Source organism: Mycobacterium sp. ACS4054 (genome assembly GCF_001667275.1).
Taxonomy (GTDB): Bacteria; Actinomycetota; Actinomycetes; order Mycobacteriales; family Mycobacteriaceae; genus Mycobacterium.
Window position 1 is genome coordinate 56,768 of sequence record NZ_LZHV01000012.1, and the last position, 50,492, is coordinate 107,259.

The 50,492-nt window shown below is 67.3% G+C and carries 53 protein-coding genes, 1 tRNA gene and 1 pseudogene (1 of these 55 cut by a window edge); 26 read left to right on the forward strand and 29 right to left on the reverse strand.

Annotated elements, in window-relative coordinates; genetic code table 11:
- Positions 1-2,079: the 3' portion of a bifunctional acetaldehyde-CoA/alcohol dehydrogenase gene (gene adhE / locus A5730_RS01515; RefSeq protein WP_067894643.1), read on the forward strand. Its footprint begins 537 nt before the window's first position; 2,079 of the gene's 2,616 nt are visible here — the last part of the coding sequence; its start codon lies off the left edge, out of view; the stop codon is at positions 2,077-2,079.
- A 3-nt stretch (positions 2,080-2,082) separates the two neighbouring features.
- Here the strand turns inward: adhE and A5730_RS01520 are convergent, their stop codons facing one another.
- Positions 2,083-3,039, reverse strand: a complete 957-nt coding sequence (locus A5730_RS01520) for an LLM class F420-dependent oxidoreductase (protein WP_067894646.1) — start codon at positions 3,037-3,039, stop codon at positions 2,083-2,085.
- Between the two features lie 314 nt (positions 3,040-3,353).
- On the opposite strand from A5730_RS01520, the gene A5730_RS01525 reads away from it, so the two are divergent.
- The 4 genes and pseudogenes from A5730_RS01525 to A5730_RS01540 all read left to right on the forward strand — a co-directional run bounded on the left by A5730_RS01525 (position 3,354) and on the right by A5730_RS01540 (position 7,769).
- Positions 3,354-4,550 carry an acetyl-CoA C-acetyltransferase gene (locus A5730_RS01525; protein WP_231994590.1) on the forward strand — a complete coding sequence of 399 codons (1,197 nt, stop codon included), beginning with the start codon at positions 3,354-3,356 and terminating at the stop codon, positions 4,548-4,550.
- Positions 4,547-5,329: an enoyl-CoA hydratase/isomerase family protein gene (locus A5730_RS01530; protein WP_067894649.1), complete on the forward strand. Its 783-nt coding sequence runs from the start codon at positions 4,547-4,549 to the stop codon at positions 5,327-5,329. Before A5730_RS01525 ends, A5730_RS01530 begins: the two co-directional genes overlap by 4 nt.
- Positions 5,326-6,473, forward strand: a pseudogene (locus tag A5730_RS01535) (CaiB/BaiF CoA transferase family protein). Before A5730_RS01530 ends, A5730_RS01535 begins: the two are co-directional and overlap by 4 nt.
- Positions 6,474-7,769: an acyl-CoA dehydrogenase family protein gene (locus A5730_RS01540; protein WP_067894653.1), complete on the forward strand. Its 1,296-nt coding sequence runs from the start codon at positions 6,474-6,476 to the stop codon at positions 7,767-7,769.
- Here the strand turns inward: A5730_RS01540 and A5730_RS01545 are convergent.
- Positions 7,766-8,422 (reverse strand): MspA family porin, encoded by a 657-nt coding sequence (locus A5730_RS01545; protein WP_067894656.1) that lies wholly within the window; start codon positions 8,420-8,422, stop codon positions 7,766-7,768. The two genes, A5730_RS01540 and A5730_RS01545, sit on opposite strands and share 4 nt — an antisense overlap.
- 201 nt (positions 8,423-8,623) lie before the next feature.
- On the opposite strand from A5730_RS01545, the gene A5730_RS01550 reads away from it, so the two are divergent.
- The gene (locus A5730_RS01550; RefSeq protein WP_067894659.1) at positions 8,624-8,872 is read left to right on the forward strand and encodes a hypothetical protein; all 249 of its coding nucleotides are present in this window, start codon (positions 8,624-8,626) and stop codon (positions 8,870-8,872) included.
- Between the two features lie 11 nt (positions 8,873-8,883).
- Here the strand turns inward: A5730_RS01550 and A5730_RS01555 are convergent, their stop codons facing one another.
- The 3 genes from A5730_RS01555 to A5730_RS01565 are packed head-to-tail and all read right to left on the reverse strand — an operon-like array spanning position 8,884 to position 11,127.
- Positions 8,884-9,840: a phosphotransferase family protein gene (locus A5730_RS01555; RefSeq protein WP_067894663.1), complete on the reverse strand. Its 957-nt coding sequence runs from the start codon at positions 9,838-9,840 to the stop codon at positions 8,884-8,886.
- On the reverse strand, positions 9,841-10,641 hold the full coding sequence (locus tag A5730_RS01560; RefSeq protein ID WP_067894666.1) for an SDR family NAD(P)-dependent oxidoreductase: 801 nt from the start codon (positions 10,639-10,641) through the stop codon (positions 9,841-9,843).
- A gap of 45 nt (positions 10,642-10,686) precedes the next feature.
- Positions 10,687-11,127: a DoxX family protein gene (locus A5730_RS01565; protein WP_067894669.1), complete on the reverse strand. Its 441-nt coding sequence runs from the start codon at positions 11,125-11,127 to the stop codon at positions 10,687-10,689.
- 178 nt (positions 11,128-11,305) lie between these two features.
- On the opposite strand from A5730_RS01565, the gene A5730_RS01570 reads away from it, so the two are divergent.
- Positions 11,306-11,629 (forward strand): multidrug efflux SMR transporter, encoded by a 324-nt coding sequence (locus A5730_RS01570; protein WP_067894671.1) that lies wholly within the window; start codon positions 11,306-11,308, stop codon positions 11,627-11,629.
- A gap of 2 nt (positions 11,630-11,631) precedes the next feature.
- On the opposite strand, the gene A5730_RS01575 is transcribed toward A5730_RS01570, so the two are convergent.
- On the reverse strand, positions 11,632-12,465 hold the full coding sequence (locus A5730_RS01575) for an alpha/beta fold hydrolase (RefSeq protein ID WP_067894673.1): 834 nt from the start codon (positions 12,463-12,465) through the stop codon (positions 11,632-11,634).
- A 345-nt stretch (positions 12,466-12,810) separates the two neighbouring features.
- On the opposite strand from A5730_RS01575, the gene A5730_RS01580 reads away from it, so the two are divergent.
- Together A5730_RS01580 and A5730_RS01585 are read left to right on the forward strand one after the other, a co-directional pair.
- Positions 12,811-15,246, forward strand: coding sequence for a glycogen/starch/alpha-glucan phosphorylase (locus tag A5730_RS01580; RefSeq protein WP_067894805.1), 2,436 nt, complete (start codon positions 12,811-12,813; stop codon positions 15,244-15,246).
- Between the two features lie 43 nt (positions 15,247-15,289).
- On the forward strand, positions 15,290-15,907 hold the full coding sequence (locus A5730_RS01585; RefSeq protein ID WP_067894676.1) for a hypothetical protein: 618 nt from the start codon (positions 15,290-15,292) through the stop codon (positions 15,905-15,907).
- On the opposite strand, the gene A5730_RS01590 is transcribed toward A5730_RS01585, so the two are convergent.
- Positions 15,904-16,710, reverse strand: coding sequence for an SDR family oxidoreductase (locus A5730_RS01590; RefSeq protein WP_067894680.1), 807 nt, complete (start codon positions 16,708-16,710; stop codon positions 15,904-15,906). The genes A5730_RS01585 and A5730_RS01590 overlap by 4 nt on opposite strands.
- 83 nt (positions 16,711-16,793) lie before the next feature.
- Here A5730_RS01590 and A5730_RS01595 point away from each other — a divergent pair, with 83 nt between their 5' ends.
- The 5 genes from A5730_RS01595 (at position 16,794) to A5730_RS01610 (ending at position 22,399) form a co-directional block, all read left to right on the forward strand.
- Positions 16,794-18,239, forward strand: coding sequence for a hypothetical protein (locus tag A5730_RS01595; protein ID WP_067894683.1), 1,446 nt, complete (start codon positions 16,794-16,796; stop codon positions 18,237-18,239).
- A gap of 48 nt (positions 18,240-18,287) precedes the next feature.
- Entirely contained in the window at positions 18,288-18,464 is a 177-nt protein-coding gene (locus A5730_RS24875; protein WP_197506094.1) for a hypothetical protein, read from the forward strand.
- Positions 18,465-18,479: 15 nt separating this feature from the next.
- Entirely contained in the window at positions 18,480-18,905 is a 426-nt protein-coding gene (locus A5730_RS01600) for a hypothetical protein (protein WP_067894686.1), read from the forward strand.
- Between the two features lie 270 nt (positions 18,906-19,175).
- Positions 19,176-19,574, forward strand: coding sequence for an MmpS family transport accessory protein (locus A5730_RS01605; RefSeq protein ID WP_067823687.1), 399 nt, complete (start codon positions 19,176-19,178; stop codon positions 19,572-19,574).
- A complete protein-coding gene (locus A5730_RS01610; protein WP_067894688.1) occupies positions 19,571-22,399 on the forward strand; it encodes an RND family transporter in 2,829 nt (942 codons plus the stop codon). Before A5730_RS01605 ends, A5730_RS01610 begins: the two co-directional genes overlap by 4 nt.
- Here A5730_RS01610 and A5730_RS01615 read toward each other — a convergent pair.
- The 3 genes from A5730_RS01615 to A5730_RS01625 form a co-directional block, all read right to left on the reverse strand.
- A complete protein-coding gene (locus tag A5730_RS01615; RefSeq protein ID WP_067894690.1) occupies positions 22,396-23,136 on the reverse strand; it encodes an SDR family NAD(P)-dependent oxidoreductase in 741 nt (246 codons plus the stop codon). The two genes, A5730_RS01610 and A5730_RS01615, sit on opposite strands and share 4 nt — an antisense overlap.
- A 14-nt stretch (positions 23,137-23,150) precedes the next feature.
- Positions 23,151-23,396 carry a hypothetical protein gene (locus A5730_RS01620; RefSeq protein WP_067894693.1) on the reverse strand — a complete coding sequence of 82 codons (246 nt, stop codon included), beginning with the start codon at positions 23,394-23,396 and terminating at the stop codon, positions 23,151-23,153.
- Positions 23,397-23,481: 85 nt separating this feature from the next.
- Complete coding sequence (locus A5730_RS01625) at positions 23,482-23,676, reverse strand: long chain fatty acid-CoA synthetase Faa4p (protein ID WP_067894808.1); 195 nt, start codon at positions 23,674-23,676, stop codon at positions 23,482-23,484.
- Between the two features lie 246 nt (positions 23,677-23,922).
- Here A5730_RS01625 and A5730_RS01630 point away from each other — a divergent pair, with 246 nt between their 5' ends.
- A complete protein-coding gene (locus A5730_RS01630) occupies positions 23,923-24,243 on the forward strand; it encodes a hypothetical protein (protein ID WP_067894695.1) in 321 nt (106 codons plus the stop codon).
- 4 nt (positions 24,244-24,247) lie between these two features.
- Here the strand turns inward: A5730_RS01630 and A5730_RS01635 are convergent, their stop codons facing one another.
- The gene (locus tag A5730_RS01635) at positions 24,248-24,739 is read right to left on the reverse strand and encodes a MarR family winged helix-turn-helix transcriptional regulator (protein ID WP_067894698.1); all 492 of its coding nucleotides are present in this window, start codon (positions 24,737-24,739) and stop codon (positions 24,248-24,250) included.
- Between the two features lie 136 nt (positions 24,740-24,875).
- Here A5730_RS01635 and A5730_RS01640 point away from each other — a divergent pair, with 136 nt between their 5' ends.
- Positions 24,876-25,811, forward strand: coding sequence for an NADP-dependent oxidoreductase (locus tag A5730_RS01640; protein WP_067894700.1), 936 nt, complete (start codon positions 24,876-24,878; stop codon positions 25,809-25,811).
- A gap of 74 nt (positions 25,812-25,885) precedes the next feature.
- Here A5730_RS01640 and A5730_RS01645 read toward each other — a convergent pair whose 3' ends face one another.
- From A5730_RS01645 to A5730_RS01655, 3 genes are read right to left on the reverse strand one after another with little or no spacing between them, the layout of a single operon-like run.
- Complete coding sequence (locus A5730_RS01645) at positions 25,886-27,100, reverse strand: NAD(P)/FAD-dependent oxidoreductase (RefSeq protein WP_067894703.1); 1,215 nt, start codon at positions 27,098-27,100, stop codon at positions 25,886-25,888.
- A gap of 3 nt (positions 27,101-27,103) precedes the next feature.
- Positions 27,104-27,292: a ferredoxin gene (locus tag A5730_RS01650; RefSeq protein ID WP_067894706.1), complete on the reverse strand. Its 189-nt coding sequence runs from the start codon at positions 27,290-27,292 to the stop codon at positions 27,104-27,106.
- Positions 27,289-28,254, reverse strand: a complete 966-nt coding sequence (locus A5730_RS01655; protein ID WP_067894709.1) for a metal-dependent hydrolase — start codon at positions 28,252-28,254, stop codon at positions 27,289-27,291. The genes A5730_RS01650 and A5730_RS01655 overlap by 4 nt, the downstream gene beginning before the upstream one ends.
- Before the next feature lie 225 nt (positions 28,255-28,479).
- Between A5730_RS01655 and A5730_RS01660 the strand changes: the two genes are divergently transcribed.
- Positions 28,480-29,289 carry a DUF1906 domain-containing protein gene (locus A5730_RS01660; RefSeq protein ID WP_067894712.1) on the forward strand — a complete coding sequence of 270 codons (810 nt, stop codon included), beginning with the start codon at positions 28,480-28,482 and terminating at the stop codon, positions 29,287-29,289.
- Between the two features lie 88 nt (positions 29,290-29,377).
- On the forward strand, positions 29,378-29,869 hold the full coding sequence (locus A5730_RS01665; protein WP_067894715.1) for a hypothetical protein: 492 nt from the start codon (positions 29,378-29,380) through the stop codon (positions 29,867-29,869).
- A 53-nt stretch (positions 29,870-29,922) separates the two neighbouring features.
- On the opposite strand, the gene A5730_RS01670 is transcribed toward A5730_RS01665, so the two are convergent.
- The 3 genes from A5730_RS01670 to pgm all read right to left on the reverse strand — a co-directional run bounded on the left by A5730_RS01670 (position 29,923) and on the right by pgm (position 32,942).
- Positions 29,923-29,998, reverse strand: a tRNA-Ala gene (locus A5730_RS01670).
- Between the two features lie 53 nt (positions 29,999-30,051).
- A complete protein-coding gene (locus A5730_RS01675; RefSeq protein WP_156745645.1) occupies positions 30,052-31,218 on the reverse strand; it encodes an MFS transporter in 1,167 nt (388 codons plus the stop codon).
- A 92-nt stretch (positions 31,219-31,310) separates the two neighbouring features.
- A complete protein-coding gene (gene pgm / locus A5730_RS01680) occupies positions 31,311-32,942 on the reverse strand; it encodes a phosphoglucomutase (alpha-D-glucose-1,6-bisphosphate-dependent) (RefSeq protein ID WP_067894718.1) in 1,632 nt (543 codons plus the stop codon).
- A gap of 106 nt (positions 32,943-33,048) precedes the next feature.
- On the opposite strand from pgm, the gene crcB (A5730_RS01685) reads away from it, so the two are divergent.
- Together crcB (A5730_RS01685) and crcB (A5730_RS01690) are read left to right on the forward strand one after the other, a co-directional pair.
- On the forward strand, positions 33,049-33,444 hold the full coding sequence (gene crcB / locus A5730_RS01685) for a fluoride efflux transporter CrcB (RefSeq protein ID WP_067894721.1): 396 nt from the start codon (positions 33,049-33,051) through the stop codon (positions 33,442-33,444).
- On the forward strand, positions 33,441-33,821 hold the full coding sequence (gene crcB / locus A5730_RS01690; RefSeq protein WP_067894724.1) for a fluoride efflux transporter CrcB: 381 nt from the start codon (positions 33,441-33,443) through the stop codon (positions 33,819-33,821). The genes crcB (A5730_RS01685) and crcB (A5730_RS01690) overlap by 4 nt, the downstream gene beginning before the upstream one ends.
- Before the next feature lies 1 nt (position 33,822).
- Here the strand turns inward: crcB (A5730_RS01690) and A5730_RS01695 are convergent, their stop codons facing one another.
- The 5 genes from A5730_RS01695 to A5730_RS01715 form a co-directional block, all read right to left on the reverse strand.
- Positions 33,823-34,440 (reverse strand): GNAT family N-acetyltransferase, encoded by a 618-nt coding sequence (locus A5730_RS01695; RefSeq protein WP_067894727.1) that lies wholly within the window; start codon positions 34,438-34,440, stop codon positions 33,823-33,825.
- Positions 34,437-35,312: an LLM class F420-dependent oxidoreductase gene (locus tag A5730_RS01700; RefSeq protein WP_067894729.1), complete on the reverse strand. Its 876-nt coding sequence runs from the start codon at positions 35,310-35,312 to the stop codon at positions 34,437-34,439. The genes A5730_RS01695 and A5730_RS01700 overlap by 4 nt, the downstream gene beginning before the upstream one ends.
- 96 nt (positions 35,313-35,408) lie before the next feature.
- Complete coding sequence (locus tag A5730_RS01705) at positions 35,409-36,104, reverse strand: DsbA family protein (RefSeq protein WP_067894732.1); 696 nt, start codon at positions 36,102-36,104, stop codon at positions 35,409-35,411.
- Positions 36,105-36,125: 21 nt separating this feature from the next.
- Entirely contained in the window at positions 36,126-37,049 is a 924-nt protein-coding gene (locus A5730_RS01710) for a CoA ester lyase (protein ID WP_055403767.1), read from the reverse strand.
- Between the two features lie 151 nt (positions 37,050-37,200).
- Positions 37,201-38,163 (reverse strand): hypothetical protein, encoded by a 963-nt coding sequence (locus tag A5730_RS01715; protein WP_067894734.1) that lies wholly within the window; start codon positions 38,161-38,163, stop codon positions 37,201-37,203.
- Between the two features lie 310 nt (positions 38,164-38,473).
- Between A5730_RS01715 and A5730_RS01720 the strand changes: the two genes are divergently transcribed.
- The 3 genes from A5730_RS01720 to A5730_RS01730 all read left to right on the forward strand — a co-directional run bounded on the left by A5730_RS01720 (position 38,474) and on the right by A5730_RS01730 (position 40,986).
- Positions 38,474-38,752 carry a WGxxGxxG family protein gene (locus A5730_RS01720; RefSeq protein WP_067894738.1) on the forward strand — a complete coding sequence of 93 codons (279 nt, stop codon included), beginning with the start codon at positions 38,474-38,476 and terminating at the stop codon, positions 38,750-38,752.
- 181 nt (positions 38,753-38,933) lie between these two features.
- The gene (locus tag A5730_RS01725) at positions 38,934-39,503 is read left to right on the forward strand and encodes a hemerythrin domain-containing protein (RefSeq protein ID WP_067894740.1); all 570 of its coding nucleotides are present in this window, start codon (positions 38,934-38,936) and stop codon (positions 39,501-39,503) included.
- A gap of 40 nt (positions 39,504-39,543) precedes the next feature.
- Positions 39,544-40,986, forward strand: coding sequence for a YdiU family protein (locus tag A5730_RS01730; protein ID WP_197506102.1), 1,443 nt, complete (start codon positions 39,544-39,546; stop codon positions 40,984-40,986).
- 2 nt (positions 40,987-40,988) lie between these two features.
- On the opposite strand, the gene A5730_RS01735 is transcribed toward A5730_RS01730, so the two are convergent.
- From A5730_RS01735 to A5730_RS01755, 5 genes are all read right to left on the reverse strand, one after another.
- A complete protein-coding gene (locus tag A5730_RS01735; protein ID WP_067894747.1) occupies positions 40,989-41,816 on the reverse strand; it encodes an LLM class F420-dependent oxidoreductase in 828 nt (275 codons plus the stop codon).
- A gap of 39 nt (positions 41,817-41,855) precedes the next feature.
- Entirely contained in the window at positions 41,856-42,251 is a 396-nt protein-coding gene (locus tag A5730_RS01740; RefSeq protein WP_067894750.1) for a DUF4267 domain-containing protein, read from the reverse strand.
- A gap of 33 nt (positions 42,252-42,284) precedes the next feature.
- Positions 42,285-42,536, reverse strand: coding sequence for a hypothetical protein (locus tag A5730_RS01745; RefSeq protein WP_067894753.1), 252 nt, complete (start codon positions 42,534-42,536; stop codon positions 42,285-42,287).
- A 1-nt stretch (position 42,537) separates the two neighbouring features.
- On the reverse strand, positions 42,538-42,960 hold the full coding sequence (locus A5730_RS01750) for a YkvA family protein (RefSeq protein ID WP_369829843.1): 423 nt from the start codon (positions 42,958-42,960) through the stop codon (positions 42,538-42,540).
- Positions 42,961-43,022: 62 nt separating this feature from the next.
- Positions 43,023-43,412 (reverse strand): DUF732 domain-containing protein, encoded by a 390-nt coding sequence (locus tag A5730_RS01755; protein WP_067894812.1) that lies wholly within the window; start codon positions 43,410-43,412, stop codon positions 43,023-43,025.
- Between the two features lie 127 nt (positions 43,413-43,539).
- Between A5730_RS01755 and A5730_RS01760 the strand changes: the two genes are divergently transcribed.
- Both A5730_RS01760 and A5730_RS01765 read left to right on the forward strand, forming a co-directional pair.
- Positions 43,540-44,997: a phospholipase D-like domain-containing protein gene (locus tag A5730_RS01760; RefSeq protein ID WP_067894759.1), complete on the forward strand. Its 1,458-nt coding sequence runs from the start codon at positions 43,540-43,542 to the stop codon at positions 44,995-44,997.
- 50 nt (positions 44,998-45,047) lie between these two features.
- The gene (locus A5730_RS01765) at positions 45,048-45,911 is read left to right on the forward strand and encodes a phytanoyl-CoA dioxygenase family protein (RefSeq protein ID WP_067894762.1); all 864 of its coding nucleotides are present in this window, start codon (positions 45,048-45,050) and stop codon (positions 45,909-45,911) included.
- Positions 45,912-45,914: 3 nt separating this feature from the next.
- Here A5730_RS01765 and A5730_RS01770 read toward each other — a convergent pair whose 3' ends face one another.
- Positions 45,915-46,850 (reverse strand): DMT family transporter, encoded by a 936-nt coding sequence (locus tag A5730_RS01770; protein WP_067894765.1) that lies wholly within the window; start codon positions 46,848-46,850, stop codon positions 45,915-45,917.
- A 56-nt stretch (positions 46,851-46,906) separates the two neighbouring features.
- Positions 46,907-48,343, reverse strand: a complete 1,437-nt coding sequence (gene glnA, locus A5730_RS01775) for a type I glutamate--ammonia ligase (protein WP_067894768.1) — start codon at positions 48,341-48,343, stop codon at positions 46,907-46,909.
- Between the two features lie 278 nt (positions 48,344-48,621).
- Between glnA and A5730_RS01780 the strand changes: the two genes are divergently transcribed.
- Entirely contained in the window at positions 48,622-50,403 is a 1,782-nt protein-coding gene (locus A5730_RS01780) for an NAD-binding protein (RefSeq protein WP_082946668.1), read from the forward strand.
- Positions 50,404-50,492 lie beyond the last annotated feature (89 nt).

Sequence of the window (50,492 nt, forward strand, 5' to 3'; positions counted from 1 at the left end):
CGCGGGGCGCTGCAGGTCATTCCGGATGCCGCGCACGAGGTGACGCACTACCTGTTCAAGCATCCGAAGATCGATTTCATCTGGGTGACGGGCGGGCCGAAGATCGTCGCGCTGGCGAATTCGGCCGGCAAGCCGGGCCTGTCCGTGGGTCCGGGCAACGCGCCGATCTACGTTCACAAGACGGCGGACCTGAAGGGTGCGGTCGTCGACATCTTGATTTCGAAAACCTTTGACTCATCGGTCATTTGCCCCGCAGAGCAAACTTGCATCATCGACGACGAGGTGTACGACGAAGCGATGGCCGAGTTCGAGCGGATGGGCGCCCGCGTGCTCACCCCCGCCGAGGCCACCGCGGTGGCGCAGTTCGCGTTTGGCTGTGGCGACAAGATCTCGCATGAGGCGGTCGGCCAGAAGGCGTCGGAGCTGGCCGCCCGAGCCGGTTTCAGCGTGTCGCCGGCCGTGAAGGTGCTGCTGGCCGAGCTCCCCGGCGACCTGGGTGAGCTCGCATCGCATCCCCTGTTGCAGGAGAAGCTGATGCCGGTGCTGGGGGTGGTGCGCGCGAGCAGTGTCCAGCACGCCATCGACGTGGCCGTTCTGGTCACCGAGCACGGAGGCCTGGGTCACACGTCGGCGGTGTACGCCAACGATGACGACGTCATCGAGGCATACGGGCTGGCGGTCCGCACGGGGCGCATCCTGGTCAACGCGCCAACCGCGGTCGGAGCCCTCGGCGGTGTCTACAACAATCTGACGCCCACGTTCTCGTTGGGTTGCGGCACGTGGGGCGGGTCGAGCACGACGGAAAACGTCAACTATCGCCAACTGCTGAACATCAAGACAGTCTCGCGGCGCCGCACCCCGCCCCAATGGTTCCGGGTGCCGTCCAATACCTACTTCAACGAAGGCGCGCTGGACAACTTGCGCGAACTCGACTGCGACACCGTCGTGGTGATCACCGACGCAGTGACCGAAGAGCGCGGCGTGGTGGACCAGTTACGCGGCAAGTTGCGCGCCCAGCACGTGCAGGTGTTCAGCGAGGTGACACCCGAGCCCGACGAGGCGACCATCCGGCGCGGTGTCGCGCTGCTGCAACGCGTCCAACCCGATCTGCTGCTCGCCGTCGGCGGCGGCTCGGTTCTGGACGCCGGCAAGGCGATCCGGTTGTTCTACGAACACCCGGAGAAAAGCGTCGACGAGTTGACGATGCCGTTCCTCGACCCGCGCAAGCGGGTGGCCGACTACCCGGTCGACCGGCACGGTGTCCAATTGGTCGCGGTCCCAACGACATCCGGCACCGGGTCGGAAGTCTCGCCGGCGGCGGTGCTGACGGTGCGCGGCAAGAAGCAGACGCTCGTCGACTACAGCCTGGTGCCTGACCTCGCGATCGTCGACCCGATTCTCACTTCGTCCATGCCGCAGACGCTGACCGCCGACACGGGCATCGACGCGCTGACTCATGCCCTGGAGGCTGCCGTCTCGATCTTCGCGTCGCCATATACGGACGCGTTGTGCGCCCAGGCGGCACGACTGATCTTCGACGCGTTGCCCAGGGCATACGATGACCCCGACGACCTGTCCGCGCGAACCGACATGTCCAACGCGGCAACCCTTGCCGGGCTTGCCTTTTCGAATGCATTCGTCGGGACGAATCATGCGCTCGCCCACGCCGTCGGCGCGAGGTTTCAGATCTCGCATGGCAGGGCCAACGGTGTCTTTCTACCGCACGTGCTGCGTTACAACGCCGGTCTGCCAAGCAAATTCATGCCGGCGCCGGGATACTCCGCCTACGTGGCGCCCGACAAATACGCGCAGCTCGGTCAGTTGATCTTCGGCGGTCATGAGCCCGCCGAGTGCCGCGCTCGATTGCTTCAGGGGGTAGACGATCTGCTGAGCCGACTGGACATGCCGCGGTCGCTGCGGGAGTGCGGCATCGAGGAGGAGCAATTCCTGACGGCGCTGCCCGCGCTGGCGATGACGGCTTTCGAGGACCTCAGTAACCGCACAAATCCGCGGATGCCGCTGGTCAGCGAGATCACCGCGTTGCTTCGGACGGGGTTCTACGGCGACGCCGACGCGTGAGCGTCAGCCGCGCAGCTGCGGCAGCACGTCGCGCTCGTACGCCGCGAAGAAGCCGTCCATGTCGGGACCGATCTGCTGCACGTACACCTCGTCGATGCCGGCGTCGATGTATTCGCGCACCTTCGCGACATGCGTGTCGGGGTCCGGACCGCAGGTGACGGCTTCGGCGACCTGGTCCGGCGTCACGAGTGACATCAACGCGGCGAAATCCTTGGGCCGCGGCAGGGTCTGCGCGGACTGCCCGGGCAGGGCATCGTTGCCCCACAACCGATGCGCCACCTCGAGGGCCTTGTCCGCGTCCTGATCCCAACTGACCTTGGTGCCACCCTGCACGGGCTTGTCGCCGCCGCCGGACTCCCTGAAGGTCTTGACGAGGTCGGCTTCGGGCGTCACCAGGACGAAGCCGTCCCCGATGCGCCCGGCCAGCTCGGCGCCCTGCGGCCCGAAGCTAGACACGTAGATGGGGACCGGCTGCTCGGGCCGCGTGTAGATGCGGGCCTCCTGCACCTCGTAATGCTTGCCGTGGTGGCTCACCTCGCCGCCGCGGTGCAGCAGGCGGATGACGTCGACCGCCTCCTCCAACATCTCCTGGCGCACGCCCACCGACGGCCATGGGTCGCCGAGGATGTGCTCGTTCAGCGCCTCACCGCTGCCCACCCCGAGCACGAAGCGGCCGCCCAATTGCACGGCGGCGGTGGCGGAGGCCTGGGCGATGATCGCCGGATGGGTCCGGATGGTCGGGCAGGTCACGGCGGTGCTGACGGGCAACGACGTCACCTCCGACAGGGCGCCGATGACGCCCCACACGAACGGGCTCTGGCCCTGCTCGTCGTTCCAGGGGTGAAAGTGGTCGGAGATCCACAGCCCGTCGAATCCCGCCGCCTCCGCACGCTTGGCCTGGTCGATGAGTTCCTTCGGGGCGTACTGCTCGCAGGACAGAAAGTATCCGATCTTGGTCATGGCGGCGGGTTACCCGCTGCGGGCCCCGTTATGCGCGTCTTTCGCCGTTGCGCGAGGTGGATTGCGGGCCAACGCTTTTCCGGTCCAGCCGGGAGCGGAAGCCCCGTTCGCCGGGTGTTGGCCCGGGGCGGTGCGCCCCAGAGGCTGGTGCGGCGAGTGTGACCAGCAGCCCCTGCGCCCGCGCCCGCGGAGAATAGCTTCAGCCAACTTGGAGAAGGTGGTTCTCCGCAGCCGAGAGACGCATTACGATACGGTGACCTGTGAGTTGCCGGAAAGGATGGGAGTCCGTCATCGACGCCTGGATTCTCGACGCGGTGCGCACGCCGCGCGGCCGAGGCCGCCCGGACGGCGGCCTGCACGCCGTACACCCGCAGGCGTTATTCGCTCGGTGCCTCACCGCGCTCGCCGACCGGATCGGCTTCGAGCCGGCCGATGTGGACGACGTGATCGCGGGCAACGGCATCCTGTCCGGTGACCACGGCGACGACATCGCGCGCCTGTCGGTTCTGCTCGCCGGGTGGCCCGAGACCGTGCCCGGCATGACGCTGAACCGGTTCTGCGGATCGGGCCAGCAAGCCGTCACCGTCGCCGCGTCGTCGATCGCCGCCGGCAACGAGGACCTGGTGATCGCCGGCGGCGTCGAATCGATGTCGCGGTGGGACGTCACCGCGGGGATACCGACGATCGACGGCCAAAACCCGGACTTCCGGGCGCGGTATCCGACCGTGCCCCAGGGTATTTCGGCTGACCTGATCGCCACGCTGGAGGGATTCACGCGCGAAACCGTCGACGCCTACGCCGCGCAGAGCCAGAGCCGCGCGGCCGCGGCGGTCGACGAGGGGCGGTTCGTGCGTTCGCTCGTCGACGTCCCCACCCCCGACGGTCCGGTTGTGCGCGACGAACATCCGCGCCCCGGCACCACGGCCGAAACGTTGGCGCGCCTCAAGCCCGCCTTCGCCGCGATGGGCGACACCCGCGCCGACGGCGAGCCACGCACGTTCGACGAGATCTGCCTCGAGCGCTACCCCGGCATCGACCGCATCGATCACGTGCACCACGCGGGAAATTCGTCCGGCGTGGTCGACGGGGCCGCCGCCGTGCTGGTCGCGTCGTCCAACTGGATGCACGCCCACGGCACCACCCCCCGGGCACAGGTTCGCGCCGCGGCGACGATGGGCAGCGAACCGGTCATCATGCTCACCGCGCCGGGGCCGGCCGCGCAGCGCTGCCTCGAGCGGGCCGGAATGGCCGTCAAAGACATCGACCTCTGGGAGATCAACGAAGCCTTCGCCGCGGTTCCGCTCAAGGCGATGCGCGATCTGGCCATCGACCCCGACGTGGTCAACGTCAACGGCGGTGCCATCGCCCTCGGCCACCCCATCGGCGCCACCGGGGCGATGCTCATCGGCACGCTGCTGGATGAGCTCGAACGCCGTGATCTGTCAACGGGTCTGGTGACCATGTGCACCGGCGGCGGGATGGGCACGGCGACCATCATCGAGCGGGTGTGACCGTGCCGAGCACGCTGGAGCTGCAACGGCCGTGCGACGGGGTGGCCGTGTTGCGCCTGAACCGCCCGAAGCAACTCAACGCCATCAACGAGACGCTGCAAGCCGAATTAGGCCACGCCCTGGCCGATTTGGCCACCGACCGCTCCGTGCGCGCGGTCGTGCTGACCGGCGCCGGGCGTGGCTTCTGCGCGGGGATCGACGTCCGCGACTTCGGCCCCTCCATGCTGGAGGCCAGCGCGCCCGCGCTGGACCGGATGCGGTTCCAGGAGCGGATGGCCGCCCTGGCGGAAGCCGTTCGGGCGCTGCCGCAGCCGGTGATCGCCGCGGTCAACGGGCCCTGCGTCGGGGCGGGCCTTGCGCTGTGCCTGGCGGCCGACATCCGAATCTGTTCGGAGGCCGCGTCTTTCGGTAACGCTGCTATCCTGCTGGGCCTCTCCGGCGCCGAGATGGGCATGAGCTACCACCTTCCGCGCATCGTCGGCACCAGCGTGGCCGCCGACTGGATGCTGACCGGCCGCACCGTGTCGGCCGGCGAAGCCGACCGACACGGCCTGGTCAGCGAGGTGATCGAACCGGATCGGTTGGCGGACCGGGCGGTCGAGCTGGCGGCGCTGATCGCGAGCCATTCCCCGCTGGGTGCACAACTGACCAAGCGCGCCCTGCAGGTCAACACCGACGCCACCAGCCTGTCGGCGGCCCTGGAGCTGGAGAATCGCAACCAGGTGATCACGCACGCCACCGACGAGGCGGCCGAGCGCCGCAAGAAGTGGTCGTCGTGACCGGGCCGCTGCGCGGCGTGCGGATCGTCATGATGGGCGGTCTGGGTCCCGCCCCGTTCTGCGGAATGTTGTTGGGCGACTTGGGCGCCGACGTCATCCGCATCGACGGTCTGCCGGGTGTGGACGGTCCGTTGCCCATCGATTACACGGTGCGGCGCAGCCAGCGGTCGCTCGCCGTCGACGTCAAAGATGTGCGGGGCAGGGAACTCGTCCATCGCCTGGTCGCCGACGCGGACGCCTTCGTCGACGTCTACCGGCCCGGGGTGGCCGAACGCCTGGGCATCGGCCCGGACGAGCTGTGCGAGCGCAATCCCCGCCTGGTGTATGCCCGCATGACCGGCTACGGGCAGGACGGGCCGCTGGCCAGCCACGCCGGTCACGACATCAACTACATCGCCGTGGCCGGCGCCCTGCACGGCATCGGCACCGCCGAATCCCCGGTGCCGCCGCTGAATCTGGTTGGCGACTACGGCGGCGGCGGAATGCTCTTGGCCGTCGGCCTGCTCAGCGCCATCCTCGAGGCCCGCGAGTCCGGCACCGGCCAGGTGCTCGACGTCGCCATGGTCGACGGCGTCGCCACGCTGTTGGCGCCGTATTTCGGGATGGTGCCCGCCGGCACCTGGCGCGACCGGCGCCACGCCAATGTGCTCGACGGCGCCGCCCACTTCTACGGCGTGTACGCCACGGCCGACGGCGGCCACTTCGCCGTCGGCGCGATGGAATCCAAGTTCTACGCGGAGCTGTGCGATCGGCTGGGCGTCGACGTGCCCCACGACGACGACGCGCCCGCGGCGTGGGCCGCGCACCGCGCCACACTGGCCGACCGGTTCGCCGAGAAGCCGAGCCGGGAGTGGGAGCGGCTCCTCGACACCCCGGGATGCTGTGCGACGCCGGTCCTTTCGCTAGCCGAGGCGCCGCGGCATCCGCATCTCGCCGCGCGAAAGACGTTCATCGAGGTCGACGGCATCACCCAGCCCGCGCCAGCGCCGCGGTTCTCCCGGACCCGGCCGCAGACCCCCACTTCGCCTCGCTTCCCGGTGATCACACCGACGCGCTGCTGCGCGAACTGGGGATGGACACCCCAAACATCACCGAGCTCGTCGAAGCGGGCGTCGTGGCCCAAAGCAACCGAGAGGGGCGCTAGATGTCGTGGGACTTCTCCACCGACCCCGAGTGGGCGCAGCAACTGAAATGGGTCGAGGACTTCGTGCGCGAAGAGTGCGAGCCGATCGACCTGATCGTCAAGGAGTCTCACGACCTCAATGATCCGGTGCGCCAGGCGTTGATCCCCCCGCTACAGGAGATCGTCAAGGAGCGGGGCCTGTGGGCCACCCACCTCGGGCCGCACCTGGGCGGCCCCGGCTACGGTCAGGTCAAACTTGCTCTGCTCAACGAGATCCTGGGCCGCTCGGAGTGCGCTCCGATCGTCTTCGGTTCCCAGGCGCCCGACTCCGGCAACAGCGAAATCCTGGCGCACTACGGCACCCCGGAACTGAAAGCCCGCTACTTAGAGCCGCTCCTGGACAACCGCATCGTGTCCTGCTTTTCGATGACCGAGCCGCAGGGCGGCGCCGACCCGAAGGTCTTCCGCACCACCGCGGTGCTCGATGGGAATCATTGGATCATCAACGGGGAGAAGTGGTTCTCGTCGTTCGCGTCGATGGCGTCGTTCATCATCGTGATGGCGATGACCGACCCCGACGCGCCGCCCTACCAACGCTATTCGATGTTCGTCGTGCCCGGGGACACTCCCGGGATCAACGTGCTGCGCGACGTCGGCCTGGGCTACCAGCCGCTGGGCGGCGGGCGCGAGGGCTACGTCCGCTACGAGAACGTCCGCGTGCCGACCGACCACATGCTTGGCCCGCGGGGTGGGGCGTTCGTCGTGGCGCAGACCCGCTTGGGCGGCGGGCGAATTCATCACGCGATGCGCACGGTCGGCCTGGTCCGCCGGATCTTCGACATGCTCTGCGAGCGGGCCGTATCCCGGTACACGCAGGGCGAGATGCTGTCCAACAAACAACTCGTCCAGGAGATGATCGCCGACTCGTGGATGGAGATCGAGGCCTTCCGCCTGCTGACCCTGCAAACCGCTTGGAAGATCGACCAATTCAACGACTATCGCGCGGTGCGGGCGGACATCTCGGCGGTGAAGGCGATGATGCAGAAGGTGCTGCACGACGTGTCGTCGCGGGCGCTGCAGCTGCAAGGATCTCTGGGCACCACGCACGAGATGCCGTTCGTGCAGTACCTGGTGGAGTCGTTCGTGCTGGGGCTCGCCGACGGACCCACCGAGGTGCACAAGGTGACGTTGGCCCGGCTATTGCTCAAAGACCGTGAGCCGGCGCCCGACCTGTTCCCGTCCGAACACCTGCTGCGGTTGCGCGCGGCCGCCGAGGCGAAGTTCGCCGACCAGCTGGCCGGCATCCCTCGGGCCTAAACCGATTTGGTGACGCCGACGTAGGACAGCACCACGTCGGACAGATCGGTCATGCGCGTCAGCACCGCGTAGGAGCGGATGAACGACTGGCCCACGCAGCCGTCGATCTTGATGTGGAAGTTGCTGATCATCACCCAGGGATTCGCACCCTTGAAATTCTTCTTGATCACCGGGACCGTGAGGACGAGGCCGGGTTTCATGCCGATGCTCATCACGCCGTTCATCGGGGTCGAAACGAACGGCAGCAGGGGCGGCAATGTACCGGTGGTGTCGAACGTCGGGCTGACGCCCGGGATGATGCCGGCGCCGCCTTCCATGATCACGCCGTTGGATGTGCTCATGTCGATCCCGCAGCCGATCTGATAGCCCACCTCCAGGATTCCGTGCGGCTCCTCCGGCCCTTTCAGCGAGCCGACGAAGATGCCACTGGCCATGTATTCGCGCGACGCTATGGAGGTGGTCAGCGGCGCCACCGGCACTTGCATCTCGTCCTTCGCGCCCAGTCCCAGGGTCCAGCCGTCGGGAGTGTTGAGGGTGACGGGGGGGTTCGAGGGCACCGCTCCGCTGGCCGGTGCCGACGCTGCGGCGGCGGGTTCTATCTCGGGACCGTCATCGGGATCGGCGCTCGCCGCGGGGGCCGTGACCAGACACATGACGAGGCAAACGGCGACCACCAGCGCGCGACGAACGACCACGGCTACCGGCCTCACGCAGCCAAGGTACGCACCGGCCGTTTCGAGTCGCGAAATTTGCTGGACGGCCGATGGAAGTTGTTGTGTGTTTGTGACTCTTATGCGATATAGGCGCGGAGGTAGAATCGTTCGCAGTTCGGGCAGACGACGGAGAGGGCCGCGATGATGCTTCGCAGGTGCGCCGGTCTGCTCGTCGCGGGTTCGCTGCTCCTCGCGGGACTGACGGTTGGCACCGGCACGGCGCTGGCGTCTCCGGACCCGGGCCAGGTGGACGACATCCCCACGATCGACGAATGGCAGATCCAGTACCCCACCACAATGACGAACCCCTACGAAGATTCAGTCGGCTCGTCGGGCGACTGGGGTGGCGTCGGAATGTGGTGCGAAAATCTCCACGCCAACTGCAGCTGATCGAGTGACCGTCAATCCAGTAGTGACCGCGCCCGATCCAGCAACCGCGGCAGCGTTGCAGCCATCGCTTCCAATTCGGCTCGCGGGGAAGCCCGCCGCCGATTGTGCTTGACGATCAGCGCCCACGTCGCCGCCGACTTGAAGCACGCCAGCGCCCGGAACCAAGCCAGGTCGGTGACGTCGAGGCCCAGCTCGTCTCGGTAGATCCCCGCGAGCTCGGCCACGGGCGGCAGCGTGGCGGCCGAAGTAACGCGTTGGTACGTGGACGGGTCGCAGTTGATCAGGAACCAGCCCGCGTCGATCCGTGGATCACCGATTGACCAGATCTCCCAGTCGATCACCGCGTTGATGCGGGATCCGGCCGCCATCAAATTGCCCAGCCGGAAATCACCGTGCACGACGCTCGGACGCATCGCCATTGGCGCGCAGCCCAGTAACGCGTCACGCACCTGCGGCCAATCCGGCACCAGCGCCGCATCGACGGTGTGCAGCGTTTCCGACCATCGCCGGACTTCGCCGGCCGCATCGATAACCGGCTCACCGGTCAGGCCTAGCTCGTTCGGCCGCAGACTGTGCAGGGCGGCCATCGCCCGGCATGCGTTGCGGTACCGCTCGTGAAGGTCGGGCGCATCCGCGTAGCCGTCGAAAAGCGGCTCGGCACAGTCGCCTTCGACGCGCGACATCACGAACAAGGGCGGCGTGCGCGGTGGGGCCCCGGGGTCCTCCCACAGCACCTCGGGCACCGGAACCGCGCTGCCGGCAAGGGCTTTCATGATGCGGGCCTGGCGCAGCACGTCGCGGTGCGCGACCGGTTCGACGCCGGGCGGGGCGACCTTGATCACCACCGGGCGGCCGTCGTGGGCGCCCTGGAACGTCAGGCTGGAGGCGCCCCCCGACAGCGGGGCGACGCCGGTGACGCCGGCGCCGGCCAGTCGCCGCCGCAGTTCGTCCGGGTCGAGCTCGGCCATTCAGCCGGCGGGCTTGGTCCAGCCGACCTCGGCGAGGAAGGGCTGCGTCTGTGCGATGCGACCGGTCAGGGTCTTCGGATCACCGGTACACAACCGGAACGCGGTCTCGGTGATCAGTTCGATGTCCTCGGTGTCGATCTTCGCGAGGTCGAGCAGTCCCGCCCCGGGCGTGGCCACGGGATTGGTGGGGGCGGCGGCGTTGACGGCGATCCCGTCGTCGTAGAGCTCGGCCGCAAGGCTTTTCGTCAACCGGTTGAGCGCGGCCTTGACCGTCCCGTAGACGCCGAAGCCCGCGGTGCGGTCGAATTCGGAGAACGGCGGCCCCGCCGGCAGGTCACCACCCACCGAGGTCAAATTCAGGATCCAGCCCCTGCCGCGCTCGCGCATCGCGGGGATCGCCAGCTGGCTCAGCTGTAGCGGGCCGAGGACATGCATTTCCAGCATCAGCCGGACCCGTCGTTCGGGAAACCCGTCCAGCGGCCGCAGAAAGGTCACCGCGGCGTTGTTGACCAAGATGTCCGGTGCGCCGACGGCGCTGACCACCTCGGCGAAAAGCCTTTCGCGCTCTTCGGATCGGGAGAGGTCGGCCTGCACCGCGACGGCCTTGCCGCCCGCGGCCACGATCTCGTCCCGGGTTTCGCCGAGTGACCCCTGGTACTTGGGGTCGGGGTCCATCGTGCGGGCGGTCAGCGCCACCGTCGCACCGCGCGCGGCGAGCCGCGCGGCGATCGCCTTGCCCAGTCCGCGGCTGCTGCCGGTGACGAGGGCCACCATCCCGTCGCACCGTTGGTCAGCGCTCATCCTCGACCTCCTACGGAAATGGCTTCTCCGTATCAGAGAATGCCATTATCGCGGGTGCAGGGGAAGCGCGGACCGGCGCAACGCGTCCAGCGAATAGCTCCCGCCGCCCGCGAAGACCAGCAGGAAGAAGGCGAAGCAGAACAGGATGGCCAGTGCCCCGCCGTTGCCCGCCGGGGGATCGGCAACGGGCCAGAGCGCTTGCGGTTGATGCATCCAGAAGTAGGCGACCGCCATCTGCCCCGAGGCCAGGAACGCGGCGGCGCGGGTGAACAGCCCGGCGGCGATGAGCAGGCCCGTGACGATTTCGATCAGCCCGGCGTACCAGCCGGGCCAGGAGCCGAAACCGACATGGACCGGCGAGGGGACGGGCCAGTCGAACAGGCTCCTCGAGCCGTACGCGGCGAACAGCAGGCCGTAGACGAACCGGAACGCGCTCAGCACCGCCGGGGTGTAGCGCCCCAGGCGCCTGTCGAAATCCTTTGTCACGGTTCAGAGGTTACGGTCCCGGCCCAGTCGAGCAGACGGCGCCAGAGGCGACGCCCGCTCCCCGATCACGTCGCCGACGTCGAACCGCAATCGATGCGCGGGAAACGTCATACGGCGCGATCCTTCCACGACACCTGCTGTACACAGATACGTGTACTTCCGTCAGCAAGGAGGCGTCATGACCTATCTGTTTCTGCTCTGCGCCATCTTCGCGGAGGTGATAGCGACCAGCCTGCTCAAGAGCACGGAAGGCTTCACCCGGCTCTGGCCGACCCTGATATGCCTGACCGGCTACGCCGTCTCCTTCGCGCTCTTGGCGCTGGCGATCGCGCGCGGCATGCAGACGGACGTCGCCTACGCGTTGTGGTCGGCGATCGGCACCGCCCTCATCGTGCTCATCGCCGTGCTGTTTCTCGGCTCTCCGGTGTCGCTCACCAAGGTCGTCGGGGTCGCATTGATCATCGCCGGCGTGGTCACCCTGAACCTGTCCGGCGCGCATTGAGGCTAGGCGCGGGCGGTCACCGGCGCACTCAGCAGGTCAAGTAGTGCGTCGCTCACCTCGTTTGGGCGCTCTTCCATCACGTAGTGGTCGGCGCCCGGCAGCCGGACGCGTTCCGCGTGCGGAATGGCCGCGGCCAGTTGGCGCGCGGTGCGCCACGGAATGTAGGGATCACGCTCACCCCAAATCACGGCGGCGGGACACCGTATCGCCCCGAGTCCCTCCGCCAGCCAGGGGACCGCGGGCACCGGATAATGCGCGAAGAAGTTCCAGAACCTGCGTTTCCCTTCGGTTGAGTTCATCCAGCCCAGGTACTCGGCTTCCAGCGTGGTGTCAAAGCAGCCGAGCCTCCGATAGCGGGCCAGTGCCAAATGGTGCAGCGTGGCCAGCGGAAGACGCTGGGCGGCAGCGGACAGCGCGGGGTGCGTGGCGATCCAGTGCTGCCCCCGCGAAAACCGGTAGAACCATGGGCGAAAGACGCCGTGTGCCCGGGTGTTCAACAAGGCGAGCCGCAGCACCCGCTCGGGATGCCGGACGGCGTAACCGAGCCCGATGAAGCCACCGTAGTCGTGCGCGCATAGGTTGAACCGTTGCCAACCCAGCTCACGAACGAATCGTACGATCCGCTCGACCTCGTTGTCGTAGGTGGGTGCGCTCGCCGGCGGATCGGATCGGCCGAAGCCCGGCCAGTCCGGGGCCACGACGTGATGGCTGTCCGACAGCGCCTTGATCTGATGCCGCCAGCACGATGCGCTCTGGGGGTAGCCGTGCAGCAGCAGAACCGGCTCTCCCCTGCCAACGTCCTCTCCGAAGACGTTGCACCCGTCGATATTCCACATGACCGAAACCTATTCGGGTCCGACGTGGTGTCACCCCTCGGTTTGAGACAGACGCCGCTCCATTCCCGCCACCGGCGGGCGCGGCGCCGTCGTGACGGCTAGTCCCAACGCCGCTTCGTCGCCCGCTGGTGAGCTTGCGTTTACTCAACAGCCTTCAACTGCGCGCCTGATGTGCAAACATCGCTGCCAGACTTGCGGTCTCTCACCCCCGAACAACCGGTGCGGTGGCGCGGCAGCTCCGAGGGAGTAGGACTCACCATGACCGATGTCGAGCAGACCCCCTCCGACGGAATCTCGCCCGCCACCCCCACGCGGGCCGACCTGGTCGAGCACTCCCGCACCGGGATGAGCGCGGCCGCGTTGCAGCGGGCCATCAACGATCATCTGCGCTACTCGATCGGGCGCCCGGCCGCGGCCCGGCGGCCCGAGCACTACTACCGGGCCCTCGCGCTGGCGGTGCGGGACCGCATGCAGGACCGCCGGGTGGTATCGACGCAGACCTCGCTCGACCTCGGCCGCAAGGTGACCTGTTACCTGTCCGCGGAATTCCTGATGGGCCCGCAACTGGGCAACAACCTGTTGAACCTCGGCATGGAGCGCGCGGCCCGCGACGCGCTGGCGGCGATGGGTCAGAATCTGGACACCGTCCTGGCGTGTGAGGAGGAGCCCGGCCTGGGCAACGGCGGCCTCGGCCGCCTGGCCGCGTGCTATCTCGACTCGCTGGCCACCCTGGAGCGGCCGGCGATCGGGTACGGAATCCGCTACGAGTTCGGCATCTTCGACCAGGAGATCCACGACGGCTGGCAGGTCGAGCAGACCGACAACTGGCTGGACCACGGAAACCCTTGGGAGATAGCCAAACCCGACGTCAATTACTTGGTGAAGTGGGGCGGGTACGCCGCCCACTACACCGACGAGGCCGGCCACGACCGAGTCCGGTGGGTGCCGGGCCGGGCGCTCAAGGGCGTCGCCTACGACACGCCCATCCAGGGTTACGGCGTGAACACCTGCAACGTGCTGACGTTGTGGAGCGCGCGCGCCGTCAAGTCGTTCGCGTTGGAAGCCTTCAACACCGGCGACTACTACGGGGCGGTCGAAGACGAGGTCATGTCGGAAACCGTCACCAAGGTGCTCTATCCGAACGACGAGCCGGAGGCGGGCAAACAGCTGCGCCTGCTGCAGCAGTACTTCTTTGTGTCCTGCTCCCTGCAGCATGTACTGCACATCATGGACGACCTCGCCGACGTCTCCGTCAAGGAGCTTCCGCAGCGGTTTGCCGTACAGCTCAACGACACCCATCCCTCGATCGGCGTCGCCGAGCTCATGCGGCTGCTGGTCGACGAGCGCCAGCTGGACTGGGACGAGGCGTGGGAGATCACGGTTGCGACGTTCGGCTACACCAACCACACGCTGCTGCCCGAGGCGCTGGAGACCTGGCCCCTGGAGCTGTTCGCGGAGTCGCTACCGCGCCACCTCGAAATCATCTACGAGATCAACCGCCGGTTCCTCGACGAGGTGCGCGCCCGGTTCCCCGGTGACGAGGAGCGCGTCAGCCGGATGTCGCTCATCGGCGAGAACGGCGGCAAGTTCGTCCGGATGGCGCACCTGGCCACCGTGGGCAGCCACGCCATCAACGGTGTCGCCGCACTGCACTCGGAACTCCTGAAAAGCAGTGTGCTCAAGGACTTCTACGAGATGTGGCCGGAGCGGTTCAGCAACAAGACCAACGGCGTGACCCCGCGCCGCTTCCTGGCGCTTGCCAATCCGGGGCTCCGCGAACTGCTGGACCGCACCGTCGGTGACGGCTGGCTGACCGACCTCGGGCGCCTGCGCGGCCTGGAGCCGTTCGTCGAGGACGCCTCCTTCCGCCGGGAGTGGCGCGACATCAAGCGCAACAACAAAGCGCGCCTGGCGCGTTACATCGGCTCGGTGGCCGGCGTCGAGCTCAACCCGGACTGGATGTTCGACGTCCAGGTCAAGCGCATCCACGAGTACAAGCGGCAGCACCTGAACGTTTTGCACATCGTGGCGCTCTATCACCGGCTCAAACAGAACCCCGGCCTGTCGATTCCGCAGCGCGCCTTCATCTTCGGCGGCAAGGCCGCTCCGGGCTACTTCCTGGCGAAGCGAATCATCAAGCTGATCAACGCCGTTGGGGAGACGGTCAATGCCGACCCGGACGTCAACCGGACCCTCAAGGTGGCATTCGTACCGAACTTCAATGTGCAGAACGCCCACATGATCTACCCCGCAGCCGATCTGTCCGAACAGATCTCGACCGCGGGCAAGGAGGCGTCGGGCACCGGGAACATGAAGTTCATGATCAACGGCGCGCTGACCGTCGGCACCCTCGACGGCGCCAACGTCGAGATGCGCGACGAGGTGGGGCCGGAGAACTTCTTCCTGTTCGGCCTGACCGAGCAGGAGGTGCAGGCGGTCAAGGCGGCCGGGTACCGCCCGGCGGACTACATCGACGGCAACGAGGAACTGGCCGCGGTGCTGGATCTGATTGCCGGCGGCACATTTTCGCGCGGTGACACCGAGGTGTTCCGGCCGCTGGTGGACAACCTGCGCCACGACGACCCGTTCCTGGTGTGCGCCGACTACGCGTCCTACGTGACCTGCCAGGAGCAGGTGAGCGCCGCGTGGCAGGACAGGGAGTCGTGGACGAGGATGTCCATCCTGAACACCGCTCGCAGCGGCAAGTTCTCGTCCGACCGGGCCATCACCGAGTACTGCGACGACATCTGGAACGTGTGGCCGCTGACCATCAAGATCTGAGAAATCGGCTGATAATCGCCGCGCCCGGGCCTAGGCTCTCGCCATGCCAATCCTCGGCAATGCCACGGTCGTCCTCGCGCGCGTGACCCGGGCGGTATCCAACGCCCTGCGTGTGGAGCTCGCCACCCCGGAAGGCACCGAACTTGGTCGCGCCCAGCAGAAGGGCGGCGCCGCGGTGCTCTTGGGCTTCAAGAACGGGGGCAAGAGCGAGTACACGCTGTCCGCAGCCACCGGTGATGAACTCAAGATCGCGGTGGCCGCAACCACAACCATCACCAACGGGAACACGCCGGTGGGCAAGATCGTCCCCGCCGACGGCGCCGCACGCCTGGAAGACGGTGGCGGCACCGTGCTCGCGGTGGTAGAGCCGCACACCGGACACAAGGCCGACAACGCCTGGCATCATCGCTTGTTGTCGCCGTCCGGCGAGGCGCTCGGCGTCCTCACCCTGATGACCGTTCACACCGGTTGGAGCGACGTGGCTTCCGATGCGATCCAGTTGCTGACCAACTACAACGTCGCGACCCTGAAGGCACCATCGGCCGGCGCGATGCTCACGCTGGCCGCGCCGGTCCATCCGATCCTGGGCGACGTCTTGTCCGCCGCGTGCGTGGATTTCTCGGTGCTCCCCCGCGGATACATCGCACCCGTCAAAACCTAGCGGTAGCCGGGGAGATCCGGCACGCCGCTGGCGGTCAACCATCCGCCACCGTCGACGACGAGCGTCGCCCCGGTGACATACGACGCCGCGTCGCTGGCGAGGAAGAGCACCGCCTCGGCGACCTCGGTGGTCGAGCCCGCCCGGCGCAACGGGTTCTGGGTAAAGCGATGCTGGTTGTCGCCGGTGACCCTCTTGACTCCCTCGGTTCCCGACATCGCCCCGGGCGCAACGACATTCACGCGGATGCCGTCGGGCCCCCACTCGATGGCACAGGCGCGGGTAAACGCGTCGACGCCGGCCTTGGCCGACACCACGTGCGCCTGCAAAGCCATGCCGCGGTACTGGATCGCCGCGCTGATGTTCACCACGGACCCGCCGTGATCCCGCAGCCAGAGCTCGTAGGCCGCCTTCGACACGTTGAACGTCCCCAACAGGTCGATGTCGACCACCGCCTTGAATCCGCCGGCGCTCAGACCGTCGATCGGCACGGGAAAGTTGCCGGCGGCGTTGTTGACGACGACGTCGAGCCTGCCGAACGCTCGCACGACGTCCTCGACAACGGCCGTCACCTCCTCGTGACGCCGAACGTCGCAGACGCCGTAGGTGGCCTCGATCCCCGCCTCGCGCAACCCCGCAACGGCGCCCTCCAGGTTGGCTTCCTTCCGGCTGCAAATGGCGACACGGGCACCATGACTGCCCAGCACCCGGGCGATTTCGAGACCCAGACCGGTGGCCCCGCCGGTGACCAACGCCACCTTGCCTTGCAGCAGGTCCGCCCGAAATGGGCTGCGCCGGGCGCTCACGCCGTCAAGGTTACGTCCGCCGGCAGTGGACGTTTTCCCGGTCCACCGCAAGGATCGACGTAGCGACCCCTGGCAGGAGGAAAGTGACCCTACGAATCCGCGGTCTCGTCATCGCCCCGTTGATCCTGGCGCTGACGATGCTGCTCGCGCCGCCCGCCTCGGCCGACACCTACACCGATCAGCTGGTGGACAAGTTCAACGCCCAGACGCACGTGTGGGCCGACCCGGCGGCGAATCCGCCGCTGCAGAACCCCGACCGGCTGAACGAGCAGATCTTCGCCAGCCGGTGGACGTGGAGTTCCCGGCCGCCGATCTGGGTGGCGGCGGTGGCGCCGAGCCAGACCGGTGTGACCACGCCGGACGCCATCCACAAAGTCATCCTCGGCCGCGACGCCGCGTTCAGCGGGATCATCCTGGTCATCGACTCCAAGGGCTACCACGTGCGCGCCTACAACGTGCCACGGGTGATCGCGGACAACGTCGATCCGATGCTGAGCCAGTCGGCCACGGACCACCGAAACGACCCCTACGGCGCGACCAGTCAATTCGTCAGCAGGTTGGCCAGCGTGGACGTGCCCGCCGGTGCGCATACGACGACCTCGCCGGCGCCGCAGGCCGAGCCCAACCGCTGGGCGTGGCTGTGGACCATGCTGGCGTTCATCGCCGTGGCCTTGAGCGTGGCCGGCTTGATCTGGTTCGCGGTCAGCCGAAACAGTAAGCGGCGCAAGGACGCACAGGCGCGCGAGCAGGTCAAGCAGGAGTTGATCCGGGCCACGGCGGATGTCGGCGACCTGGACAACGCGGTGCTGACCGACGACGAGACAGACGTCAGCGCCGAGTCGACGAAGGCCAACGCCAGCCTGTACGACGCCCGACAGGCCTATGAAAAGGGCGACTACGGCGCGGCGCGGGCACACCTGTGGGTAGTGGAGTCGACCGTGGCCAAAGCCAACCAAAAGCTCGGGCGACCCAACACTTCCGCCGTCGGCTCGGTGCCGGCGGGCGACCGCAGGCAGGCCTCGGTACGGGCGAAGGACCCGAGCACCGGTGAGTACGTGACGATCAACAACAACAACTACAGCACCACGCCGCAGCCGGGTTATGCGCACTATTACGGCGGTGGCTACTACAACGGGATGTTCTTCTACCCGGGGTATTACCCCTACGCGTTCTGGGGCCCGGGCTGGGGCTGGGCGCTCACCGACGTCCTGCTGATGGATGCGCTGCTGGACAACCACTGGGGTGGGAGCTACGAGAGCGGCTTCGAGGCCGGCCGGGACTCGGCGTACGCCGACGCCAACTTCGACGGCGGCCAAAGCGCCGGGTACGACAGCCAGCAAGCCGACGTCGGGTTCAACGACGCCTCGTACTCCGGCGGTGGCGACGTGGGCTTCGGCGGCGGCTGGGATTCCGGCGGCAGCTCGGACTTCGGCGGCGGCTGGGACTCCGGCGGCAGCTCGGACTTCGGCGGCGGATCCGACTTCGGCGGCGGCTCGGATTCCGGCGGCGGCGGCGACTTCGGATTCTGATATCCCGGCGCCGCGCCGGCCCGTCGACCGAGAAGTAAGGTTCTGCCAATGAGAACGGACCGGATCAACCGCGGCATCCTGCTCGCCATGGTGGTGATCGGGGCGATCGCCTACGGATTGCTCTACAGCCACGCCTCGGCCGTCTTCAAGGTTTTGGTGCCGGTCGGCCTCGCATTCCTCGTGGGGCTGGTCATCCGCGACGTCGTCAACGGGCGGAAGCGGTGACTGTGGGGGTGGATTGTGACTGAGGGACTATTCGGTCTGCTGACCGTCGTCGCCCTGGCGCTGGCGTTGACGCTGGCCGCCATCGCCGCCGTGTTCGTGCGCAGGATGGAGAGGCGACCACCGACTCCGATGAGCGAGGAGATCGGAAGCGCCAGAACGGTTGTGCGCAAGCTGCGCAAACGCGAGCCGATGTCGGCGGAGGAGTTGGCTTACGCGCGGCAGGTGGTCGCCGACCGTGGCTCCTTCATGGCGCTCTGCATCCCCGGCGCGTTGTTCATGCTCGGCTGCTTTTACGTCTTCGGCAGCCTCTACCACCTGCATGGGGCCACGCCGTCGGAGCGCACGTTTCTCGGCGTCATTCCGATGCTGACCTCAACGAACCTCGCTCTGCGGATCCTCAGCAGCGCCAGGCTGAAACGGCGCCTGAAAGCGGTCTCCTGATTCGTGCGTTGCGTGTCCGCGCGACATCGCGCGAGTGCACGGCCGCGTTCCTTCGCGCTGCCGACAGGGCCGGCAGATGATAGTTTCCGCAGACCGGTTGTTCGCGCCGCCGCCCGATGCTGATAGTGTCTGGGGGTGCTTATATCAAGCAGCCTGATATAAGCGCCGGGGCGGTCGGGGACGAGGCGAGAACGCGAGTCAGGAGGGATTCGGGGAGTTGAACGAGTGAGCCCTCGCTCAGTCAGCAGGGCTGTCTTGGGACGGGCCTGGATGCCGCTGGTCGCCGTTGTCGCGGTCGGGGTGGGCCTGCTGTGCATGTACAAGGTGCACCAGTTCTCGGAACCCGAGCCGGTCATCACCGTCAATGGCCCGCAGGCGCCCGAACAGTTCAACGTCAAACGGATCACCTATGAGGTGTTCGGCAACGCCGGCAATGGCGGGAAGCTCGTCTACATCGACATCGACGGTCATCCGCATCAGGTCGATTTCACGACGCTGCCGTGGTCGCACACCGAGACCACGACGCTCTCGGTCGCGTCCGGCAGCATCTCGGTTCACGTTCGCAGCGGTCAGGTCAGCTGCCGGATGTTGGTGGACGGCGTGGTCCGCGACCAGCAGTCCGACGACCATCAGGACGCCGACGTCGAGTGCAGGGTGAAGTCCGCATGACCGAGCATCGCCTCGACGAGCCCAGGGTCAAACGCCCCTTCATCCCCAGGATGGTCCGGGCTTTCGCGATACCGATCATCTTGTTCTGGGGCCTGCTGGCGGTCACCACGAACACCTTTATGCCCCAGGTGGAACGGGTCGCCGAAGAGCTCGCCGGACCGATGGTCCCGCACTACGCGCCCTCACAGCGGGCGCTGCTGCACATCGGCGAGAAGTTCCGCGAATCCAACTCCACCAACTTGACCATGGTGGTGTTCGAGGCGAACCGTCCGCTGGGCGACGCGGACCACCGCTACTACGACGACCTGATGCGCCGCCTTCAGCACGACACCAAGCACGTGCAATACGTGATGGACCTGTGGGGCAAGCCGTTCACCGCGGCGGGGGCGCAAAGCGTGGACGGCAAGTGCACCTACGTGCTCCTTCGTCTCGCCGGCGACATCGGCCAGATACAGGCCAACCAATCCGTGGACGCCGTCCGCGACATCATCAAGAAGGACACGCCGCCACCGGGTCTCAAGGTCTACGTCAGCGGCGCGGCTCCCCTGGCCTCCGACACGCTCGCCATCGCCAATGCCAGCCTGAACAACGTCACGATCGTCACGATCATCCTCATCGTGGTGATGCTGTTGCTGGTCTACCGCACCCCGTCCACCCTGCTGGTCCCCTTGCTCGGCGTGCTCATCGAGATGCTCGTCGCGAAGGGCATCGTCTCGACGCTCGGGCATTACGGGTACATCGAACTGTCGTCGTTCGCCGTGAACATCGTCATCGCGTTGACATTGGGAGCGGGAACGGATTACGGCATCTTCCTGATGGGCCGATATCACGAGGCGCGCCAGGCGGGTGAAAGCCGCGAGGACAGTTTCTACATCGCGTACAAGGGCGTCGCGCCCATCATCATCGGCTCCGGCCTGACGATCGCCGGCGCGTGTTACTGCTTGACGTTCGCGCGGTTGAACTACTTCCACACCATGGGGCCGGCCGTCGCGATCACCATGCTGTTCACCATCGCGGCGGCGATGACGCTGGGACCGGCGGTGCTGACCGTCGGCAGCCTGTTCGGGATGTTCGACCCGAGGACCGTCACCCACGGACGCCTCTATCGGCGCATCGGAGCGAGCGTGGTGCGCTGGCCCGTGCCGATCCTGGTGGCCAGTTCCGCCATCGTCATGATCGGGGCGATCTTCGTTCCCACCTACCGGCAGAACTATGACGACAGGCAGTATCAACCGGCCAGTGCGCCGGCCAATCTGGGCTTCCAAGCGGCGGATCGGCACTTCCCCAAGAGCAAGCTCTTCTCGGAGATGCTCATGGTGGAAACCGATCACGACATGCGCAACTCGGCCGATTTCATTTCGCTGGACCGGGTGGCCAAGGCGCTGATCCGCCTGCACGGCGTGGCGATGGTGCAGGGCATGACACGACCCCTGGGCCGCGCGCTCGAACACGCCAGCCTCCCATACCTGTTCACCACGCAGGGCAGCGGCAACGGGCAACAGCTCCCGTTCAGCAGGGAGCAGAACTCCAACACCGACGCGCAGGCCGAGATCCAGGCGCACTCGGTTGAGGTGTTGCGCAAGGAGGTCTTCTTCTTCCAGAAGGTGTCCGACGAACTGCACCAAACGGTCCTGACCGTCGAAGACCTGCAACGGGTCAGCGACGACATCCGCGACGAGGTCTCCAACGTCGACGACTTCTTCCGTCCGATCAAGAGCTACTTCTATTGGGAGAGGCACTGTTTCGACATCCCCATTTGCTGGACGTTCCGTTCGCTGTTCGAGACCATCGACCAGATCGACAAACTGGCCGACGACATCGCGGACGCGAAGGTGTCCCTCCAAGAGGTGGACAAGACCTTCCCGCAGATCATCGCCCAGCTGAAGGCGACCGCCGACGACACCGAGGCGCTGCAGTCGAAGCTGGTCAACAGCTACGGGTCGGCGGATCTGCAAACCGTGCAAACCGAGCAGACTTTCGACGACCTGATCAACGTCGGAAACGACTTCGACAAGTCGCGCAGCGACGACTTCTTCTACATCCCGCACGAGGGCTTCGACAACGAGGACGTCAAGACGGGGATGAAGCTGATGATGTCGCCGGACGGCAAGGCGGCGCGGTTCATCGTCACCCACGAGGGCGACGCCATGGGCCCCGAAGGCGTGGAGCACGTCGAGCAGTTCCCCGAGGCGATCAAGACGATCCTGAAAGAGACCTCGTTGGCCGGCGCCAGAATCTACATCGGCGGTTCGGGGTCCAACGACAAGGACATCAAGCAATACGCGATGTCCGACCTGATGATCGCGGCGATCGCCGCCTTCGTGCTCATCTTCTTGATCATGATGTTCATCACCCGAAGTCTGGTGGCGGCCTTGGTGATTCCGGGCACCGTGGCCTTCTCCTACGCCGGCGCCTTCGGGCTGTCCATACTCGTGTGGCAACACATCATCGGGCTGCACCTGCATTGGCTGGTGCTACCCCTGACCTTCATCATCCTGGTGGCGGTCGGGTCGGACTACAACCTGCTCCTGATCAACCGGGTCAAGGAGGAACTGCACGGCGGAATCCACACCGGTCTGATCCGGGCCCTCGGCAGCACGGGCGGCGTGGTGACCTCGGCCGGCCTGGTATTCGCCTTCACGATGCTGGCGATGCTCACTAGCGATCTGCGCACCATCGGTCAGGTGGGTTCGACCGTGTGCATCGGCCTGTTGCTCGACACGCTGATCGTGCGTTCGTTCGTCGTGCCCTGCATCCTGCGGATCCTCGGGCCGTGGTTCTGGTGGCCGACGTTGGTGCGCACCCGCCCGGTGGCGGCGGGCTAGCCGGCGCCCTTGCCGTTGTCGACGCGATAGACGGCGCCGTGGACGGCCGCCGCGGCGTCGCCGGCCAGGAAGGCGATCACGTTCGCCACGTCGACGGGCTGCATCATGCCGCGCGGCGAGGCGGTGCGCATGATCAGGTCGTAATTCGGATCCTCGGGCGCGCTGAAATGTTCGATTTGCGGCGTGAGCATGCCACCCGGGCATATCGCGTTGACGCGCAAGCGATCCGCGGTGTACTCGACGGCCAGGGCCCGGGTGAGTCCTATCAGCCCATGCTTGGCGGCGCAGTAACCGGCCGAGTACGCCTGACCCTCGACGCCGGCAATGGAACTGACGTTGACGATGTTGCCGCCGCGCTCGAGCAGCCGCGGCAGCGCGGCCCGGCACAAATAGAACGGGCCGTTCAGGTTCACCGCGAGGTCTTGGGCCCAGTCGTCGTCGGTCATCGACTCCATCCTGCGCATCTGGTGCCGCCCGGCGATGTTGACAAGCACGTCCAGCCCACCCAACTCGCGCACGCACTGCTCGACGGCGTCACGGCAGGCCTGCGCCGAGGCGACGTCCACCGAGGCATACGAACCGCCGGGGACGTCGGCGAAAACCTCGGCCAAGCGCGCCGTATCCCGGCCAATGCCGAAAACCGTTGCGCCCTGGCGGGAAAACAGCCGGGCCGTCTCGGCGCCAAGGCCCGACGACGCTCCGGTCACCAACGCGACCTTGCCCCGCAGTGTTGACATGGTTGTCCTTGCGCTCAGTAGGAACGGATCCGCGCAACGCTACCGCGGAGCAACCCGAGCGGAACGCCAAACCTCGGCCCCCACAAGGTCATTGCGCGGCGCGCAGTGAGCAGGACGAGCAGGCTGAACGCCAGCCTGCCGAGGGCGATTCGGCTCGTTCGCCTCTTCCAGCTTGGCGGCGGCGATTCCGCGCGCCGGCCGAAGTAGTAGCCGACACCCATCGCCATCACGAGGGCCGCGATGGCCGCAAGCACCGTCATGATGATGAGGGTTTCGCGTCATCGTCGCGGCGAGGTCACGCGCGAGACACACCTTGGCCACTACGGGTGGCCGGCAGGCGAGGCGCTAGCCGATCTCGCTTGCGACGTACACGGCCACGTAACCGATCGGAATCCCGGTCCAGGTGGCGATACATTCGCGTGCGGCCAATTCCACCGCGCTCCGACGGAAGGTGCGGGTGACCCTGCCGATCTCGGGAATCCGAATGGTCCACCCGTCGGCGTCGCGAGTGACCTCGACATCGAAGCACTGGCCGACCATGGGGCATTTCACGCGAGGCACGACCCGCGACGAGCGGGTGCTGCGCAGCGATTGTCGGCGCAGCAGGGTGGGCTGAATGGGCATGGCTGCTTTCGGAGAGTCGCAATCAGAACCGCGGGCAAGAGTAATGCGCATTCAGAGGAAAACCTAATCGGCTGGGCAGCAGGCGTGAGGTTGAGGCACAGTCTCCACCGAGTCGTTGCCGGGACTTAATCTCGAGTTCGAGTCCGACCGAAGGAACGAACGATGCGACTGGTCCAGGCGACCGCGATTGCCCTGCCCGCGTTGGTCGTCGGCTGTTTTGCCGGGCCGCCGGCGCACGCGGACGGCGGCTATGGGCCCGGCTCCTACGCGGTGCCCGCGCAACTCCCCTACGGTATCTACGTCGCCCACGCCGAGCCGGGCGACTACCGAGCGGCCTGTGTCTTCACCACATGGACCAGCGATGGCCGGATGATCAACTCCGACAGCGGGATTGAGACGACCCCGGTCACGGCGAATCTCACGGCGCAGGCGGTCGCGAAGTTCATCACGCACGGCTGCACGCCATGGACGAAGCTGCGATGAACCCTCATGACGCGGTGCGGCGCTTGCGCGAGGCGGCCGAGCGCGCCGGCCGGGACCGCATGTGATCGCGGGCGCGGCTCATGATGTCGCCGAGTGCGCGCACGTCCTCGCCGGACAGCGCATCGAACAGCATGTCGCGGACGACGTCGATGTGGCCCGGCAGCACTTTTGCAAGCCGCGCGTGGCCCTTCTCGGTGCTGCGCACGACCGTGGCGCGCTGGTCATCGGCGCTGGCTTCGCGGGCGATCAGCCCCGCCCGCTCCAGCAGACCGGCCTGGTGGGTGAGGCCGCTGCGGCTGTAGACCACACCGTCGGCGAGCTCGGTCATTGTCAGTGGGCGGTCGGCATCGGCGAGTTTGGCCAGGATCTCGAACTGCACGTAGCTGAGGTCCCCCTCGGCCCGTAGCTGCCGCTGCACGGCGTACTGCAGCAGGCTGACCGCCTCCATCAGGGCGAAGTACGCGCGCATCTGCTGAGGCTTCAGGGGTGGGGCCATGCCGCCATCGTAATGCTTCGAAGTTGAAGCAATGTGGCGATCGTCACCCGGCGTTCCGGAATCGCTTCGAGTTCGAAGCAAGTTGTATGGGGCGTAACTGCTTCGAAATCGAAGCACCTAGGGAACGGAGAAGACCATGAAGGCTGTGCAATACCACCGTTACGGCGGCAGCGAGGTTCTGCAATACGAAGAGGTTGAGCGGCCGGCGCCCGGCCCCGGCCAGGTCCTGGTGCGGGTGGCCGCGACCTCGTTCAACCCGGTCGATGCCGGCATCCGGGGCGGCTACCTGTCCGAGGTGTACGCGATTTCCTTCCCCCACAGCCCGGGCGTCGACGTCGCGGGCACCATCGCCGGGCTCGGCGAGGGGGTAACCGGGTGGAAGATCGGCGACGCCGTGGTGGGCATGCTTCCGCTGGACCGCCCGGGCGCCGCCGCCGAGTACGCGCTCGCCCCGGCCGAGGTGCTGACGGCCGCGCCCGACTCGGTGCCGCTGGCCGATTCCGCCGCGCTGCCGACCGTCGGATTGACGGCGTGGCAGGCCCTGTTCGAGGTCGCCGGCCTGACGGCGGGCCAGTCCGTTCTGGTCAACGGTGCCGGCGGAGCGGTCGGCGGGTACGCGGTGCAGCTCGCCAAGCGGGCCGGGGCCGTCGTCACCGCGACCGCGTCGGCGCGCAGCGCTGACCGGCTTCGCCGCTACGGGGCCGACCGGATCATCGATTACATCGACTACACGGCCGCCCCGCTCGCGGTCGCCGGGCAACCCTTCGATGTGGTGCTGAACCTGGTCAGCACGTCACCGGAGCAGACCGCGGCCTTGGTCGGCCTGGTCGCCGACGGCGGGTTTTACGTCGGCACGATGACATCCGGCCAGGAGGACCCCGCACGGCGGGTGCGCGCGCAGCGGGTGTTCGTCCGCAGCGACGCTGCGCAGCTGGCCGAACTGGTCAACCAGGTCGAAGCCGGAAAGCTGGTGATCGACGTCGCCGATCGCCGACCGCTGACCGACGCGGCGGCGGTGCACGATGACTCCGACGCCAATCGGCTGCCGGGAAAGACGATTCTGGTTCCATGAGCCTCGGCCATCTCCCGCTGTCCCGCCGGCCACCGAGCCGGCGGGACGGCGCCGTCTGACCAAGGGGATATTCGCTAATCCGGCCGGCTTGGCGGGAATTCGGCGGGTTTCTCGATGGCTTCGCGATAGGCATGCACCCGGCCCGGGATCGTACCGAGAACCGCGATGGTGCGACCGCTATGCCCGTACGCGGCGACGAACTCCCAGCTGTCGGGATGGCCTTCGACGATCTCGACGGCATCGTAATCCGTTGGCACGCCGAGCATTTGCAGCTTGACGTCGTATTGATCGGACCAGAAGTAGGGCAGTTCGGCGTGGGCCTCGGCGGGTTCGGGGCCCGCCAGCAATGTCCGCGCCGCGGTGGCACCCTGACGGCCTGCGTCCTCCCAGTGCTCGGTGCGCAGGTGCCTTTCGTACAGGGGGTGCCACCAGCGCGCGACGTCACCGGCCGCAACGATCGGGGCGTCCGCGGTGCTGCCCTCGGCAACACCGCCGGCGTCGCAGATCACCCCGTCGTCGACTCGCACTCCGGAGCCGTCCAGCCAGTCGGTGGCCGGGGTGACCCCGAGTCCGACGATGACCAGGTCGGCCGGAACCTGCGAGCCGTCGGTGAGCCGAACACCTTCCACCCGGCCGTTGCCCACGAATCCGTCGACGCCCACGCCCACCCGCAGGTCCACGCCATGCTGACGATGCAAATCGGCCCAGCGTGACGCCAGCTCCTTACCCAAAGCGGAAAGCAATGGGCTGTCGGCTTTTTCGACCAGCACCACGTCCAGACCGATCGACCGACAACTCGCGGCGACCTCGGCGCCGATGAAGCCGCCGCCGACCACCACGACCCCAGGGCGGGAAGCCAACCGCTCGCGAATGGCCAGGCAGTCCTCGACCGTGCGCAGCAACAGCACCCCGTCCGGAACCGGGCCGCCCGGCCACTCGCGCGGGACCGCCCCGGTGGCCACCACCAGCCCGTCGAACGGCAGGGGCAGGTCCTGGCCGTCGTCACGCACGTGGACGACGCGCGAGGACAGGTCCAACTTGAGCGCCGACGCGCCGCGGAGCACACGCGCACCGATATCGAATTGCGGCGCCAGGTCGACGCCGGCCCGGTGCACCTCGCCGGTGAGCAATTTCTTCGACAGCGGTGGGCGATGGTAGGGGGCTTGCCGTTCGGCACCGACGATGGTCAGGGCGCCGTCATAGCCCTCTTGCCGCAGCGTTTCGGCCGCGCGCATGCCCGCCACACCGGCACCGACAACGACAACGTTTTCCAGTTGGCGAGTCGGCATCGCTCAGCCCTTCACCGTGATCGCCCGGGTGGGACAGGACACCTCGGCGCCGACCAACTGCTGGCGCAGCTCCTCGGGCGGCTCTTCCTGCAGCACATGGAGACCGTCCTCCCGCACGTCGAACACCTCGTGGCAGATGCTCATGCACACGCCGTTGCCGTCGCAGGTGTCGAGATCCACCGAAACCTTCATCGCGCCACCGCCTTTCGTGTTCGGTCGCCCGAAGCCTCGACCCCTTGCGTTTGAGCGGGTGACTTCCCTTGGGAGCGGGCCCGCTCCCGGGCGGCCTTCGCCACCGGGGAGTAGTTCAGGTAGTCGACAGCCATCTGCGTTGACCCCTCGTCGTTCGGATGATGGCTGGGCCGCATGTACCTGACGGGCGTCGTCACGAGCAGCTTCCACGGGCCCGGTATCCGGTACTCGCGGGCGGCCGACAGCCAGTCCCGAAAACGCCACTTTTGATCGATGGTCGGGTCTTGGGCCATCAGGTATTTGGCGCCGGCGACCCACCAGCCGATGAACAGGGGCGAGACGAACAACATCGAGAACGCCCGGATGAAGTAGTTCCCAGACACGTGCTGGTAGACGTCGTACACCAGTGAGCGGTGCTCGACCTCCTCGGCGCCGTGCCAGCGCAGCAGGTCGAGCATCATGGGGTCGGCCTTCGCGTAGTCCAGACCTCGGTTCGTCAGCACCCACTGGCCCAACATCGCGGTGTAATGTTCCAGCGCGGCCACATCGGCCAGCCGCCGGTACAGCCACCACCGCTTCATGGCCGGCGGAAACCACTTGGGCGAGTCGCCCAGCGTCATCGACAACAGCCTCCCGAGCCGGTCTGTGTATGGCTTGGTTTCGATGCCCTGCTCGGCGAGGTGGTCGAGCACCACTTGGTGCGCCCAGGCGTGCCAGGACTCCTGCTGGATGAACGGCTTGATCGCCGCTTCCAACTCCGGGTCGTCGACCAGCGACGACGCCTCGAGGACGGCCTTGATGAAGTGGCGTTCGCCCTCGGGCAGCAGCAGGTGCAGGACGTTGATCATGTGCGTCGAGAACGGATCGTCCGGGACCCAGTGCAACGGCGTCTCGGACCAATCGAACCGGACCATCCGCCGGTACATCGGATGTCCGTCGTGGTGAAGTTGGACCTCGGGCATCGGAAACTCCCTCCCGAATTGGCTGCGAACGATCGTTCACTCGGCCGCGTACCCGCACCTGTCGACGGTTATGCGTACCGGCGGTCCGAGGTTCCTGAGAGTTCGCTGCCGCTCGTCGTCGGCGCTTTCGGCATTGACTCGACACGGTCAACCGGAGAAACCGATTTGATCTCGACTGCTACGCGCCACTTCTGTCGACAAAAGTCACAAACTTAACATCACGCGATGCAGGATTCGTCGGTGAAAGTGCGGCGGTCGCGCCCAATTTCTCGGCGTGACTTGATGCGCTACACCATTCCGCTGGCCGCGCTACCAGGGTTGTATGCCGCATCGACGAGTGTCGCCTGCGCCGTCCCTGCGCCGGCACCTGCCACTCCCAGATTGATCGACTTCGCCATGCGCCAAATTCCGGCGGACCAGATTCGAGCCGCCGGTTACTCCGGGGTGATCAACTACGTCTCGTTATCGCGGCCCGGCTCGTCGATGGGCGCCAAGCCGATCACGCGGCCGTACGCCGAGCAGCTGACCGCAGCCGGGCTGATGATCGTCAGCAATTTCCAATACGGCAAGCCGGGCGGGACCGCACCATCGGACTTCAGGCGCGGGTTCGAGGGCGGCGTCGCCGATGCGCGCACCGCCTGGGGGCTGCACACCGCGGCGGGCGGCGGCCAGAGCGCCCCGATCTTCTTCAGCGTCGACGAGGACATCAACCACGACACCTGGAACAATTTGGCGCTCAAGTGGTTTCGCGGGATCAATTCGGTGCTGGGAGTGCAGCGCACCGGCGTCTACGGCGGTTTCGACGTGTGCCAGTGGGCCGCCGCCGACGCCGTGATCGGAAATTCGCGCACCCCTGGCCGTCGGTGGGCCTGGCAAACCAAGGCCTGGTCCGGCGGCAAGGTCGACCCCGCCGCGGTCCTCTACCAACGCGTGGTGAGCACGCCGTCGAATCCGGGCCCGGTGGTCGGGGGGCTCCAAGTCGACGTCAACGACGTCCTCGCCGCGGATTGCGGCCAGTGGAACCTGCATCGGTGACTTGCGTCGAATTCGCAGTGTTAAGGGGACTCGGACCTGACCCTAGCCACTTTCGGATGCTGTCGCGCACTTCGGCAGGATGAACAGAATGACCGGTGACGAGAGTGTGGGTGCGGCAGATTTCCGTCGCGCGTTGGCACTCATTCAGCACGGTGAGCGCGGCGACGAAGCCGGCATGCGCGTCATCATCGACGACGAAGTAATCCCGGCCGACCGACTGCCACAGTTGATCCGCGCCACCATCTCGATCCTGTGGCAACTGGTGGGTCAGCTTTGCGAACCGGATGAAGTCGCGGAGATCGGCGCAATGTTCACCGTAGCGTCGAACGACGGGGAGATCGGCCTCGACCGCGACAACCGGCTCGTGGCCCGGATGGCCATGGCGCAACATTCGGGCGATCCCAGCGCGGAGTATGAGGTGCTGCGCGAAGCAGACACGGCGCCTGATGGTCTGTTGCGCCTTGCGCTGACCGCCGCCGGTGTCGTCTCCGCAATGCTGCCGGTGTTACGCACCGCCGAGGGCCGGCAGTTGATCAACAACTTGGCGATGCAAGCCCTGCGCGAGGAGAACGACGCTTAGGGCCCGACCGCTGACCGGACTCTGCCGGTGCGCACCTAAAGCCGCGAAATATTTGGTGGAGCTAAGGGGACTCGAACCCCTGACCCCCACACTGCCAGTGTGGTGCGCTACCAGCTGCGCCATAGCCCCAAGTCGTGCCAATCGAAGCTACACCACTGGCAACCGTGGTTCAAAGCTGCTGATCAGGCCGCCTCGTCGTCGTCCGCCTCGGCCGGCACGGCCTCGGGATGGATGACGGTCCGCGTCTCCGGCGCCAGCACCCAACCGAGCGCGGCGATCACCAAGACGATCCCGCTGATGCCGAAGCCCCAGCCGAAACCCAGCTTCTCGGCGGCCCAGCCGACCGTCACGGAGCCGACGATGGCACCCAGGTCGGACACCATCTGCACCGCCGCCACCGGCATGCCCGCGCGCGCCTCGCTGCCCAGCAGGTCGGCCACCGCGGCCTGCATCGGCGACATGAAGATGCCGGTCGTCGCGCCCGACACCGCCGCCGCGACCATGAACGCCGGCAAAGACGACACCACACCGAGCGCGGCGGTCGCCACACCGGACGCCGCCAGTCCGACGATCAACAACGTGCGCCGTCCCATCCGGTCGGACAGATAGCCGCTGGGGACGACGGCCACGGCGTTACCCGCCGCGAACGCCGACAGCGCCGCCCCGATGACGCCGACGCTTTCGCCCATGACGTCGGACAAGAACAGCGGGACCAGCGCGACGCGCAGACCGAACGCGGACCAGCCCGTCGCGAAATTCGCCAGCAGCGCCGACCAGTACGCGCGGTAACGCAGCGCCTGCCGCATCGTCACCGTGGAGCGTGTCGGGGGCGGCGGCGCGGCCAGGGCCGAATGCCGCAGGCCGAAGAACAGTGCCACGACCACCCCCAGCATCACGACGCCGTACACGATGAACGGAGCGGTCAACCCCCAGCCGGCCGTCAGGCCGCCGATTACCGGGCCGCCGACCGCGCCCACCATGAACGACGTGGTGAACAGCCCCGCGATCCGCCCGCGCGCGTCGGGCGGGCTGATATGGATCATCAGGCCCAGGGCCGAGACGAAAAACATCGTCGAGCCGACGCCGCTGATCGCGCGAAAAGTCAATAACTGCCAATAGGTGTGCGAATACGCGCACGCGATCGTCGACAACGCCACGATCAGCAAACCGCCGATGTAGATCCGCCGTTCACCGAGCCGCTGCACCAGCGCCCCGCTGACCGGGGCGAAACACAGGCGGCTCAACGAAAAGACGGTGACCAAGAAAGTCACCGCCTTGATGCTGACCCCGAAGGTATGCGCGAATGCGGGTAGCGCCGGCGAGACGACCCCGTAGCCCAGCGCGACCATGATGTTCGCCCAGCTGAGGATCCACGCTTCGCGCGGCAAGCGCGCCGGACGGGATCCGCATTCCCCCGTGCGGGCGAGGCGAAGGGAAATGGTCACCCGATGACTTTATTAACCACCTCGCGCGCGGCTTCCTGCACCCGGGCCAAATGGTTCGGGCCGTTGAAGGATTCGGCGTAAATCTTGTACACGTCCTCGGTGCCCGACGGCCGCGCGGCAAACCATGCGTTGGCGGTCGTCACCTTCAGCCCGCCCAGGGCGGCGCCATTGCCGGGCGCCGCGGTGAGTTTCGCGGTGATCGGCTCACCGGCCACCTCGGTGGCGGTCACCTGATCCGGGGAGAGTTTGGCCAGGCGGGCCTTTTGCTCACGGTCGGCGGGCGCGTCGACCCGCGCATAGAAAGGGGTGCCGTATTCGGCGGTCAGCTCCCGGTAGCGCTCCGACGGGGTCGATCCGGTGACGGCCAAGATCTCGGAGGCCAGCAGCGCCAGGATGATGCCGTCCTTATCGGTCGTCCACACCGAGCCGTCGCGCCGCAGGAACGACGCCCCCGCGGACTCCTCGCCCCCGAAGCCGATGGTCCCGCCGATCAGGCCGTCGACGAACCACTTGAACCCGACGGGCACCTCGACGAGCTTGCGGCCGATCCCGGCGACCACCCGGTCGATGATCGACGAACTGACGGCCGTCTTGCCGACGGCGATGCCCTCCGGCCACGACGGCCGGTGCGTGTAGAGATAGTCGATGGCCACCGCGAGGTAGTGGTTGGGGTTGAGCAGCCCCTCGTCGGGCGTGACGATGCCGTGCCGGTCGGAGTCGGCGTCGTTGCCGGTGGCGATCTGATAGAGCTCCCGATTGGCGATCAGCGAGGCCATCGCGTCGGGCGAGCTGCAGTCCATCCGGATCTTGCCGTCGTGGTCGAGCGTCATGAACCGCCAGGTCGCGTCGACAAGTGGGTTGACCACGGTCAGGTCGAGGCCGTGCCGCTGGGCGATCTCACCCCAGTAGTCGACGCTCGCGCCGCCCAGCGGGTCGGCGCCGATGCGCACCCCGGCCGCGCGGATCGCGTCGACGTCGACCACGTTCGGCAGGTCGTCGACATAGGTGCCCAGGTAGTCGTAGCGCTCGACGCTGCCGAGCGCGCGGGCCAGCGGCACCCGCTTCACCTCCGCTCCCCTGGCGCGCAGAATCTCGTTGGCGCGCTTGGCGATTGCGTTGGTCGCGTCGGTGTCCGCGGGACCGCCGTTGGGCGGGTTGTACTTGAAGCCGCCGTCGGGCGGCGGGTTGTGCGACGGCGTGACGACGATCCCGTCGGCCAGGCCTTCGGTGCGTCCCCGGTTGTAGCGCAGGATGGCGTGACTGACCGCCGGTGTGGGCGTGTAGCGGTCGCGCGAGTCGATCATCGTCACCACATCGTTGGCGGCCAGCACCTCCAGCGCCGACACCCATGCCGGTTCGGAGAGCCCGTGCGTGTCACGGCCGATGAACAACGGCCCGGTTGTGCCGTGCGCCGCGCGGTATTCGACGATCGCCTGGGTGATGGCCAGGATGTGGGCCTCGTTGAAGGCTCCGCCCAGCGCCGACCCGCGATGGCCCGACGTGCCGAACACCACCTGCTGAGCGACGTCGTCGGGATCGGGCGCCACCGTGTAGTAGGCCGTCACCAGGTGAGGCAGATCGACAAGGTCTTCGGGCTGAGCCGGCTGACCGGCACGGGGGTGGGCCATGGTTATCAATTCTGCCCGCGCCCCACTCGAGCGGCTTGTCAGGTACTTTTCTGACGTCCCCGGTTCACCGACCCGTAAGTCCTTGCAAAGCCGGAAGGGATCGCGCGTGGCACACGACTATCGCGAGTTGGCCGCGGTGTTCGCCGGTGGGGCGCTGGGCTCCCTGGCCCGCGCCGGCTTGGGCACACTCGCCGCGGGCGACCCGGCGAGCTGGCCCTGGCCGACGTTCACAGTGAACATCGTCGGCGCCTTCCTGTTGGGCTACTTCACCACCCGGCTGCTGGAGCGGTTGCCGCTGTCGAGTTACCGGCGCCCGCTGCTCGGGACCGGATTGTGCGGCGGGCTCACCACGTTCTCCACGATGCAGGTCGAGACGGTGCGCATGCTCGAACACGGCCATTGGGCCCTGGCCGCGGGGTACACCATCGCCAGCATCGTGTTGGGACTGCTGGCGGTGCACGTGGCCACCAAACTGGTGCGCCGCGTACGGATCCGCGGATGACGGCCACGGTCACGACCGTCACGGTGTGGGCCGGCGTCGTGGTGATCGGCGGCATCGGGTCGGTGCTGCGCTTCGTGGTCGACCGCGCGGTGGCCCGCAGGGCGGCGCAGTCCTTTCCGCTCGGCACGTTGGTGGTCAACATCAGCGGCGCCGCGCTGCTGGGCTTCCTTGGGGGCCTCGTGCTGAGCAAGGAGGCGGCCCTGCTGGCGGGCACCGCGTTCGTGGGCGCCTACACCACGTTCTCCACCTGGATGCTGGAAACGCAGCGCCTTGGCGAAGAACGCCAGGTGCGCGTGGCGATGGCCAACATCGTCGTCAGCGTCGTGCTCGGCGAAGCGGCCGCCTTCCTCGCGCAGCGGCTCGCCGAGCTCGTCTGAGTCAGGCGCGCGGCCCATCCTCCGGCGTGCGCGGCAGCATGTACAGCGCCATCCGCCGGTTCGCCATGTCGTGCTCGCCGAGGAACAGGCAGCCGCCCCGCTCGCAGAACGTGCGCGCCAGGACGTTGCGGTGGTCGGGATCGAACATGATGCGCCGGCATGCCGGATCCAGGCCCAAGATGCTGCCCACCAGATGCGGCAGCAGGAAACTGACGTGTCCGCGCTTGATGTACTCCAGATCGGCGACCGCGACGTGCAGACCCAGGTCGTGGGGATCATACTCATACCGGTTGGCGATGGAATCCTTTGCCGCCCTGTACAATTCGATGTATGCCCGCGGAATCGCGTCGAGTGTGGCGATGAACGGCCGGGAAAATCCGCCATCGAGTTGCGCACGTAGGTAGCGGTGCCAGCGCGCCACCGGCCACGCGGACTCCCACGCTTGCACCAGGTGCGGCCGGTTCATCCACTCAGCGATCATCTCGGCGTCGGTGTCCGGGTCGACGAGTCGCAGCCCGTAGGGCTCGGGCAACGTCGGTATGGGCGGCGGCGGGACCGCACGAACCTCGTCGGTGATGTCGGTCAACTCCCGCGGCAGCACCGGATCGGTCTGGCTCACGCCGGTATCACCGCCATCCACCGCTCGGCCAGCGCCGAGACCCAATCGGCCGCCGCCGCGGGGGCCTCGGGCGGCGACTCGACGAGAACCAATTCGTCCACGCCCAATTCGGTGAGCGCGCCAACGTCACCCACCTTCGGATCGCACAGCGCCACCGAGAGCCGCAGTTGCGCACGGTCACGCCCCGCCTCGGCGCACAACCGGTCCAGTGTGGCCATCCGATCGCGCACGGCGCCAACGCCGTCGAGGTTGAACCCGTACCAGCCGTCCGCCCAGTCAGCCACCCGCCTCATCGCCGAATCGCTGTTGCCGCCAACCACTATCGGGATACGACGATCGCACACCGGCTTCGGGTTGACCCGGATCGAGTCGAACCCAACGAAGTCACCGTGGAACGAAGCGATGTCGTCTCGCCACAGCGCGCGCATCGCGGCGACGTATTCGGCGGTGCGCGCCCCCCGCCGGGCGAAGGGCACCGACAGTGCGGCGAATTCCTCCCGGGACCACCCGATGCCGACCCCCAGCGCCAGGCGCCCACCGCTGAGCCGATCCAGGCTGGCCGCCTGCTTGGCCACCACCACGGGGTTGTGTTCGGGGAGCAGCAGCACGCCCGTCGCCAGCCGGATCCGCGACGAAGCGGCCGCGGCGAAGCTCAGCGCGATCATCGGATCGAGCCAATCCGCTTGTGCGGGAACGGCGATCACGCCGTCATCGGAGTAGGGATAGCGAGAGGCGGGCCGGTCGACCATCACCACGTGTTCGCCCACCCACAACGTGGCGAAGCCGCAGTCGTCCGCGGTTGACGCCACGGCGTCGATCACCGCGCGGTCGGCGCCCGCACCGATTCCCAGGGCATGCAATCCCAGCCGCATCGGCCGATCGTCTCACGCCCTCAACGGCTTTTCAGCAGCTCCGCGAGAACGGCCGCCGCCCTTGCCGGTCACCTCGCCAGCGTAGCGACGGCGCGGTCAGACCTGGCCGGTGAGGCGCTCGACGTCGATGACCTCACCCCGGTTGATGCTGACCCAGTCACGCCCATCCAGGTATGGGCGCAGCGCGCGGCCGATCAGTTCCGCGTCTGCCGGCGATTTGGGCCGCTGCAGCTCGTACACGTGCGGCAACTCGGCCATGCCGGCGACGACGTTCCACAGCCTCAGAGCCTGCGGCCCGGTCGGCGGGTCCACCAGCACCGGCCCAAACAGGCACTGCCCCAACAGGAAAAGCGTGGGTACTCCGTAGCCGCCGGCGTCGATGACCCGCTGATGCTCGCGCAGTATCTCGTCGTGGGTCGTCGGGTCGTCAAGCGCCGCATCGAGAACCGACTCCTCGACCCCGATGTCGCTCAGCAAGCGCCGCGCGACGGCCGGATCGTGCGGTTTGCCGCCCAGCGTGTGCAGTTCGTGCCCGACGGCGGCGTACCAGCGGTCCAGCAGCGACATGTCGGTGCGGCGCAGCAGTGCCCCGATCCGCATCAGCGACCAGCCATAGGACCACTCCCGCTCCCACGGATGCTTCTGGCCCTCCGACCGGTTGACCTCCTCGAGGCTGAAAAAGCGCCAGTCGACGGTGATGCCCAGCTGCTCGCGAACGTCGCGGATCCACAACGAGGTCTGGTAGGCGAACGGGCACATCGGGTCGAAATGGAAATCCACGGCAACGCTCATCTGTCGACCCGTCTCGCGAACTCAGTAGTGATAGGTGTCCGACGGCGCGGGCGAATGATCCCGTTCTTCGTCGTCGAAGTCCGACGATTCTATGCCGTAGGCGCGCGCCAGTTCGAGTATCTTGGTGGCCCTGGCGATGCGCGGCAGGTCGGAGCCGTTGCGAATCTCCCCGCCGTCGCGTTCGAACTCCGCGAAAAACTCTTTGGCCCAGGATATTTCGTCTTGCGACGGCGACAGTCCCTCGTTCACCACGGCGCATTGATCCGGGGTCAGGCAGATCTTGCCCGTCATCCCGAACTCCACGGACACCGCCGTGGCCTCGATCAGCTTCAGCGCGTTGGAACCGATCGTGGGCCCGTCGATGGCGCTGGGCAAGCTGGCCGCCTTCGCGGCGATCGTAAAGCGCGACCGGGCGTAGGCCAGCGTGCTCGGGTCTTCCCCGAAACCGGTGTCGCGGCGGAAATCGCCGATGCCGAAGGCCAGCCGGAAGGTGCCCTTGGCGGCGGCGATTTCGGTGATGCGCTCCAGCCCGCGGGCCGTTTCCACCAGCGCCACGATCGGCACGTTGGGCAGCCGCTGGGCGGTCTCGGTGACGTGGTCCACCGATTCGACCATCGCCAGCATCACCCCGCCGACCGGTGTCGCGGCCAGCGCGGCCAGGTCGTCCGCCCACCACGGCGTGCCGAAGCCGTTGACCCGGACCCAGTCGGTGTTGCCGGCGCTCAGCCAACTCACCACGTTGTCGCGCGCGGCGTGCTTGTCCTTGGGCGCGACGGCGTCCTCGATGTCGAGCACGACGATGTCGGCCCGGGAGTGCGCCGCGGACTGGAAGCGGTCGGCGTGCGCGCCGTTGACCAGCAGCCAGCTACGGGCCAGAACGGGATCGATGCGGTAGCCGATGACGTCGTCGGGCTCCGTCGCGCTGCTGTTGACCTGGTCGTACATCTCGTCTTTTCGTTGTTGGCGATGTCGGGCTGGTGCTCTAACCGTAGCGATATGCCCCAACGACCGGTTGGGCATGTCCCCGAGAAACGGCTCGGCCGCCCGGACGGACCAGAACGGTCGCCCGGGCGGCCTCGCGTATGCCCGCTGTGAGCTAGTTGATGCCGACAACCTCCTGCGCGATCGCGGCGACGCGCGTCTGGGCGGCCGAAACCACCCGCTGGCGATTCTTGTTCGCCTCCTCGTAGGCGATGATCGCGCGCACGTCGCGCGGATTGGCGAGCTCCTTCACCTCGGCGACGGCCTCGCTGACGTTGAGCTCGTCGTAGTTGGCGATGGGCAGCTCGTCGGGGTCCAGGACCCCCACCGCCGTGCCGGCCGCGTGCAGGGCGTCGGCGGCCTGCCGCGCGCCCTCGCCGCGGGTGACCTTCTCGGCCGCCTCGAGGGCGGCGTTCCGGGACGCGGCGAGCGCCTTCGTCGCCACGTCACCGGCGTGGGCGCCGCGGCTCACGAATTCGTTGAAGGTCGGGCGGGCCGAACGAAGCGCGTCCGCGGCCCGGTCCACGCCTCGGAACGACCACTCGACCGGCAGGTTCACCAATTTCACCGCGGTGCCCGCCGCCGCCTGCAATGGTGTGCGACGCAGCGCGGCCGGGCCGCCCAGCGCGTCCTCGGCCAGCACGGTCGTCAGCCAGTCGACGGTCGCCGAGTGGGCGGTGATCAGCCGCGTCGCCAGGCTCTCCACGTCGGGGAGCTCGGCGGCGACGGCCAGGGCTTTGAGGTAGCGGGAGCGGTCCAGGAGCTGGTCCTCGAGCGCGAGGTCACCCAGCAGCGCCTCGTCGAACGGCTGGGCCTGCTCGGTCAGGGCCTTGACCGCCGCGGCCGCACGGCCCAGGAACGGCCCCACGATGTCGGGGACGCCGCCCAAGTCGCGGATCGCCTTCTCGATGGCCTCCGACCGATCGCGGGCGTTCGACGCGTTCTGCGTCAGCTCACGCTGGACGGCCTCGGTGCGGGCCTGCGCGATGCGGGTCTCGGCGACCTGGATCTCGGTGTTGGTCAGCTGGTGGAGCGCGCGCAACTGCGCGAGCACCGTGGTCTTGTCCGATGAAGTCATCGAAATGTGGCCTCCTGCATTGATTATTTGGCTCGGCATGAATGCGCCTTTCTAGCGGCTACCCATTACCCCGCCGGCGGATAACATCGTCGTCCGCCGTGTGATGCAGATCGCTTTCGCGGCGCGGCGCCCCGACGAAGCCGGCCGTACAGCTAACGAAACGCGGCCCGGAAACGGGTTTTACGCGCAGGACCCGGGGTAGACACCTCTTCGCAACGTTGTGGCCTATCGGCCGCGCGTCGCTTCCCGTGGGAACTAGAGCAACCTGGTCCACCCGCCTGGGATTCGAAAAAAACCTTTAGGAGTAGACATGCGTAAGGCCGTTGCAATCGTTTCCACCACTGGGGCGCTGCTGTTCGGCGGGGCGGGCGTAGCTCACGCCACCGCCCCGAGCGCTCCCGCCCCGTCGACCGCAACGACGTTGGCGGACAACGACAACAACACCAACAACAATCAGCACAGCGACAAGAGCGGGCTGTGGGGCCTCGTCGGCCTGCTCGGTTTGGGCGGGCTCGCCGGCCTGAAGCGCCGGCGGGACACCGACGTCGGGACCGGCGTCGGGCCGGCCACCCGCGACCGCACCGTCTAACGCGTTCGCACAGCTCAGATCCCCGTCAGGCGTCCACGCCTGGCGGGGATCTGGCCGCGGAGGCGGCGGCGCGCAGCAGCGCGGCGTCGTTTAGGCGTTTGTGCAGCGGGTATGCCTCGCCAAGCCGCACACAGCCCATCGTGCGCGTCCCTAATCCCCGAGAACACTGGAGGTATCGGCGATGGCCGACATGATTGTCCAATCGCCCGAGGAAGTCGTCGCGTTCCTGAAGGCGCAGCACAACCTGATCGAGGACCTGTTCGACGAGGTGCTGCACGCGACTGACCCCCAGGCGCGGGAAAAGCCGTTCACCACGCTGCGTCAGCTGCTGGCCGTGCACGAGACGGCCGAGGAAATGGTGGTGCATCCGCGCGTGCGCCGCGAGGCCGACGCCGGCGACGCGATCGTCGACGCCCGACTCAAAGAGGAGCACGAGGCCAAGGAGTTGCTGTCGCAGATCGAGAAACTCGACATCACCTCGCAGGAGTTCGTCAACCAGGTGACCAAGCTGCGTGATGCCGTGCTCGAGCACGCCAACCAGGAGGAAAGCGACGAGTTCCCCGTGCTGCAGCGGGAAGTCGACGAGGCTGACCTCAAGCGGATGGGCGCCGCGGTGCGAGCGGCGCAGGCCATCGCGCCAACCCACCCGCACCCCGGCGTGGAGTCGGCGAAGCTGAACTTCGCCCTCGGGCCGTTCGCCTCGATGCTCGACCGGGCCCGGGACCTGATCGGGCAGGCCCTCGGCTCGTAGCCGTTTCCGTAGGCTCGTACAGGTGAGCGTCGCCCCGGATATGACCGTTGCCCTGCAGGACCGGTTCTTCCGTGAATTGCCGGAGATGGCCGTCCGCTGGCAAGCCGAGACCCCGGCCGACCTCCGTCTGGTCGCGTTCAACCAGCGGCTCGCCACCGAGCTCGGCCTGGACGCCGACTGGTTGCGCGGCCCCGACGGGCTGCGCTTCCTGGTGGGCGCGTTGGTCCCCAGCTCGGCCGCGCCGGTGGCTCAGGCCTACGCCGGGCATCAGTTCGGCGGCTTCGTGCCACGGCTGGGCGACGGCCGGGCGCTGCTGCTCGGCGAACTCGTCGACCGCGACGGACGCCTGCGCGACATCCACCTGAAGGGCTCCGGGCCGACACCCTTCGCCCGCGGCGGCGACGGCCTGGCCGCGGTGGGGCCCATGCTGCGCGAGTACATCATCAGCGAGGCGATGCACGCGCTCGGGGTGCCCACCACGCGATCGTTGGCCGTCGTGGGCACCGGCCGCCCGGTGCTGCGCGAGGCGGAACTTCCGGGGGCCGTCTTGGCCCGCGTGGCCAGCAGCCACCTGCGGGTGGGCAGCTTCCAGTTCGCCGCGTCGACCGGCGACGTCGACCTGCTGCGGCGCCTCGCCGACCATGCGATCGCCCGCCATCATCCCGGCGCCGCGGACGCCGAACGCCCCTACCTGGCGCTCTTCGAGGGGGTGGTCGCCGTCCAGGCGTCGCTCATCGCGCGTTGGATGCTGGTCGGATTCGTCCACGGGGTGATGAACACCGACAACATGACGATCTCGGGCGAAACGATCGACTACGGGCCGTGCGCGTTCATGGAGGCCTACGACCCCGAGACCGTCTTCAGTTCCATCGACTTCTGGGGCCGCTACGCGTACGGCAACCAGCCCCTGGTCGCCGGCTGGAACCTCGCCCGCTTCGCCGAGACGCTGCTTCCGCTGTTCTCCGACGATATCGAGGAGGGGGTCGCGCTGGCGGAGCAATCGTTCGGGGTCTTCCAGCGCGAGTACGACGCCGTGTGGTCGTCGGGGATGCGCGCCAAACTCGGCGTGTCCGACGTCGACGCCCGAGACTTCGCGGCGCTGGTCGACGACTTGCTGGCCTTGCTCAAGGGCAGCCACGTCGACTACACGTCCTTTTTCCGTCGGCTCGGCCGAGCCGCGCGCGGCGACACCGAGCCGGCGCGCGGGGAGTTTGTGGACCTCGCCGGGTTCGACGCGTGGCTGTCGCGCTGGCAGGCCCTGCGCCCGAACGCGGACGTCATGGACCGGGCCAACCCGGTCTACATCCCGCGCAACCACCTGGTCGAGGAGGCGCTGACCGCCGCGACGGCGGGCGACCTCGCCCCCTTCGAGCGGCTGCTGGCCGCGGTGACCGCACCCTACGACGAACGGCCGGGGCTGGAACGCTACGCCGGCCCGGCGCCCGAGGACTTCGGGAAGTACCAAACGTTTTGCGGCACTTAGCCTTACGCTAGCTTCGCAAACTCAGCCTGCAGCTCGTCGAGCCGGCGAAGGGTTTCCTCGCGCGGCTCGGTGGGCAGTTCCACCAGCAGGTGCTCCACTCCCAGGGCGAGGTAGCCTTCGAGCTCGTTGGCCGTCGACGCGCCGGCGTGCAAGCTGATCACCGGCACATCGCTGCCGGCGGCGTCGCGCAGCCGCTCCAGTTGAGGCGCCACCACCTTCGCCGAGGGGGTCATCGACAGCCAGCCCGCATGAAGCCTGGCGATGCGATTGAAGCCGGCCGGGCCGCAGCCGAGATACAGCGGCGGATAGGGCTTCTGCACGGGCTTGGGCCAGCTGTACATCGGGTCGAAGTTGACGGAGTCCCCATGGAACTCGGCCTCCTCCTGCGTCCAGATCCCGATGATCGCGTCCAGTCGTTCGTCGACCACTCGCCCCCGAATCGAGGGGTCCACACCGTGATCGGCGATCTCCTCACGCAACCAGCCCACGCCCACGCCGAACCGAAATCGACCCTGCGACACCAGATCCAGTGACGCCACTTCCTTGGCCGTGTGAATGGGATCCCGCTGCGGGACCAGCGCGATGCCGGTGCCCAGGACCAGCCGTTCGGTGACGACGGCGGCGGCCGTCAATGCGACGAACGGATCCAGCGTGCGGTAATACTTCCGCGGAATCGGCCCACCCGCCGGGTAGGGCGTTACCTCGCCCGCCGGGATGTGGGTGTGCTCGGCCAGGAACAGCGACTCGAACCCACGCTCTTCCAGCGCCCGCCCCAGCTCTGCCGGTCCGATGCCCTCGTCGGTGATGAATGTCAGCACGCCCACAGCCATGGCGCCAGTCAACCGCATTCAGCTCGTCGGGGCGAGCGTTCAGGTTGTCGGCGCTTCGCTCTTCCGGGTGCTCCGGCGCGCCGCGCCCCAGAGTCCGACGCCGATGCCGACGACGGCGCCGCCGAGGCCGATGAGTTGTTGCGAGGGCTTCAGCTCGTCGTGGACGCTGAGACCGCCCAGCAGGTCGGCGGCGTCGGCGCCGCCGGAGGCCAGGAACCAGCCGCGAGTGTTCTTGCCGCGCAGCGCCGCGGTCGCGAGCAGCCCGCCGATCAGCGCGTCGCGATAACCCATGGACCGCAACAACAATCGCGCCGTCGGCGTCGGCTCTCCCGGGTCGCCCCAGAACCGGTTGGCGCTCAACGGCTCGACGAGGAACCAGACGCCGGAGGTGAATCGGATGCTGCCCGCCAGAAGCGCGGCTCGGTCGATGGCCATGCCCGGCAGCCTAGGAGCAAACCGCGCTCTTGCCTATGGGGCGGGGCACGCCTGGGCGATTTGTATCGAGGCCGGCCATAGTGCCGTGGTCAGGCCGAAGGCGACGACCTCGGCTCCCGTGGGCGACACCGCCTCCACCCGGGCCTGAATCTGTCGAGCCTCTTCGGCGTGAAAAAGCGTCCACACGAAGCCGATACATAGGTAGGGAATGGCCAGCCACAGCGCGAGTTCGATCAGTGTGCCGATCCTGACCCGGTAACCCATGGTGCGTCGAAGTAGGTCCATGTCACTCCAGCGCGGGATCCGGCAGCCCGCACAGCCAGCACAGCGTCGCCAGCCCGTCGGGGCTGCCGGGCCAGTGCCTGGCCAGCGCGTCAGGTCCGGCCACCCGGCTGACCCAGCGCAGCACCAGGCCGACGATCACCACGTCGTCGGCGAATCCGATGACCGGGATCGCGTCCGGGATCAGGTCGATGGGCGACACAACGAAGGCGATCAACGCGACCAATGCGATCCGGATCCGGCGCGGCAACTCGGAATCGGCGGCGAGGCGTTTCAACAGCCGGAGCACGTCGGGCAGCAGCCGCACCAGGTCCTGCAACTTGGCCTTGGGTCTCAGCAGCCAGAAGGCGACGGCCAGGAGCACCCAGATCACCGCGAACGCACTCGCGATGCCGATCAGAATCATCCACCAGTCGGGCCACACCATGCCCATCTTGGCGGGCCTGGCTGCCGCGTGCCAACCCCTCTGCGAACGGCGCGAGTTTCTGCCTAACCAGCGCCTAGCGGCGGCAACGGAATCCAGGGGAACATCCCGGTGTTGGTCGGAGGCGGCGGTGCGACCGTGTCCGGCTCCCCGATGTGCTGGGGACAGTAGGCGTTCACCGCGCTGGTGGTGAAGCTGGTCGCGTCCGAGACCGTGAATCCCCCGTTCTCCGACGTCACACTCTGGATGACGGCGGCTTTGGAGTGACCCTGGTCCATAAGTTCGCAGGCCTTCTTGGCGACCTGTACGGCGACGGCGCCGTTCTTGTACGGGACGCCGGCCCGATCGAGTGCCGCCAAAAAGTTCGCGTCGGCGTTACCGGCCGGATCGGCCTGTGCGGGCGAGGCCGCGGCGATCATGGCGGCGAGGCTCGCCAGCACGAGAAGCGTCCGCACCGCTTCATCCTCGTACAGATGGCCGGCGTTGTCCTGCCGAGAAGTCCACGCAGACGTCGGACGCCGCCGGCTGTGGTACACAGGGCTATGCCCGCGCTGAACCGTCAACCTCGTTGAGGGCGCCGGCGTGGGCGACGACCGACTGCTGATCCCCGGACAGACGTGCTGGCGGGTGGCGCGCGCCGATCAGTGGGCTCACATCATCGATGCGGCCGATTACTTCAAGCACGTCAAGGCCGCGATGTTGCGCGCCCGGCACCGGATCACGCTGATCGGTTGGGATTTCGACGCCAGGATGACGTTCGAGCGCCGCACCAAGACGCTGCCCGGCCCGAATCAGCTTGGCGCCTTTCTGTATTGGATGCTGTGGAAGCGACCAACCCTCGACATCTACCTACTGAAGTCCAACCTGCGTCTGCTGCCGGCCTTTGACGGCATCTGGTTCGGGCTGACTCCGGTGGCGCTGGTCAACCAGATCAGCAGCAGGCGAATCCACTTCGCGATCGACGGTGCCCATCCCACCGGCTCGGTCCATCACCAAAAGATCGTGGTGATCGACGATTCGGTGGCGTTCTGCGGCGGCATCGACCTCACCGTCGACCGTTGGGACACCCGCGCGCACGAACATCGCAATTACGCCCGCCGGACGTTGGGCCGCAGCTATGGGCCGCGCCACGACGTCGCCGCAGCGGTCGACGGCGAGGCCGCGCGTGCGCTCAGCGAGCAAGCCGTGGCGCGGTGGCGTACGGCAACCGGGCAATCGTTGACGCCGATCACCGCCAGGCACACCGCATGGCCCGGCAAGCTCGGCCCCACCCTGCGTGGCGTCGACGTCGGAATCGCGCTCACCCTGCCGGAACTCGACCGTCGCCCCGAGACCCGGGACGTCGAGGCGCTCAACCTCGCGGCGATCGCGGCGGCGCGCGACACCATCTACCTGGAGAACCAGTATCTGGCCGCCCGACGCATGGTCGAAGCGCTCGCCGCCCGGCTACGGGAGGACGATGGCCCGGAGATCGTCATCGTCGTTGCCCGCCGGGGCAACAACCCGCTCGAGCGGGGAACGATGGACTCCGCTCGCCATCGGCTCATTCAGGTGCTGTGGGCCGCCGACGTCCACCGGCGGCTGGGCATCTACTGGCCGGTGGCCGACGGCGGGGCACCCATCTACGTCCACTCGAAGGTGATGGCGGTGGACGACCGGTTCCTGCGCATCGGATCGTCGAACCTCAACAACCGATCGATGGGGTTCGACAGCGAGTGCGATCTGGCCATCGAGGCGCAACCGGCGAGTTCTCAAGACGACGGCGTACGGCGCGAAATCACCTCGGTGCGAGATCAATTGGTGGCCGAGCACCTCGGCGTGTCCGACGGAGAGTTCGAACAGGCGATGCGTGAATGCCGGTCGGTCCGCAAGGCGATCGAAGCGCTCCGCGGGGACGGCAAGACGTTGCGACCGTTCACCGAGCGCACCGTGGCCGACGAGGCGGGGCCGCTGGCGGAAAACGACCTGATGGACCCCGACCACGTTCCCCGGTCGCTGACCCGGAGCGTGCAACGGTTCATCACCGGTTTGAGGGGTTGAGTTGCGGCGAACTCGGCTTAATGTGGGACCGGGATGAAGGACGAGTGCCAATGAATGTCGACGACGAGTCCGTGACGACGCTGGAGGACCTCAGGGGTGATCTGGCGCAGCGATACAAGCGGACGCCGACCGGTGGGAGCGCGGTCGACAGCGCGACCGTCGACGCCGACATGGCGGCCCTCGACCGCGACGGTTACGTCATCTGGGAAGGCCTGCTCACCGCCGAGCAGTGCCACGAGATCCATGAGGTCGTTCGCCCGTGGCTCGGGCACGCCGGACGCAACACCTTCGAGGGCAAGCACACCCAGCGGATCTACAGCCTGCTGAGCCGCACACGGGTGTGCGACGGCCTGGTCGACAACCCGCGGGTGCTGGCCGTCCTCGATCGCCTGCTGATGCCGAACTACCTGCTTTCGGCGTTGCAGGCCATCAACATTCAACCGGGCGAGGCCGCGCAGCTGGCCCACCACGACGACGGGTTCTACCCTGTGCCGCGCCCACGAGATCCCTTGGCGGCGGCAACGATCTGGGCCATCGACGACTTCACCGCCGACAACGGCGCCACCGTTCTCTACCCCGGCAGCCACCGTTGGGGCAAGCGCCGGCCCGGCCCTGACGATGCGGCGCTGCCCGTGGTGATGCCGGCCGGCTCGTGTGTGTTCTTCGTGGGCACGCTGTGGCACGGCGGGGGCGCGAACAACACCGACCGCGAACGCCTTGCCGTCACCGCGCAGTACTGCCAACCGTGGCTGCGCCCGATGGAGGCCTTCACGTTGTCGATCTCGCGTGACACTGCGCGATCGGTTTCCGATGACATTCGCCGCATGCTCGGCTACAGCATCCACCCGCCGTTCGTCGGCGCGGTCGACGGCCTGCACCCACTGCGGCTGTTGGACACCGCCGAGGACTCCTAGGCCCTAGGTCCGCTCGCCGCTGACGCCGACCAGCCCGACCGCATCGGGGGTCGGCGACGACCGTTGCGCGTCAACGAGTTCGATCGCCTGGCTGCGGCTCAGGGCGATGGCGGCGGCGACCATCGCCGAGACCGCGACCACGAGGGCGAGCGCCGCAGAGCCGCCCACCGCCAGGTGCTCACCAAGCACCGCGACACCCAGCAGGACCGCCACCACGGGTTCCCCCACCAGCATGATCGGCACCGAGGCCTGCAAGGCGCCGGCGTGAAACGCCGAGTTCTGCACCAGCGTCACGGCGACGGCGAGACCGACGAGCAGGTATGGGGCCGGGACCGTCAGCAGCCCGTGCCAACCGCCGATGCCGAAGCGGTGCGTACAGATCTTCGTCAAGACGGCGATCATGCCGAGCATGATCGCCACCGCGACGCCCAGCAGCATGGCGCGGACGCGGCCCACGGCGCGGCGGGCCGCCGTCACGCAGACGATCAGCAACGGCACCGTCACCAACATCGCCAAAGTCCACGCCGGGACGGGGGGACGGTTATGGCCCTCGCGGGGCTCGCCGACGAGCACGAAGACCGCCAGCGCGCCCGTCAACAGCGTCGCCCAGCCCCACTGGGCCGCGCTGACGCGTTGGTGACAGACTCCGGCGCTCAACGGCAGGGCGAACAGCAGCGAGGAAACCAGCAGCGGCTGGATCAGCAGGAGGGATCCATGGGCCAGGGCGACGGCCTGGAACGCATAGCCGGCGGCGGCGGCGACCGTGCCCGCCCACCACAACGGCCGTCGAGCCAAGGTGGTCACCATCGCCCCGGACATGCCCTCGTCGTCCGGAACTTCCTGCGTGGCGCGCTGCCGTACGACGATCCCCACGGCCGCCCAGAACGCAGACAGCAGCGCCGAGAAGATCGCGACCGCGTGTGATGCCACCCACCCCATGGCGGGGTGGGTACCCGGGACGTCGGCTCGGCTAACTGCGCTGAAAGCGAACTAGGTCATACGTCGTAGTAGAGGGCGAATTCGTACGGGGTTGGCCGGAGGTTGAACGGCGCGATCTCGTAGGTGCGTTTGTAGTTGATCCACGTCGCGATGACGTCGGGCGTAAAGACCCCGCCCTCGGTCAGGTACTCGCTGTCTTCCTCCAGACGGTCGATCACCGCGGACAGCTGCGTGGGCGCCTGGGGGATCTCCGCGGCCTCCTCCGGCGGCAGTTCGTAGAGGTCCTTGTCGACCGGCGGGGGCGGCTCGATCTTGTGCTTGATGCCATCCAACCCCGCCATCAACTGGGCGGCGAAGGAGAGATATGGGTTGCCCGACGAGTCGGGGCAACGGAATTCCAGCCGCTTGGTCTTTGGGTTGTTGCCCGTGATCGGGATGCGCACGCACGCCGACCGATTGCGTTGGCTGTAAACAAGATTGATCGGCGCCTCGAAACCGGGAACCAGACGCTTGTAGGAGTTCACGGTCGGGTTCGTGAAGGCCAGCAACGACGGCGCGTGGTAGAGCAGGCCGCCGATGTAGTGGCGGGCGGTGTCGGACAGGCCGGCGTACCCCGTCGCGTCGTACATCAGCGGCACGCCGTCCTTCCACAGCGACTGGTGGCAGTGCATTCCGGAACCGTTGTCGCCGAACAACGGCTTGGGCATGAAGGTGACGGTCTTGCCGGCCTGCCACGCGGTCTGCTTGACGATGTACTTGTACATCTGGTGGTCGTCGGCCGCGTGCAACAACGTGTTGAACTTGTAGTTGATCTCGGCCTGGCCGCCGCTGCCGACTTCGTGGTGGCCCTTCTCCAGCGAGTAACCGGCGTTGGTGAGGTTGGTGAGGATTTCGTCGCGCAAATCGACGTAGTGATCGGTGGGGGCCACCGGGAAATAACCCCCCTTGGGGCGGACCTTGTAGCCGAGGTTGGGGCTTCCGTCGGCCTCGGCGTCCTCTCCGGTGTTCCACCACCCGGACGACGCGTCCACCTTGTAGAACGATTCGTTGGTGCTCGAGTCGAAGCTGACCGAGTCGAAGATGTAGAACTCGGCCTCCGGACCGAAGTACGCGGTGTCGGCGATGCCGGAACTGATCAGATAGTTCTCGGCCTTGCGTGCGATGTTGCGCGGGTCGCGCGAATACACCTCGAGGGTGAACGGGTCGTGCACGAAGAAGTTCACGTTCAGCGTCTTGCGGGCTCGGAATGGGTCGACGGTCGCGGTCTCCGGATCGGGCAGCAACACCATGTCGGACTCGTGGATCGATTGAAAACCGCGGATTGACGAGCCGTCGAAGGCCAGGCCCTCCTCGAACACGCCTTCGTCGAAGGCGTAGATCGGAATTGTGAAGTGCTGCATGGTGCCTGGCAAGTCACAGAAGCGGACGTCGACGTATTCAATGTTCTCGTCCCGGGCGAGCTTGAAAATATCGTCGGGCGTCTTCTCGGACACGCAAACGCTCCTTAGCTTGATCGTCGGCAGTGGCGTGCGAGCGCTTTCTACGCCCTCACTATTTCGCCCGCGTCACCACCACGAGTCGAACCTGTTGCGTCACAGAAAGACAGCGCTCTGATCGCCGCACCGCGGGGTTCCGGTGGCACTTCCCTGCGCGTTGGCCGATAGTCATATGGACCACGCAGCTGCGCCAGAAGTAGGAGTAGTCATGCCACGCAACGCAACCGGCGACCAGCCGTGGCGATCGACGCCGTAAGAATTGAACGGAGCCCCGCGTGACGGGCGAGCTCTTACAGTTTCACCGCGAGATCATCGTCAGCGGTGACGACGCGCTGTCGAAGACGATCGCCGAAGAGCTGAGGGGCGCGGGCGCGCGCATCATCAAGATCAACACCGCCGCCGATCTCCTCGGCGCGGGGGTGCATCGCGCGCGTGCCGTCGTGTGCGCGGGCCCCAATGATGCGGTCAATCTCGAAATTGCCCTACTGGCTAGGGAATTCAGCCCAAACGTTCGCGTTGTGGCGAGGTTGGCCAACGATGTACTGCGCGAAGCCGTGGTCAACGTCAACGGCCCTGGCGCGATCTTGGACGTCGCCGACCTAGCGGCGCCCTCGATCGTCGAGGCCGTTTTGTCGCGCAACGCACACCAGTTCCACACGGCGGGCATCGAATTCGTCGTCTGGGGATCCGAGGCGCCCCACAACGCGACGCTCCGGGAGATCTACGCCGACCTGGCGCCGGTCGCGGTGGTGCACGGGAGGAATTCACCCGCGCCCGGTGAGGTGGTGCCCTGCCCCGGACGAGATCTGCGGGTATACGCCGGCGACTGGACGTCGATGATCGGCGTGAAGGACGAATTGGAAGCCCGCGGCATCACCGTGCCTCCCCCGACCGCGACGCGCGCTCGTCATTCCCGCGTGCGGCGAGTCATCGACGCGGCACGCGCCATCCGCGACGAGGTGAACCCGATGCTGTTCCCCTCGCTGGCGTTCGCGCTGTTTCTCACCCTTGGGTCGACGGCCGTGGTGCACTTCGCATATCACAACCCCCGGATGTCGTGGATCGACGCCTTGTACTTCGCCTCCGAAACGATCACGACGGTCGGCTACGGCGACTTCAGCTTCGCCCAGCAGTCCACATCCCTGCGGCTGTTCGGCGTCTTGTTGATGTTCGGCGGCGCGAGCGTCACCGCGATCCTCGTCGCATTCCTTGCCGACCTCCTGCTGTCGCGCCGCTTCGTCCAAACGGCCGGACTGCGCCGCGCACGCCACATGCACGACCACGTCGTCGTTGTGGGGCTGGGTTCCATCGGCGTCCGGGTCGTCAGTGATCTGGCGGCGGCCGGATACGACGTCCTGGTCATCGAGCCGGACGAGGGCAACCGCTTCCTGCCGACCGTGGCCGAACTCGATGTGCCGGTGATTTTCGGGGATCCGACGATGCGCCAGACGCTGGAGTCGGCGCGCGTCGATCGCGCCCGCGGGGTCGCGCTGGTGACGCAGGACGACATGGAAAACATCGAGACGGGGATCGTGTTGCTCGAAATGCTGGGGTCCGACACGAGGGTGCCCATCGTCATGCGCGTGCAAGGCCGAGCGCTGGGCACCGCGGTGCATCGGCGGTTCGGTTTCGAGAACGTGCGGTCGATCGTCGACCTGGCGGCGCCGTGGTTCATCGGTGCGGCGATGGGCTTGCAGGTGCTCGGCACATTCTGGGTCGGCCAGCGCTCCTTCATGGTCGGCGGAATGCTGGTAGCGGCGGGCAGCGAGCTCGACGGGCTGCGGATGGTCGATCTGTCCACCCAGACCCGCGTCATCGCTATCACGCGGCCGGAAGGGCCGGTCAGATTGCGCCCGCGCCGAGATGCGCGCTTGAAAGCCGGTGACACCGTCTACCTCATCGGCCCTTACCGGGAACTGATCGCGACCCTCCGCAAGGGCCAGCCGCCGCCGCTGACCACCATCAACGGCGAGCGCTCCGTGGCGTTGGCGGCGGCGCGGTCGACCCGCCGGCCGGATGCGCGTCCACCGCGGTGGGCGCCCGACACGGACGGTTGACGAACCGCTAGATGTACTCAGCCAGGACGTTGGTAGCAGGCGTGTCGGCTTGATGTGAGGAGAACCCCCGGGTGGGGTGTGGCTTGTCT

Bases quoted from the DNA above. Each gene is read 5' to 3' on its own strand.
- A5730_RS01735 (WP_067894747.1), bottom strand. From the start codon at position 41,816: ATGGCTGTGGGCGTGCTGACATTCATCACCGACGAGGGCATCGGACCG.
- A5730_RS01750 (WP_369829843.1), bottom strand. From the start codon at position 42,960: ATGGTGTGGCCCGACTGGTGGATGATTCTGATCGGCATCGCGAGTGCG.
- A5730_RS01660 (WP_067894712.1), top strand. From the start codon at position 28,480: ATGCAGGATTCGTCGGTGAAAGTGCGGCGGTCGCGCCCAATTTCTCGG.
- A5730_RS01710 (WP_055403767.1), bottom strand. From the start codon at position 37,049: ATGTACGACCAGGTCAACAGCAGCGCGACGGAGCCCGACGACGTCATC.
- A5730_RS01520 (WP_067894646.1), bottom strand. From the start codon at position 3,039: ATGACCAAGATCGGATACTTTCTGTCCTGCGAGCAGTACGCCCCGAAG.
- A5730_RS01550 (WP_067894659.1), top strand. From the start codon at position 8,624: ATGATGCTTCGCAGGTGCGCCGGTCTGCTCGTCGCGGGTTCGCTGCTC.
- A5730_RS01700 (WP_067894729.1), bottom strand. From the start codon at position 35,312: ATGCGGCTGGGATTGCATGCCCTGGGAATCGGTGCGGGCGCCGACCGC.
- A5730_RS01650 (WP_067894706.1), bottom strand. From the start codon at position 27,292: ATGAAGGTTTCGGTGGATCTCGACACCTGCGACGGCAACGGCGTGTGC.
- A5730_RS01705 (WP_067894732.1), bottom strand. From the start codon at position 36,104: ATGAGCGTTGCCGTGGATTTCCATTTCGACCCGATGTGCCCGTTCGCC.
- A5730_RS01630 (WP_067894695.1), top strand. From the start codon at position 23,923: ATGCGACTGGTCCAGGCGACCGCGATTGCCCTGCCCGCGTTGGTCGTC.
- A5730_RS01720 (WP_067894738.1), top strand. From the start codon at position 38,474: ATGCGTAAGGCCGTTGCAATCGTTTCCACCACTGGGGCGCTGCTGTTC.
- A5730_RS01640 (WP_067894700.1), top strand. From the start codon at position 24,876: ATGAAGGCTGTGCAATACCACCGTTACGGCGGCAGCGAGGTTCTGCAA.
- pgm (WP_067894718.1), bottom strand. From the start codon at position 32,942: ATGGCCCACCCCCGTGCCGGTCAGCCGGCTCAGCCCGAAGACCTTGTC.
- A5730_RS01570 (WP_067894671.1), top strand. From the start codon at position 11,306: ATGACCTATCTGTTTCTGCTCTGCGCCATCTTCGCGGAGGTGATAGCG.
- A5730_RS01665 (WP_067894715.1), top strand. From the start codon at position 29,378: ATGACCGGTGACGAGAGTGTGGGTGCGGCAGATTTCCGTCGCGCGTTG.
- A5730_RS01730 (WP_197506102.1), top strand. From the start codon at position 39,544: ATGACCGTTGCCCTGCAGGACCGGTTCTTCCGTGAATTGCCGGAGATG.
- A5730_RS01740 (WP_067894750.1), bottom strand. From the start codon at position 42,251: ATGGCCATCGACCGAGCCGCGCTTCTGGCGGGCAGCATCCGATTCACC.
- A5730_RS01575 (WP_067894673.1), bottom strand. From the start codon at position 12,465: ATGTGGAATATCGACGGGTGCAACGTCTTCGGAGAGGACGTTGGCAGG.
- A5730_RS01585 (WP_067894676.1), top strand. From the start codon at position 15,290: ATGCCAATCCTCGGCAATGCCACGGTCGTCCTCGCGCGCGTGACCCGG.
- A5730_RS01765 (WP_067894762.1), top strand. From the start codon at position 45,048: ATGAATGTCGACGACGAGTCCGTGACGACGCTGGAGGACCTCAGGGGT.
- A5730_RS01675 (WP_156745645.1), bottom strand. From the start codon at position 31,218: ATGGTCGCGCTGGGCTACGGGGTCGTCTCGCCGGCGCTACCCGCATTC.
- A5730_RS01715 (WP_067894734.1), bottom strand. From the start codon at position 38,163: ATGACTTCATCGGACAAGACCACGGTGCTCGCGCAGTTGCGCGCGCTC.
- A5730_RS01615 (WP_067894690.1), bottom strand. From the start codon at position 23,136: ATGTCAACACTGCGGGGCAAGGTCGCGTTGGTGACCGGAGCGTCGTCG.
- A5730_RS01545 (WP_067894656.1), bottom strand. From the start codon at position 8,422: ATGTGTCTGGTCACGGCCCCCGCGGCGAGCGCCGATCCCGATGACGGT.
- A5730_RS01770 (WP_067894765.1), bottom strand. From the start codon at position 46,850: ATGGGGTGGGTGGCATCACACGCGGTCGCGATCTTCTCGGCGCTGCTG.
- crcB (WP_067894724.1), top strand. From the start codon at position 33,441: ATGACGGCCACGGTCACGACCGTCACGGTGTGGGCCGGCGTCGTGGTG.
- A5730_RS01540 (WP_067894653.1), top strand. From the start codon at position 6,474: ATGTCGTGGGACTTCTCCACCGACCCCGAGTGGGCGCAGCAACTGAAA.
- A5730_RS01625 (WP_067894808.1), bottom strand. From the start codon at position 23,676: ATGGTCGGCCAGTGCTTCGATGTCGAGGTCACTCGCGACGCCGACGGG.
- A5730_RS24875 (WP_197506094.1), top strand. From the start codon at position 18,288: ATGAGAACGGACCGGATCAACCGCGGCATCCTGCTCGCCATGGTGGTG.
- A5730_RS01725 (WP_067894740.1), top strand. From the start codon at position 38,934: ATGGCCGACATGATTGTCCAATCGCCCGAGGAAGTCGTCGCGTTCCTG.
- A5730_RS01745 (WP_067894753.1), bottom strand. From the start codon at position 42,536: ATGGACCTACTTCGACGCACCATGGGTTACCGGGTCAGGATCGGCACA.
- A5730_RS01610 (WP_067894688.1), top strand. From the start codon at position 19,571: ATGACCGAGCATCGCCTCGACGAGCCCAGGGTCAAACGCCCCTTCATC.
- A5730_RS01620 (WP_067894693.1), bottom strand. From the start codon at position 23,396: ATGACGGTGCTTGCGGCCATCGCGGCCCTCGTGATGGCGATGGGTGTC.
- A5730_RS01605 (WP_067823687.1), top strand. From the start codon at position 19,176: ATGCCGCTGGTCGCCGTTGTCGCGGTCGGGGTGGGCCTGCTGTGCATG.
- A5730_RS01580 (WP_067894805.1), top strand. From the start codon at position 12,811: ATGAGCGCGGCCGCGTTGCAGCGGGCCATCAACGATCATCTGCGCTAC.
- A5730_RS01655 (WP_067894709.1), bottom strand. From the start codon at position 28,254: ATGCCCGAGGTCCAACTTCACCACGACGGACATCCGATGTACCGGCGG.
- A5730_RS01555 (WP_067894663.1), bottom strand. From the start codon at position 9,840: ATGGCCGAGCTCGACCCGGACGAACTGCGGCGGCGACTGGCCGGCGCC.
- A5730_RS01560 (WP_067894666.1), bottom strand. From the start codon at position 10,641: ATGAGCGCTGACCAACGGTGCGACGGGATGGTGGCCCTCGTCACCGGC.
- A5730_RS01645 (WP_067894703.1), bottom strand. From the start codon at position 27,100: ATGCCGACTCGCCAACTGGAAAACGTTGTCGTTGTCGGTGCCGGTGTG.
- A5730_RS01635 (WP_067894698.1), bottom strand. From the start codon at position 24,739: ATGGCCCCACCCCTGAAGCCTCAGCAGATGCGCGCGTACTTCGCCCTG.